Source organism: Streptomyces sp. NPDC126503 (assembly GCF_040302405.1).
GTDB lineage: Bacteria > Actinomycetota > Actinomycetes > Streptomycetales > Streptomycetaceae > Streptomyces > Streptomyces gulbargensis.
On the sequence record NZ_JBEORS010000018.1, the window covers coordinates 1 to 56,604 of the forward strand.

At 72.7% G+C, this 56,604-nt stretch carries 50 protein-coding genes and 1 riboswitch (1 of these 51 only partly in view); of the genes, 21 read left to right on the plus strand and 29 right to left on the minus strand.

Annotated elements, in window-relative coordinates; translation table 11 throughout:
• On the plus strand, positions 1–217 hold a 217-nt coding region (locus ABTY40_RS22220; RefSeq protein ID WP_352061122.1), incomplete at its 5' end, for an integrase core domain-containing protein.
• Between the two features lie 50 nt (positions 218–267).
• Here ABTY40_RS22220 and ABTY40_RS22225 read toward each other — a convergent pair.
• The 5 genes from ABTY40_RS22225 to ABTY40_RS22245 form a co-directional block, all read right to left on the minus strand.
• Positions 268–1,485, minus strand: a complete 1,218-nt coding sequence (locus ABTY40_RS22225) for a hypothetical protein (RefSeq protein WP_352061123.1) — start codon at positions 1,483–1,485, stop codon at positions 268–270.
• Between the two features lie 47 nt (positions 1,486–1,532).
• Complete coding sequence (locus ABTY40_RS22230; RefSeq protein ID WP_352061124.1) at positions 1,533–2,567, minus strand: C40 family peptidase; 1,035 nt, start codon at positions 2,565–2,567, stop codon at positions 1,533–1,535.
• Between the two features lie 193 nt (positions 2,568–2,760).
• Entirely contained in the window at positions 2,761–3,807 is a 1,047-nt protein-coding gene (locus ABTY40_RS22235; protein WP_352061125.1) for a C40 family peptidase, read from the minus strand.
• A 258-nt stretch (positions 3,808–4,065) separates the two neighbouring features.
• Entirely contained in the window at positions 4,066–5,430 is a 1,365-nt protein-coding gene (locus ABTY40_RS22240) for an NYN domain-containing protein (protein ID WP_352061126.1), read from the minus strand.
• A gap of 32 nt (positions 5,431–5,462) precedes the next feature.
• A complete protein-coding gene (locus ABTY40_RS22245) occupies positions 5,463–5,705 on the minus strand; it encodes a hypothetical protein (RefSeq protein WP_309049699.1) in 243 nt (80 codons plus the stop codon).
• 159 nt (positions 5,706–5,864) lie between these two features.
• Between ABTY40_RS22245 and ABTY40_RS22250 the strand changes: the two genes are divergently transcribed.
• Together ABTY40_RS22250 and ABTY40_RS22255 are read left to right on the plus strand one after the other, a co-directional pair.
• Positions 5,865–6,599: a rhomboid family intramembrane serine protease gene (locus ABTY40_RS22250; RefSeq protein WP_352061127.1), complete on the plus strand. Its 735-nt coding sequence runs from the start codon at positions 5,865–5,867 to the stop codon at positions 6,597–6,599.
• Positions 6,596–6,877, plus strand: coding sequence for an Lrp/AsnC family transcriptional regulator (locus ABTY40_RS22255; protein ID WP_345281213.1), 282 nt, complete (start codon positions 6,596–6,598; stop codon positions 6,875–6,877). Before ABTY40_RS22250 ends, ABTY40_RS22255 begins: the two co-directional genes overlap by 4 nt.
• A 103-nt stretch (positions 6,878–6,980) precedes the next feature.
• On the opposite strand, the gene ABTY40_RS22260 is transcribed toward ABTY40_RS22255, so the two are convergent.
• From ABTY40_RS22260 to ctaE, 6 genes are all read right to left on the minus strand, one after another.
• Entirely contained in the window at positions 6,981–8,372 is a 1,392-nt protein-coding gene (locus ABTY40_RS22260; RefSeq protein WP_352061128.1) for an aminotransferase class V-fold PLP-dependent enzyme, read from the minus strand.
• Between the two features lie 234 nt (positions 8,373–8,606).
• Positions 8,607–8,723, minus strand: a riboswitch (SAM riboswitch).
• 95 nt (positions 8,724–8,818) lie between these two features.
• Positions 8,819–9,883 carry an anthranilate phosphoribosyltransferase gene (trpD, locus tag ABTY40_RS22265; protein ID WP_352061129.1) on the minus strand — a complete coding sequence of 355 codons (1,065 nt, stop codon included), beginning with the start codon at positions 9,881–9,883 and terminating at the stop codon, positions 8,819–8,821.
• Between the two features lie 157 nt (positions 9,884–10,040).
• The gene (qcrB, locus tag ABTY40_RS22270) at positions 10,041–11,663 is read right to left on the minus strand and encodes a cytochrome bc1 complex cytochrome b subunit (protein ID WP_345281218.1); all 1,623 of its coding nucleotides are present in this window, start codon (positions 11,661–11,663) and stop codon (positions 10,041–10,043) included.
• On the minus strand, positions 11,660–12,712 hold the full coding sequence (gene qcrA / locus ABTY40_RS22275; protein WP_309049705.1) for a cytochrome bc1 complex Rieske iron-sulfur subunit: 1,053 nt from the start codon (positions 12,710–12,712) through the stop codon (positions 11,660–11,662). The genes qcrB and qcrA overlap by 4 nt, the downstream gene beginning before the upstream one ends.
• Positions 12,709–13,518 carry a cytochrome bc1 complex diheme cytochrome c subunit gene (gene qcrC / locus ABTY40_RS22280; RefSeq protein ID WP_345281221.1) on the minus strand — a complete coding sequence of 270 codons (810 nt, stop codon included), beginning with the start codon at positions 13,516–13,518 and terminating at the stop codon, positions 12,709–12,711. Before qcrC ends, qcrA begins: the two co-directional genes overlap by 4 nt.
• Before the next feature lie 71 nt (positions 13,519–13,589).
• Positions 13,590–14,210 (minus strand): aa3-type cytochrome oxidase subunit III, encoded by a 621-nt coding sequence (ctaE, locus tag ABTY40_RS22285; RefSeq protein ID WP_352061130.1) that lies wholly within the window; start codon positions 14,208–14,210, stop codon positions 13,590–13,592.
• Between the two features lie 202 nt (positions 14,211–14,412).
• Here ctaE and ABTY40_RS22290 point away from each other — a divergent pair, with 202 nt between their 5' ends.
• Entirely contained in the window at positions 14,413–14,814 is a 402-nt protein-coding gene (locus ABTY40_RS22290; RefSeq protein WP_352061131.1) for a response regulator transcription factor, read from the plus strand.
• Between the two features lie 93 nt (positions 14,815–14,907).
• Here ABTY40_RS22290 and ABTY40_RS22295 read toward each other — a convergent pair whose 3' ends face one another.
• The 4 genes from ABTY40_RS22295 to ctaC all read right to left on the minus strand — a co-directional run bounded on the left by ABTY40_RS22295 (position 14,908) and on the right by ctaC (position 19,376).
• Complete coding sequence (locus ABTY40_RS22295; protein WP_352061132.1) at positions 14,908–16,164, minus strand: L,D-transpeptidase; 1,257 nt, start codon at positions 16,162–16,164, stop codon at positions 14,908–14,910.
• A 118-nt stretch (positions 16,165–16,282) separates the two neighbouring features.
• Positions 16,283–16,681 (minus strand): cytochrome c oxidase subunit 4, encoded by a 399-nt coding sequence (locus tag ABTY40_RS22300; protein ID WP_309049710.1) that lies wholly within the window; start codon positions 16,679–16,681, stop codon positions 16,283–16,285.
• Entirely contained in the window at positions 16,678–18,414 is a 1,737-nt protein-coding gene (gene ctaD, locus ABTY40_RS22305) for an aa3-type cytochrome oxidase subunit I (protein ID WP_309049711.1), read from the minus strand. The genes ABTY40_RS22300 and ctaD overlap by 4 nt, the downstream gene beginning before the upstream one ends.
• Positions 18,411–19,376 (minus strand): aa3-type cytochrome oxidase subunit II, encoded by a 966-nt coding sequence (gene ctaC, locus ABTY40_RS22310; protein ID WP_345281228.1) that lies wholly within the window; start codon positions 19,374–19,376, stop codon positions 18,411–18,413. Before ctaC ends, ctaD begins: the two co-directional genes overlap by 4 nt.
• A 312-nt stretch (positions 19,377–19,688) precedes the next feature.
• Between ctaC and ABTY40_RS22315 the strand changes: the two genes are divergently transcribed.
• Entirely contained in the window at positions 19,689–21,074 is a 1,386-nt protein-coding gene (locus ABTY40_RS22315; protein WP_352061133.1) for a cysteine desulfurase/sulfurtransferase TusA family protein, read from the plus strand.
• Between the two features lie 50 nt (positions 21,075–21,124).
• Here the strand turns inward: ABTY40_RS22315 and ABTY40_RS22320 are convergent, their stop codons facing one another.
• Positions 21,125–22,102: a carbohydrate kinase family protein gene (locus ABTY40_RS22320; RefSeq protein WP_352061134.1), complete on the minus strand. Its 978-nt coding sequence runs from the start codon at positions 22,100–22,102 to the stop codon at positions 21,125–21,127.
• 130 nt (positions 22,103–22,232) lie between these two features.
• Here ABTY40_RS22320 and ABTY40_RS22325 point away from each other — a divergent pair, with 130 nt between their 5' ends.
• Entirely contained in the window at positions 22,233–22,439 is a 207-nt protein-coding gene (locus ABTY40_RS22325) for a hypothetical protein (protein ID WP_345281234.1), read from the plus strand.
• A gap of 62 nt (positions 22,440–22,501) precedes the next feature.
• Complete coding sequence (locus ABTY40_RS22330) at positions 22,502–23,923, plus strand: hypothetical protein (protein ID WP_352061135.1); 1,422 nt, start codon at positions 22,502–22,504, stop codon at positions 23,921–23,923.
• 68 nt (positions 23,924–23,991) lie between these two features.
• On the opposite strand, the gene ABTY40_RS22335 is transcribed toward ABTY40_RS22330, so the two are convergent.
• Entirely contained in the window at positions 23,992–24,348 is a 357-nt protein-coding gene (locus ABTY40_RS22335) for an iron-sulfur cluster assembly accessory protein (RefSeq protein WP_019885637.1), read from the minus strand.
• Between the two features lie 228 nt (positions 24,349–24,576).
• On the opposite strand from ABTY40_RS22335, the gene nadA reads away from it, so the two are divergent.
• A complete protein-coding gene (nadA, locus tag ABTY40_RS22340) occupies positions 24,577–25,767 on the plus strand; it encodes a quinolinate synthase NadA (RefSeq protein ID WP_352061136.1) in 1,191 nt (396 codons plus the stop codon).
• Between the two features lie 79 nt (positions 25,768–25,846).
• Here nadA and ABTY40_RS22345 read toward each other — a convergent pair whose 3' ends face one another.
• The 5 genes from ABTY40_RS22345 to ABTY40_RS22365 all read right to left on the minus strand — a co-directional run bounded on the left by ABTY40_RS22345 (position 25,847) and on the right by ABTY40_RS22365 (position 32,851).
• Positions 25,847–29,035, minus strand: coding sequence for an efflux RND transporter permease subunit (locus ABTY40_RS22345; RefSeq protein WP_352061137.1), 3,189 nt, complete (start codon positions 29,033–29,035; stop codon positions 25,847–25,849).
• Between the two features lie 183 nt (positions 29,036–29,218).
• The gene (locus ABTY40_RS22350; RefSeq protein WP_352061138.1) at positions 29,219–29,920 is read right to left on the minus strand and encodes a response regulator; all 702 of its coding nucleotides are present in this window, start codon (positions 29,918–29,920) and stop codon (positions 29,219–29,221) included.
• Positions 29,917–31,116 carry a sensor histidine kinase gene (locus ABTY40_RS22355; protein ID WP_502990641.1) on the minus strand — a complete coding sequence of 400 codons (1,200 nt, stop codon included), beginning with the start codon at positions 31,114–31,116 and terminating at the stop codon, positions 29,917–29,919. Before ABTY40_RS22355 ends, ABTY40_RS22350 begins: the two co-directional genes overlap by 4 nt.
• 586 nt (positions 31,117–31,702) lie before the next feature.
• A complete protein-coding gene (gene pspAA, locus ABTY40_RS22360) occupies positions 31,703–31,981 on the minus strand; it encodes a PspA-associated protein PspAA (protein ID WP_352061140.1) in 279 nt (92 codons plus the stop codon).
• A gap of 72 nt (positions 31,982–32,053) precedes the next feature.
• Complete coding sequence (locus tag ABTY40_RS22365) at positions 32,054–32,851, minus strand: PspA/IM30 family protein (protein WP_352061141.1); 798 nt, start codon at positions 32,849–32,851, stop codon at positions 32,054–32,056.
• A gap of 275 nt (positions 32,852–33,126) precedes the next feature.
• Between ABTY40_RS22365 and ABTY40_RS22370 the strand changes: the two genes are divergently transcribed.
• The 3 genes from ABTY40_RS22370 (at position 33,127) to ABTY40_RS22380 (ending at position 35,757) form a co-directional block, all read left to right on the plus strand.
• Positions 33,127–33,732, plus strand: a complete 606-nt coding sequence (locus ABTY40_RS22370; protein ID WP_345285777.1) for a DUF3043 domain-containing protein — start codon at positions 33,127–33,129, stop codon at positions 33,730–33,732.
• A 65-nt stretch (positions 33,733–33,797) separates the two neighbouring features.
• A complete protein-coding gene (locus ABTY40_RS22375; protein WP_352061142.1) occupies positions 33,798–34,571 on the plus strand; it encodes a methyltransferase domain-containing protein in 774 nt (257 codons plus the stop codon).
• Between the two features lie 121 nt (positions 34,572–34,692).
• Positions 34,693–35,757 (plus strand): S1C family serine protease, encoded by a 1,065-nt coding sequence (locus tag ABTY40_RS22380; protein WP_352061143.1) that lies wholly within the window; start codon positions 34,693–34,695, stop codon positions 35,755–35,757.
• A 70-nt stretch (positions 35,758–35,827) separates the two neighbouring features.
• Here the strand turns inward: ABTY40_RS22380 and ABTY40_RS22385 are convergent, their stop codons facing one another.
• Positions 35,828–36,034, minus strand: coding sequence for a hypothetical protein (locus ABTY40_RS22385; RefSeq protein WP_352061144.1), 207 nt, complete (start codon positions 36,032–36,034; stop codon positions 35,828–35,830).
• A gap of 91 nt (positions 36,035–36,125) precedes the next feature.
• Here ABTY40_RS22385 and ABTY40_RS22390 point away from each other — a divergent pair, with 91 nt between their 5' ends.
• From ABTY40_RS22390 to ABTY40_RS22405, 4 genes are all read left to right on the plus strand, one after another.
• Positions 36,126–37,328 carry a bifunctional adenosylcobinamide kinase/adenosylcobinamide-phosphate guanylyltransferase gene (locus tag ABTY40_RS22390; protein WP_352061145.1) on the plus strand — a complete coding sequence of 401 codons (1,203 nt, stop codon included), beginning with the start codon at positions 36,126–36,128 and terminating at the stop codon, positions 37,326–37,328.
• A gap of 58 nt (positions 37,329–37,386) precedes the next feature.
• Positions 37,387–38,466: a nicotinate-nucleotide--dimethylbenzimidazole phosphoribosyltransferase gene (cobT, locus tag ABTY40_RS22395; protein WP_352061146.1), complete on the plus strand. Its 1,080-nt coding sequence runs from the start codon at positions 37,387–37,389 to the stop codon at positions 38,464–38,466.
• Between the two features lie 144 nt (positions 38,467–38,610).
• Positions 38,611–40,386, plus strand: coding sequence for a phosphatidylglycerol lysyltransferase domain-containing protein (locus tag ABTY40_RS22400; RefSeq protein WP_352061147.1), 1,776 nt, complete (start codon positions 38,611–38,613; stop codon positions 40,384–40,386).
• Positions 40,383–41,102, plus strand: a complete 720-nt coding sequence (locus ABTY40_RS22405) for a hypothetical protein (protein WP_352061148.1) — start codon at positions 40,383–40,385, stop codon at positions 41,100–41,102. Before ABTY40_RS22400 ends, ABTY40_RS22405 begins: the two co-directional genes overlap by 4 nt.
• Here ABTY40_RS22405 and ABTY40_RS22410 read toward each other — a convergent pair.
• On the minus strand, positions 41,045–41,806 hold the full coding sequence (locus ABTY40_RS22410; RefSeq protein WP_352061149.1) for a hypothetical protein: 762 nt from the start codon (positions 41,804–41,806) through the stop codon (positions 41,045–41,047). The genes ABTY40_RS22405 and ABTY40_RS22410 overlap by 58 nt on opposite strands.
• 77 nt (positions 41,807–41,883) lie before the next feature.
• On the opposite strand from ABTY40_RS22410, the gene cobS reads away from it, so the two are divergent.
• On the plus strand, positions 41,884–42,648 hold the full coding sequence (gene cobS, locus ABTY40_RS22415) for an adenosylcobinamide-GDP ribazoletransferase (RefSeq protein ID WP_352061150.1): 765 nt from the start codon (positions 41,884–41,886) through the stop codon (positions 42,646–42,648).
• A 25-nt stretch (positions 42,649–42,673) separates the two neighbouring features.
• Here the strand turns inward: cobS and ABTY40_RS22420 are convergent, their stop codons facing one another.
• Genes ABTY40_RS22420 through ABTY40_RS22440 form a run of 5 tightly spaced genes read right to left on the minus strand, consistent with a single transcriptional unit; the run spans position 42,674 to position 49,223 of the window.
• Positions 42,674–43,480 (minus strand): endo alpha-1,4 polygalactosaminidase, encoded by an 807-nt coding sequence (locus ABTY40_RS22420; protein WP_352061151.1) that lies wholly within the window; start codon positions 43,478–43,480, stop codon positions 42,674–42,676.
• Positions 43,477–44,094 carry a spherulation-specific family 4 protein gene (locus ABTY40_RS22425; protein WP_352061152.1) on the minus strand — a complete coding sequence of 206 codons (618 nt, stop codon included), beginning with the start codon at positions 44,092–44,094 and terminating at the stop codon, positions 43,477–43,479. The genes ABTY40_RS22420 and ABTY40_RS22425 overlap by 4 nt, the downstream gene beginning before the upstream one ends.
• A gap of 30 nt (positions 44,095–44,124) precedes the next feature.
• Positions 44,125–45,549 (minus strand): hypothetical protein, encoded by a 1,425-nt coding sequence (locus tag ABTY40_RS22430; protein WP_352061153.1) that lies wholly within the window; start codon positions 45,547–45,549, stop codon positions 44,125–44,127.
• Entirely contained in the window at positions 45,546–47,099 is a 1,554-nt protein-coding gene (gene pelF, locus ABTY40_RS22435; RefSeq protein WP_352061154.1) for a GT4 family glycosyltransferase PelF, read from the minus strand. The genes ABTY40_RS22430 and pelF overlap by 4 nt, the downstream gene beginning before the upstream one ends.
• A 24-nt stretch (positions 47,100–47,123) precedes the next feature.
• The gene (locus ABTY40_RS22440) at positions 47,124–49,223 is read right to left on the minus strand and encodes a hypothetical protein (protein ID WP_352061155.1); all 2,100 of its coding nucleotides are present in this window, start codon (positions 49,221–49,223) and stop codon (positions 47,124–47,126) included.
• 307 nt (positions 49,224–49,530) lie between these two features.
• Here ABTY40_RS22440 and ABTY40_RS22445 point away from each other — a divergent pair, with 307 nt between their 5' ends.
• The 5 genes from ABTY40_RS22445 to aceE form a co-directional block, all read left to right on the plus strand.
• The gene (locus ABTY40_RS22445; protein WP_352061156.1) at positions 49,531–51,045 is read left to right on the plus strand and encodes a leucyl aminopeptidase; all 1,515 of its coding nucleotides are present in this window, start codon (positions 49,531–49,533) and stop codon (positions 51,043–51,045) included.
• A 301-nt stretch (positions 51,046–51,346) separates the two neighbouring features.
• On the plus strand, positions 51,347–52,735 hold the full coding sequence (gene lpdA, locus ABTY40_RS22450) for a dihydrolipoyl dehydrogenase (RefSeq protein WP_352061157.1): 1,389 nt from the start codon (positions 51,347–51,349) through the stop codon (positions 52,733–52,735).
• A 62-nt stretch (positions 52,736–52,797) separates the two neighbouring features.
• Entirely contained in the window at positions 52,798–54,594 is a 1,797-nt protein-coding gene (sucB, locus tag ABTY40_RS22455) for a 2-oxoglutarate dehydrogenase, E2 component, dihydrolipoamide succinyltransferase (RefSeq protein WP_352061158.1), read from the plus strand.
• A 120-nt stretch (positions 54,595–54,714) separates the two neighbouring features.
• The gene (locus tag ABTY40_RS22460) at positions 54,715–55,338 is read left to right on the plus strand and encodes a GntR family transcriptional regulator (RefSeq protein ID WP_345285809.1); all 624 of its coding nucleotides are present in this window, start codon (positions 54,715–54,717) and stop codon (positions 55,336–55,338) included.
• Between the two features lie 433 nt (positions 55,339–55,771).
• A protein-coding gene (aceE, locus tag ABTY40_RS22465) for a pyruvate dehydrogenase (acetyl-transferring), homodimeric type (protein WP_352061159.1) crosses the window boundary here: on the plus strand, positions 55,772–56,604 show its 5' portion. It continues 1,882 nt past the right edge of the window; only the first 833 of its 2,715 coding nucleotides appear in the window; its start codon is at positions 55,772–55,774; its stop codon lies off the right edge, out of view.

The window sequence follows — 56,604 nt, forward strand, 5'->3', positions numbered from 1 at the left end:
CCGGCCCTACCGGCCGCAGACCAACGGCAAGGTCGAACGCTTCAACCGCACCCTCCTCGACGAGTGGGCCTACCTGCGGCCCTACACCTCGAACACCGAGCGGACCGAAGCCCTGGCAGACTTCCTCCACACCTACAACCACCACCGCTGCCACACCGCACTCAGCGGACACCCGCCCATCACCCGCGTCAACAACGCTGCGGGTCAATACACCTAGGGCCTGTCTTTCGGATCTTGCCGGGCTCGCGTCGGCCCGGCGTGCCCAGCTCAGCCGAGCCGCTCCGCGACGAACGCCCGCCACCGCCGCGTGAACTCCGCCTCCGTGACGCCCAGCACCTCGCCGAGCGCCCTGCCGACCGCGCCCTCGCGCCGCCGCTGGGCGCCCACCGCGCGGTAGAAGGCGGTCAGTTCCCTCTCGCCCCACCGGTCGGCGATCAGCTCGCAGGCCAGCCATCCGCTCCCGTACGCCCGCGCCAGCGCCTCCGGGTCGCCGTCGAAGGCGAAGTCCCCGTCCTCCGGGAGGCGTGCGGGGAGCCGGCCCGCGCGCACCGCGCGGTGCAGTTCGGGGGCGGCCTCGGCGGCGGTGCGGCCGGTGCCGCGGTCGGCCACCCAGTCGGCGAAGCCCTCGGAGAGCCAGACCGGGGTGGCCGGCGAGGTCAGGGTCCGGGTGGCGACGTGGACCGTCTCGTGGGTGAGGACGAACTGCCGGCCGAAGGCGCTCAGGGAGCCGTACGCCTCCGGGTTGACGACGACCCGGTCCGCCGGTGCCGCGGGACCGCCGCCGACCCGGCCGGTGGTGACCGCCGCGATGCCCCGGTAGGTGTCGGCAGGCGCGCCGAGCAGCCCGCCCATCGCGTCGACCGTCGCGGGCACCAGGACGACGATCCGGCCCGCCCAGTCACCGTCCCAGGCGGCCTGGACGGCGGGCACGGCCCGGTCGGCCTCCGCCGCGATCCGCCGCAGCCGCTCCGGGTCCTGGCCCACCCCGAGGACCAGACCGTGCCGCCCGGTAACCGCCCGGACCTCCCCCTGCCACCAGAGCTGCTGGGGGGCGCCGGGGGCGGGCCGGTCGCCGCTCACGTACCAGCGGCCGTCCCGCTCGGTGAGGTCGAGGACCCGGTCGCCGGTCGCGGCCCCGGAGTCGTAGCCCTCGATCCGGTGGGCGAGTTCGGCCCGGACGGTGGCGCGGCCGGTGCCCGCCGGGTCCACGCCGGTGACCCGGTAGCGCAGGGTGCCGAGCGGGACTTCGGCGAGGCGGCGGAAGGCGGCGCGGGTGTCCGGGGAGCCGGCCGGGTCGAGCGTGCGGCGGTAGGCGGGCTCGTCGCGGTCGAGCAGGGCACGCGCGTACCGGTCGAGCAGGCCCTGCGCCTCCGCCCGTGCCGGGGCGCCGGGGGCGGGCTCCCCGCAGCCGGTGAGGACGAGCAGCAGGGCCGCCAGGCAGGCCGCGGCCGTCCGCCGCACCGCACCGCCGTCCTGAACCGCCACGGCCCGATCGTACGGGTGGGGCGGCGGGCCTCCGGGGCGCTGGCCGGTCAGACGCGGGTCACGGTGACGTGCGACATCATGTTCACCGGGTCGTAGCGGACCCGGGCGCCCGGGTAGGGGGCGTGGATGACCTGGCCGTCGCCGGCGTAGATGCCGACGTGGCTGGCGTCGCCCCGGTACGTCACGAGGTCCCCGGGCCGCGCCTGCGAGAGCGGCACCTGACGGCCCGCGTACCGCTGCGCGGCCGAGGTACGGGGCAGGCTGATGCCCGCCTGGCGGTACGACCAGACCATCAGGCCCGAGCAGTCGAAGGCGGAGGGGCCCGTCGCACCCCACACGTACGGCTTGCCGACGGCGCTGCGGGCGGCGAGGACGGCGGCGGCGGCCCGCGAGGAGCCGGGGGCGGCGTCCGCGACGGGCGACGGCTCGGAGGCGGTCGCCGCGGCCGGTCCGTCCGCGCGGCCGCCGGTGCGGGAGGCCCGCTCGAAGTCTGCGCGCTCCTCGGCGGTCAGGGCGGCCAGCACCCGGCGGGCCTGCGCCAGCTTGCCCTCCACGGTCCGCTTGTGGCGGGCGACCTCGGCCCGGCTGCGCTCCAGTTCGGCGAGCGTCTTCCCGGCCTCGGCGCGCACCTGGTGGAGCCGGCGCTGCTCGCGCCGGAGCTCACCGAGGGCGACGCCCTGCCGGGCCGTGACCCGGTCGAGGGCGGAGGCCCGGTCGAGGTAGCTGTCCGGGTCGGCGGAGAGCAGCAGGGCGAGGGCGGGGTCGATGCCGCCGGAGCGGTACTGGGCGCCGGCGACCGAACCGAGCACGCCCCGCATGCGGTTGATCCGCTCCTGGCCGCGGGCGAGGCCGTCCTGTGCGCGGGAGACCGCGGCCCGCAGCGCGTCCGCCTTCTCGTCGGCCCGGTGGTACGCCTCCGTGGCCCGCTCGGCCTCCTCGAAGAGGCGGTCGACGGTGGCGCGGGTCGCCTCCGGGGTGGCCCCCGGGTCGGCGCTCGCGGGGACGGCCCCGAAGGACGCCGCCGCGGTGGCCGCGGCGGCGGTCAGCACGGTGACCCTCGTGGGTCGGCGGTGGGACGCCACGTATCACGCTCCGTTGGATCGACGCAGACAGCGCGGCAGACAGTAGCCGCACATGACGTCGTGTCCAACGAACCCGGAGGGCACGCACAGTGACGCCCCGCCGGAGAACACAGGTCACCGGCGGGGCGTCAGGTCAGCGTGGTGCGGGGTGAACCACCCGATTGGGCGGCAGTCCGAAGCGGTCGGGCGGGTTTCAGCCGCCGATGCGGACGCCGAACTGGAAGGTGCCCATGTAGTCCATCGACTCGTAACGGACGTTGGCGCCCGGCTTGGGAGCGTGCAGGATCGTGTTGTTGCCCGCGTACAGGCCCACGTGCGACAGGCCGTTGAAGAAGACGAGGTCGCCCGGCTTGAGCTGGCTGCGGCCGATCTTCACGCCGTCGTTCTGCTGGGTGTAGGTGGTGCGGGTGAGCCGGGCGCCGGCCTGGCGGTAGGCCCACTGGGTCAGACCGGAGCAGTCGTACGAGTTGGGGCCCTCGGCCCCGGAGACGTACGGCTTGCCGATCTGGGTGGCGGCGGCGGCGAGGGCGGCGCCGCCGAGGCCGGAGGCGGGCACCTCGTTGCCGAGGTCCATGCGCTCGCCGGCGGCGCGGCTGGCGCGCTGCTCCTTGGCGCGCTCCGCCTGCTCCAGGCGCTCGCGCTCCTCCTGGGTGAGGGTGTTGAGCAGCTGGCGCGCCTCGGCGAGCTTGCCGAGGTACTTCTTCTTCTTGGCGCCGAGGGTCTTGCGGACGTCCTCGAGGTCGGCGAGCTTCGCGGTGGCCTCGGCCCGCTGCTGGGCGAGGGAGCGCTGCTTGCCCTGGATGGTGGTGAGGACGTCGGCCTGCTGGGCGCTCAGCTGGTCGATCGCGGACGCCTTGTCGAGGTAGGTGTCCGGGTCGGCGGAGAGGAAGAGCTGGAGGGCCGGGTCGATGCCGCCGGAGCGGTACTGGGCGCTGGCGACCGAACCGATCTGGTCGCGCAGGGTGTTGAGCTCCTGCTGGCCTCGGGCGACCTTGTCCTGGAGGTCGCCGATCTCCTTCTGGAGCTTTCCGCGGCGCTCCTCGGCCAGGTTGTACTGCTCCGTGGCCTCCTCGGCCTCGTGGTGCAGCGCGTCGACCTTGGACTTGACCTCGTCGATCTTGGGCTTGGGAGCCGCCTGGGCGCCGGTCTGTGCGGAGAGCGCGACGGCGGCGGCCGCGGTCGCGGTGAGCACGGTCACGCGGGTACGGCTCGGCTGCTTGGGTCGACGGTGGGACGCCACGAAGGCGAGCTCCTTCTTCCTCGAGCGCCGCCCAACCGGTGAGGGGCAGGCGGTTCCTTCGCTGTCACCCCGGATGGGTGATCAACCGCGCGAAGGTTCGAGGCCTGACCCTAGTGACCAACTTGTGATCAGTTCAAATCCCACTGGCAAAAATCTCGCCCACGCACCACTTTATTTACACACAGTCCACGGGCGGTGATGGCCACTTGACGGTAAGCCATCCATAATTCGGTCATAGCGCCCGTGCGTTGACAGGTGTTACGAGAGCCGCGAAAGGCGCTTCAGCAACAAGGCGGACGCCACGGGCCGGGCGCCGGCCTTCGCCACTCCGTCGGCGACCTCCCGGTCGGTGGAGACCACCACCACCGGCCGCCCCGGCGGCTCCGCCCGCACCAGCTGGCGGATCAGCTCGTCCGCCGTCACGCCCGGCTTGGAGAACAGCACCCGCACCCCGCGCGGCGGCGCGAGGAGCACCGGGGCCGCCAGCTCCGCCCCGTCGAAGACACAGGTGACCTCGGCCCCGGAGCGGGCCGCGAGGGCCGAGAGCCCGCCGAGCAGCCGCAGCCGCTGCTTCTCCAGCGGCATCGTCGGATAGCCGGTCTTGGTGACGTTGTAGCCGTCGACGACCAGATGCGTCTGCGGCAGGGCGAGCAGCTGGTCGAGCAGGGCCGGGTCGGTCTCGGAGAGGGCACGGGCGGCGATGTCCTTGGCGGACATCCGGCCGGGCGCGACCGCGTCCACCGTGTCGGCGGGGTGCACGGAGACCGGGGGCAGGGCGAGTTCGCGCCGCAGGCCCTGCGCCGCGTCGAGGACCGTGTCGAGCAGCAGCCGCAGCCGCATGTCCTCCACCCAGCGCCCTTCCCTGACGGCCCGCCGGCTCGCCTCCAGGGCGGCCTCGACCTCGCCGAGCCGCGCCTTGAGCCGCCGGCTCTCGCTCTCGGCGGCCGAGACCTGCGCGGCCGCCTCCGCCCGTACGGCGTCCATCTCGGCCTGGGCGCGGCGCAGGGCCGCCTCGCCGCGCCTGACGTCGCTCTGGGCGCCGCGCAGCTTGCGGTGGACCGATTCCGCTTCCTTGCGGGCCGCCTCCAGGTCGTGGCGCAGCTGCTCGGTCTCGGCCCTGGCCCGGTCCCGGGCGGCCGCGAGTTCCCCGCGCAGCCGCTCCAGCTCGCGCCGGCCGGCCTCGTCGGCCCGCTCGGCGTCCGCGCGGACGGCCTCCTCGCCGGCGGCGGCGACCAGCTTGACCCAGCCCGGCGGGCGCAGCACGTAGGCGGCTGCGGCCACCTCGACGGGGTCGACGGCGGCGGGCGGGGCGCCCGACTCGACGGTGGCGGCGAGGTCGGGCTGGGCCGTGCGGAACCGCTCGCCGATCCGCTGCCGGAAGAGGGGGTCGGTCTCCAGGGCCGTCGCCATCGCGTTGCCGGCGAACCTGGCCCGGCGGCTCGCGGTGAACCGGGCGTACTGGCGGAGGGGTGCGGGCAGCTCCGCGACGGTCAGCCCGCCGAAGGCGTCGGCGACCAGCGCGACGACCCGCCGCCGTACACCTTCCGGCAGTGGGTGGTCGAGCGTCTCGGCAGCGTCACCTGCCGCGCCGGCCGGCTCACCACCGTGCGCGGGCTGCTCCACGATCCGTCACCCCTATGTCGTCCGCGCCGGCCTCAGGAGGCGGCGCCCGGCCTGTCCACCAGCTCGATCTGGTCCACCGCGTTGCACCAGCGGCAGCGGACCGACTCGATGGTCTCACTGACCACCTGACGCTCCTCGACCGTCGGCTCCCCGGCCAGGTCCAGATGGACGTACTCCACGACCTTGGACGAGCGGGTCACGTCGAAGCGGGTCAGATTGCCGCAGAGCGTGCAGCGCCAGCGGGTCTCGTCGGTCGGCAGGGGAACCGTCGTCATCGTGCCGTCCTTCTTCCTGTTGCGGTGGTACCAGGTGCGGGAGCCGCGGTGCGCCGTCGAACTGCGGTTGTACTGCCCGTAACCCTACGGCCTCCCCGGTACGCGGCGGCACGGCGAGGCACTCTGTCCACTTCGCCCGTCTTGCGTCATCATCTCCGCATGATCGACTGGCGACGAGCGGCCCGGGGAGCGTGGCGCGGCGCCCGGCACGGGCCCGCGGTGACCTACACGCTGATCGCCGCCTGCTGTCTCCTCTTCGCGGTCGGCCCGGTGTCCGGGCTCCATCCGGGGTACGGCACCGGGGACGCGCTGCTCGCCGCGCAGAGCGCGTACTTCCGCGCCTGGGGGGTCGTCCCGGCGGAGCTGATCAGCGGCGAGCCGCGGGCCCTGCTCACCCCGCTGACGGCCCTCTTCGTCCACGGCAGCTGGCTGCACCTGCTGGGGAACATGCTGTTCCTGTACGTCTTCGGGGCGATGACCGAGGAGCGGATGGGCCCGGTCGGCTTCGCCCTCTTCTACGTCGTCACCGGCTACCTGGCGCTGCTCGGCTACGCGGTGGCGCACGCGGACAGCGAGCAGACCCTGGTCGGGGCCTCGGGGGCGATCTCCGCGGTGCTGGGGGCCTTCCTCTTCCTCTTCCCCCGCGCCCGGGTCACCAGCCTCTTCCCCTTCCTCTTCTTCCTGCCGCTGCGCTTCCCCGCCTGGATCGTGCTGATCTTCTGGTTCGTGCTCCAGTGGCTGGCCGCCCGGTCCGCCGGAGCCGGCCCCGGCGTCGCCTATCTGGCCCATGTGGTGGGCTTCTCCGTCGGCTTCCTCTACGCCTGGGGCCGCTACCGCGGTGGGGATAGAGTGAAAGCCCCAGCCGCGGCGACCGAGGGAGAAAGCCAGCCGTGATCACCGCGATCGTGCTCATCAAGACCAGCGTGGACCGCATCCCCGAGATCGCCGAGTCGATCGCCGCCCTGGAGAACGTCAGCGAAGTCTTCTCGGTGACGGGCACCTACGACCTGATCGCCATGGTCCGGGTGCCGCGCCACGACGATCTGGCGGACGTCATTCCGGGCCGGATCAGCAAGATCCCGGGCGTGGAGGCCACCGACACGCACGTCGCGTTCCGGACGTACTCCCAGCACGACCTGGAGGCGGCCTTCGCCATCGGTCTGGAGTCCTGAGCGCCCTCGGACGGCACGGTGAAGGGGGCCTCCCGGCGCGGGAGGCCCCCTTCACCCGTACGAGTGAGTGATCAGCTTCGAGTGGGTGCCCGGCGGGATGCGGTCAGCCGCGGTCCGGGACGCAGCGGCCGTCCTCGGTGCGGTACGACCAGCGGGCGCCGTCCCGCACGAGCTCCTTCACCGCGCCGACGAACCGGTCCACGTGCTCGTCGGGGGTGCCGGCGCCGAAGCTCACCCGGATCGCGTTGAGGGACCGCTCGCCCGGCCGCGCCTCCGGGGCGCCGCAGGCGCCGACGTCCTGCGGGTCGCTGCCGAGCAGGGTGCGGACCAGCGGGTGGGCGCAGAAGAGGCCGTCGCGGACGCCGATGCCGTACTCGGCGGAGAGCGCGGCGGCGAAGTGGGAGCTGTTCCAGCCCTCCACGACGAAGGAGAGGACGCCGACACGGGGCGCGTCGTCGCCGAAGAGGGAGAGCACCTTCACCTGGGGGACGCCGGCGAGACCGGTGCGCACCTTCTCGATGAGGTGCCGCTCGCGGGCGACCAGCCGGTCGAAGCCGGCGTCGGTGAGCGCCTTGCAGGCCGCGGCGATGGCGTAGACCCCGATGACGTTCGGCGAACCGGCCTCGTGCCGGGCCGCGGTGGTGTGCCACTCCACGTCCACCCCGCCGTCCGACCGGCGCGCCACCGTGCGGGAGGCACCGCCGCCCGCGAGGTACGGGTCGGCGTCCTGGAGCCAGTCGGCGCGGCCGGCGAGGACGCCGGAGCCGAACGGCGCGTACAGCTTGTGCCCGGAGAAGGCGACCCAGTCGACGTCGAGTCCGGTGACGGAGACCGGGTGGTGGGGGGCGAGCTGGGCGGCGTCGAGCACGATCCGGGCCCCGTGGGCGTGCGCGGCGGCGGCCAGTTCGCGGACCGGCCACAGCTCGCCGGTGACGTTGGAGGCGCCGGTGACGCAGACCAGGGCCGGGCCGTACGGGTCGCGGTCGGCGAGCGCCCGCTCCAGGGTCTCGACGGCCTGGGCGGGGGTGCGGGGCGCGTCGAGGTAGGTGACGCGGGCGTCCTGCCACGGCAGGAGCGAGGCGTGGTGCTCGGTCTCGAAGACGAAGACCTGGCAGCCGTCCGGGAGCGCCCGCGCGAGGAGGTTGAGGGAGTCGGTGGTGGAGCGGGTGAAGACGACCTGGTCGCCGGGGCGGCAGTCGAGGAACTCGGCGACGGTGGTCCGGCTGTTCTCGAAGAGGTCGGTGGAGAGCTGGGAGAGGTAGCCGGCCCCGCGGTGGACGCTGCCGTAGTACGGGGCGTAGGCGGCGACGTCGTCCCACACGCGCTGGAGGGCGGGGGCGCTGGCGGCGTAGTCGAGCGCGGCGTAGGTCACCTCGCCGCCGGTGACGAGGGGGACGGTGACGTCGCGGCCGAGGACCGGGAGCGGGGCCTCGCAGCAGGGGTCGGCGGACTCGGCGGCGGGGGCGGAAACAGCGGCGTTCGGGCGTGCGGACATGGCGGTATCTCCCGGCGGGGCAGTGCGGAATGGCTTCGGTGGATCCCGTACGCGGCCGGGCACGGCGGGGTACGGGTGCTGCCTCGGAGGCTCGGGGGGACGCGGACGCGCACGGACGCGCGTGCGGGGAAATGACCCCGTGTCCGAGGGTGAAGAAGGGGCGGACTCGCCCTATCGCATTCGCTTGCTCACGGAAAAACGCTCCTCGAGAGACCAGGACCCCTGGTGTCGAGGGGTCCGCGCTTGCCGTAGACCTCGCTGCCTACGGCCTGGTCTTCACCCGGGGCACCCCGCCACGGACGGAGGGTTGCCGGACAGCTAGCCGGGGCTTCACAGCTGTCACTCATGACCTGCCACGCATCCTGCCACATGATCGCCGGAACGCAAGACCCCGGTCCGCATGCTGGACCGGGGTCGTCTCCGCCGGGGCGGTGCGAGCGCGGGGCTCAGGCGTTGCTGGCGGCGATCCAGCGCTCCAGGGCGCGCCGGGCGGCGCCGGAGTCGATGGACTCGGCGGCCTGCTCGATGCCCGCGCGGATCTGCTCGACGAGGGTGCCGCCGCCCGGCCGGAGGGCGGTGAGCGCCGCCGCCGAGTTGAGCAGCACCGCGTCCCGTACCGGGCCGGTCTCCCCCGCGAGCAGCCGGCGGGCCACATCGGCGTTGTACGAGGCGTCGGCGCCGCGCAGGGCGTCCACGGGCACCAGGTCGAGACCCGCGTCCCGGGGGTCGAAGGCCTCCTCCCGTACGGTGCCGTCGCGGACCACCCAGACCCGCGAGGTGGCGGTCGTGGTCAGCTCGTCGAGCCCGTCGTCACCGCGGAAGACCAGGGCGGAGGAGCCGCGTTCGGCCAGGACACCGGCGACGATCGGGGCCATCCGGGGGTCGGCGACACCGGTGGCCTGGGCGCGGACGCGGGCCGGGTTGGTGAGCGGGCCCAGGAAGTTGAAGACGGTGCGGATGCCCAGTTCCTTGCGGGCCATGGCCACGTGACGCAGCGCCGGGTGGAACTTCACGGCGAAGCAGAAGGTGATCCCGGCCTCCTCGGCGACCTCGGCCACCCGGCGCGGGGTCAGCTCCAGGTTGACGCCGAGCTTCTCCAGGACGTCGGAGGCGCCGGAGGCGGAGGACGCGGCGCGGTTGCCGTGCTTGACCACCTTGGCGCCGGTGCCGGCGACGACGATCGCCGACATGGTGGAGATGTTCACCGTCTTGGCGCCGTCGCCGCCGGTGCCGACGATGTCGACGGTCTCGCCGGGCACGTCGATGGTGTTGGCGTGCGCGTACATGGTGCGGACGAGGCCGGTGATCTCCTCGACCGTCTCCCCCTTGGCGCGCAGGGCGACGACGAAACCGGCGATCTGGGCGTCGGTGGCCTCGCCGCGGAGGATCCGGTCCATCGCCCAGGCGGTGTCGTCGGCGCTCTGGTCGCGTCCGGTGAGGAGGCCGTCCAGGACGACGGGCCAGGAGCGGCCCGCCGCGGTCGGTCCTCCAGCGGGGGTCACAGCGCTCATGGCAGCTCCAGGTGGTCGTCGCGTGACGGCGTACAGGGTCACCCTATCGACCGGCGGGAACGGCAAAGAGCCCCGTCCATCGAATGGACGGGGCTCTCGCCGTGGCGACCTTCTGGGGTCCCCCGGGGCGGAGCCTCAGGGGGAGGAGGTCAGGTGATCAGTGGTGGCCGTGGCCGCTCTGGATCTCCTTGTACTCCTCGACGGTGGGCTTGGCGATCTGGTTGTCCTCGCCGTAGTAGCCCTTGTTGAGCTTGACCCGCAGCTTCTCCATGCGCCCGACCTTGCGCTCGACGCCGTTCTCGTCGACGGCCGGCGGCAGCTCGGCGGGCTGGTACTGCTCGTGCGCGGTGAGCTTGTACAGCTCGCCCTGGCTGAGCGGCTCGTGGACCTCGACGAACTCACCGTGCGGGAGGCGCTTGATGATGCCCGACTCGCGGCCGTGCAGCACCTTGTCCTTGTCGCGGCGCTGGAGGCCGAGGCAGATCCGCTTGGTGATGATGAACGCGATGACCGGTCCGGCGAAGAAGAAGATCCGGACGAACCAGGTGATCGAGTTGATCGACAGGTGGAAGTGGGTCGCCCAGAGGTCGTTTCCACCACCCACGAGCATGATCATGTACGCGGTGATCCAGGCGACACCGAAGGCGGTGCGCGTCGGAGCGTTGCGCGGGCGCTGCGCGATGTGGTGCTCGCGCTTGTCGCCGGTGATCCAGGACTCGATGAACGGGTAGACCGCGATCGCGCCGAGCACCAGCGGGAAGATCACCAGCGGGATGAAGACGCCCAGGACCAGGGTGTGGCCCCAGAGGTTGATCTCCCAGCCCGGCATGACACGGATCAGACCCTCGGCGAAGCCCATGTACCAGTCGGGCTGGGCGCCGGTGGACACCTGGTCCGGGCGGTACGGGCCGAGCGCCCAGATCGGGTTGATCGAGGCGATGGCCGCGATGATCGCGATGACACCGAAGACCAGGAAGAAGAAGCCGCCGGCCTTGGCCATGTACACCGGGAGCAGCGGCATGCCGACGACGTTCTTGTTGGTACGGCCGGGGCCCTCGAAGTGCGTGTGCTTGTGGACGAACACCAGGATGAGGTGCGCGACCATCAGGCCCAGCATGATGCCGGGCAGCAGCAGCACGTGCGCCGAGTAGAACCGGGCCACGAAGTCGCCGCCGGGGAACTCCCCGCCGAACAGGAACATCGACAGGTACGTGCCGACGACCGGCACGGACAGGATCGCGCCCTGCATGAAGCGGACACCGGTGCCGGAGAGCAGGTCGTCCGGGAGCGAGTAGCCGGTGAAGCCGGTGAACATGCCCAGGAAGAACAGCAGGAAGCCGAACAGCCAGTTGATCTCACGCGGCTTGCGGAACGCGCCGGTGAAGAAGACGCGCATCATGTGCACGAACATGCCGGCGAGGAAGATCAGCGCCGCCCAGTGGTGGATCTGCCGGATGAGCAGACCACCGCGCACCTCGAACGAGATGTGCATGGTCGAGTTGAACGCCTCGGACATCAGCTGTCCCTGGAGCGGGACGTACGGTCCGGCGTACTCCACCTCGTTCATCGACGGGTGGAAGAACATCGTCAGGTAGACGCCCGTCAGGATGATGATGATGAAGCTGTAGAGGCAGATCTCGCCCAGCATGAAGGACCAGTGGTCCGGGAAGATCTTCCGCATGTTGGCCTTGGCCAGCGTGTAGATCCCCAGGCGACCGTCGGCCCAGTCGGCGACCCGCTCACCGGCGGGTGCCTTCTTCGTATCCGTCACAGTGCTCATCCGCGCTCCCAGAAGGCAGGACCGACGGGCTCGTCGAAGTCGCCGAGCGCCTCGAGGAAGCCCTTGTCGTTCACGCCGATCCGCAGCTGCGGGAGGGCGTGACCGGCCGGGCCGAAGATGACGCGGGCGCCGTCGGAGAGGTCGAAGGTGGACTGGTGGCACGGGCAGAGCACGTGGTGCGTCTGCTGCTCGTACAGAGAGATCGGGCAGCCCACGTGGGTGCAGATCTTCGAGAAGGCGACGATGCCCTCGTGCGACCACTCGAGCTCGCGCTTGTCCTTGATGTCCTCCGGCTGGATCCGGACGATCATCAGGGCGGCCTTGGCGATCTCGGTCTGGAAGTGGTGGTCGTGCTCCGAGAGGCCCTCGGGCATCGCGAAGGTCAGCGAACCGACCGCGACGTCCTCGGGACGCAGCGGCTCGTGCGTGTTCATGTTGATGAGCTGCTTGCCCTTGGCCCACATGGTGGTCCGGAGCTTCTTCTCGGGCAGCGGGCCCATGTCACGCATCAGCACGAGGCCGGAGAGCGGGACGAGCGAGAGCGCGCCGAACATCGTGTTGCGGATCAGCTTGCGGCGGCCGAAGCCGGACTCGGCGGCACCGGCCGCGAAGTCCGCCATGACCTGCGCCTTGACCTCGGGCGACGCGGCGATCGGGTGACGCTCGTCGGCGACCTCGACGTCGGACATCAGGGTGCGGGCCCAGTGGACCGCGCCCGCGCCGATGAAGAAGAGGGCCGCGCCGAGGGTCAGACCCAGGGCGAAGTTGAGCGCCGACACCCGGCCGAACGGCCAGATGTAGACGATCTGGTCGACCGGGAAGATCACGTACGAGGCGATGAAGGCGATGGTGGCCAGCATCGACAGCGTGAACATGAGGGCGACCGCGCGCTCGGACCGCCGGGCGGCCCGCTCGTCGATGTCCTGGATACGCGGCTTGTGGGGCGGAAGGCCCGGGTCGGCGAACGGGTCGTCGGCGACCTTCACCGCGCCGTGCGCGGCGTCCTGCCCAGCCGGCAGGTTCTCTTCTGGAATCTCTTGGGTACTCATGACTTCTTGGCCTTAGCGGTGTGGGCCGCGACCCAGATGGCAACTGCGATCAGCGCACCCAGACCGAAGATCCAGGCGAACAGGCCCTCGCTGACGGGGCCGAGGCCACCGAGCTTGAGACCGCCCGGGTTGTCGGCCTTCTCGCTGTTGACGGCCTGGACGTACGCGATGATGTCCTTCTTCTCCTTCTCCGGCATGGTCGTGTCCGGGAAGGAGGGCATGTTCTGCGGGCCGGTCTGCATGGCCTCGTAGAGGTGCTTCGGGCTCACGCCTTCGAGGCTGGGGGCGTACTTGCCGTGGGTCAGCGCGCCACCTTCACCGGTGAAGTTGTGGCACTGGGCACAGTTGGTGCGGAACAGCTCGCCACCCTTGGCGGCGTCGGCACCGTCAGGGCTGTACTGGCCCTCCGTCGGCGTGATCGGGCCGGCGCCGAGGGAGGCGACGTACGCCGCGAGCTGATCGATCTCAGCCTGCGTGTAGATGACCTTCTTCCTCGGGACTTGGGCGCCCGGCTGCTGGGCCGGCATGCGGCCCGTGCCGACCTGGAAGTCGACGGCGGCCGAACCGACGCCGACCAGGGACGGGCCGTCAGTGGTGCCCTGACCGCCGGTTCCGTGGCAGCTGGCGCAGCCGACGGAGTAGAGCTTCTTGCCCTCCTCGATGGCGAGGGACTGGGCGGTTTCATCGGCCTTCGCCGTGCCCGCGGGCGCGAACGCGGCGTACAGCCCCCCAGTGGCCGCCAGCGCGAGAAGTAGGACGACGACCGCCGCCAGCGGATGGCGTCGTCGTGCGGAGAGCTTTTTCACGGATTACCCCGGTGTCAGGATCTTCTGCGTCGATGCTTGCTGGATGTCTCGGGTCCGCCGAGCGGGCCCGATTACTTGATCATGTAGATCGTGGCGAAGAGGCCGATCCAGACGACATCGACGAAGTGCCAGTAGTAGGACACGACGATGGCGGCGGTTGCCTGCTCGTGAGTGAACCTCTTGGCGGCGTATGTCCGGCCGAGGACCAGCAGGAAGGCGATGAGACCGCCTGTCACGTGCAGTCCGTGGAAGCCGGTGGTCAGGTAGAACACGGAGCCGTACGGGTCCGACGAGAGCGAGAGGCCCTCGTGCTTGACCAGCTCGGTGTACTCCAGGACCTGGCCGCCGATGAAGATCGCACCCATCACGAACGTGATGATGAACCACGTCCGGAGCTTCTTCACGTCGCCCCGCTCGGCGGCGAAGACGCCGAGCTGACAGGTGAGGGAGGAGAGCACCAGGATCGTGGTGTTGGTCGCCGAGAACGGGAAGTTGAGGGCCGAGGCCTTTTCCGCCCAGTAGTCGGCACCCGTCACCGATCGCAGGGTGAAGTACATCGCGAAGAGGGCCGCGAAGAACATCAGCTCGGAACTCAGCCAGATGATGGTTCCGACGCTGGTGAGGTTCGGTCGATTGACCGACGGGTGCGCGTGCCCGGTATCTACTGTCGTTACTGTCGCCACGACCGACATTATGTCGGTCGCTTATCCCGCCCTCACTCCGGGGGGTGCCGTTCGGAGTGTCAGGGGCCCTCGTCCAGCCCGAACGGCCCATCGGAGGGGCCTCGGGGCACCCTTCGAACAGGTGTTGAACGGGTGTTGACGGGCAGTGGAGCGGAGTAGCATCCGGCGCACCGGTCGACGACGACCACCCCGCCTTCCAGACGGAGGAACGATGCAGTCGAGTGCCACGGTCCTGGTCTACAGCGACGACGCGAACACCCGCGCGCAGGTCCGGCTGGCGGCCGGGCGCAGGCCCGCCGCCGACGTTCCCCCGGTGGAGTTCGTGGAGTGCGCCACGCTGCCCGCGGTCCTGAAGGCCCTGGAGGAGGGTGGGATCGACGCCTGTGTGCTGGACGGCGAGGCGGTGCCGGCCGGCGGCATGGGGGTGTGCCGGCAGATCAAGGACGAGGTCTTCCACTGCCCTCCGGTCCTGCTGCTGATCGGGCGCCCGCAGGACGCCTGGCTGGCCACGTGGAGCCGCGCGGACGCGGCCGTCACCCTTCCGGTGGAACCTGTCGAGTTCGCGGCGTCCCTGGCGTCCCTGCTCCGCTCGCGCCTCGCGATCGGCACGTGACGCTCCGCACGGGCGAGCCGACCGGAGCAGCCGAGTGAGCCGAAGGGCGCCGCGGGCAGACGCCGGAGGCACCCGGAGGCGAACCGAGCCCTCCTAGAGACCGGGCCGCAGGCGGGCCTTGGCGTCCTCGGTGGCCGCGGGGTTGCCCTTGTCGGCCACCAGGGCGCTGCCCTGGCGCCATTTCTCCCAGGGCAGGTTCCAGTCGCCGAAGCCGTTGCCGAAGGGGTCCATCGTCTCGCCGTAGCTGTTGACGGTCTTCACGATGTCGCCGGGGCGGACGGTCTCGTAGAACCAGGCCGCGTTGCCGGTGGACATGCCGACGCAGCCGTGGCTGACGTTCGCCACGCCCTGGGAGCCGACGGACCAGGGGGCGGCGTGGACGTATTCGCCGCTCCAGGTCACCCGGGTGGCGTAGTAGACGGGCAGGTCGTACGACTCGGAGCTGCCTGCGGCGATGCCGATGCTGGTGCCGCGCATGCGGACGTAGTACTCCTTGCCGAGTACCACTTTGATCCCGTTCCGGGTGGAGAAGCCCGGTTTCCCGGTGGTCACCGGAATGGTGTTGATCACTTCTCCGTTGCGCTTGACGGTCATGTAGTGACTGCCGGCGTCGGCGATCGCCTCGATCCGGTCGCCGATCTTCAGCCGGAGCGGCTTCGACGTGCCGCCGTACAGCTTGTCGCCGACCTTGAGGCCGTTCAGGTTGCCGGTGACGGAGACGAGGGCGCCGGCGGGCCAGTACTCCTTCGGCCGGAAGTGGAGCTTCTTGTCGTCCACCCAGTACCAGGAGCCCTCCACGGCGGGGGTGGAGCGGACCTTGAGGGCCCGCTCGACGACCGCGCGGGCGGCCCGGTCCTTGACGGGGAGGCTGAGGTCCGCCGTGATGGGCTGCCCGACGCCGTACGTGCCCGCCTCCGGCCCGAAGGTGACGGTGAGGGCCCGTTTGGCCGGGGCCGTCCCGAACGTGAACGTACGGGCCCCTGGGGCGCCGTCCCCGTCCTCCGTGGCCACGCGCACGGTGTAGCGGGCGCCGGCCGCCAGGGCGGCCGTGGAGCGCCAGCGGCGGCCGTCTGCGGAGAGCTCGCCCGCCAGGTGGCGGCCCGCCTCGTCGGTGGCGGTGACATCGGTGATCCGGCCGTCCTCGCCCTTGGCGGTGATCTCCAGGGGCTTGTCGGGGTTCGCCTTGGCGCTGCCGGAGGGCGTGTTGAACACGACCTGCTCCGCCGCGTCGAAGGGCCTCGCCGACAGCGGATGCCGGTCGGGGCCCGCGCAGGACGTGGCGCCGGCGGTGACGGCGAGGACCAGAAGCGTGCAGCTCAGAACAGTCCGGATGCGCGGCGTGTCGTTCATGACCTCACGCTAAGGACAATCTCCCGGCCGGGCGCGCCGAGTACTGCAAACGAGGGGCCCGGACGCTTCGGTGACGAAGCGTCCGGGCCCCTCGGGGTGGTGCGGGGTACCGCCGGTGTTACTGGTTCTGGTTCTCACCGCGGTAGAACTCGAACACCCAGCCGAAGAGACCGACCAGGATCAGCGGCGCCGAGAAGTACAGCAGCCACCAGCCCATCGCGACGGCGAGGAAGGCGAACGAGCCACCGACGGCCAGCGAGAGCGGCTGCCAGCTGTGCGGGGCGAAGAAGCCCAGCTCGCCGGCCTCGTCCGCGACGTCGGCCTCCTTGTCGTCCTGCGCCATGGCGTCGACACGCTTGGCCGTGAAGGCCAGGTAGTAGCCGATCATGATCGCCAGGCCGAAGGCCAGGAACAGCGCCGTCGTACCGACCGGCTCCTTCGACCACACGCCGTAGAGGATCGCCATGGCGAGGATGAAGATGCTCAGCCAGATGAACATCTTGCCCTGGATCTTCACTTGCCGGCCTCCTTGCCGCCGGTGAGGGCCTCAGCCTCGTGAGGCTTGTTCTCGAGCTGGTCGACAGCCGCGATCTCAGGGTGGTGCAGGTCGAACGCCGGGGATTCCGAACGGATCCGCGGCAGCGTGAGGAAGTTGTGCCGCGGCGGCGGGCAGGAGGTCGCCCACTCGAGCGAGCGGCCGTAGCCCCACGGGTCGTCGACCTCGATCTTCTTGCCGTACTTGGCGGTCTTCCAGACGTTGTAGAAGAACGGCAGGATCGACAGACCGAGCAGGAACGAGGAGATCGTCGAGATCGTGTTCAGGGCGGTGAAGCCGTCGGCGTCCAGGTAGTCCGCGTAACGGCGCGGCATGCCCTCGGCACCGAGCCAGTGCTGCACCAGGAAGGTGCCGTGGAAGCCCACGAACAGCGTCCAGAAGGTGATCTTGCCCAGGCGCTCGTCGAGCATCTTGCCGGTGAACTTCGGCCACCAGAAGTGGAAGCCGGAGAACATCGCGAAGACGACGGTGCCGAAGATCACGTAGTGGAAGTGCGCCACGACGAAGTACGAGTCCGAGACGTGGAAGTCCATCGGGGGCGAGGCCAGGATGACGCCGGTCAGACCACCGAAGGTGAAGGTGATCAGGAAGCCGACGGCCCAGAGCATCGGGGTCTCGAAGGACAGCGAGCCCTTCCACATCGTTCCGATCCAGTTGAAGAACTTCACGCCGGTCGGTACGGCGATGAGGAACGTCATGAAGGAGAAGAACGGGAGGAGCACGCCACCGGTGACGTACATGTGGTGCGCCCACACGGTCACGGACAGACCGGCGATCGCGATGGTCGCGGCCACCAGACCGATGTAGCCGAACATCGGCTTGCGGCTGAAGACCGGGATGACCTCGGAGATGATGCCGAAGAACGGCAGCGCGATGATGTACACCTCGGGGTGGCCGAAGAACCAGAAGAGGTGCTGCCAGAGCAGCGCTCCACCGTTGGCCGCGTCGAAGATGTGCGCGCCGAACTTGCGGTCCGCCTCCAGGGCGAACAGCGCGGCCGCCAGGACCGGGAAGGCGAGCAGGACCAGGACACCGGTCAGCAGCACGTTCCAGGTGAAGATCGGCATGCGGAACATCGTCATGCCCGGAGCGCGCATGCAGATGATCGTGGTGATGAAGTTGACCGAGCCGAGGATCGTGCCGAAGCCGGAGAAGGCCAGACCCATGATCCACATGTCGGCGCCGACACCCGGCGAGCGGACGGCGTCCGACAGCGGGGAGTAGGCGAACCAGCCGAAGTCGGCCGCACCCTGCGGGGTGAGGAAGCCGGCCACCGCGATGATCGAGCCGAAGAGGTAGAGCCAGTACGCGAACATGTTCAGCCGCGGGAACGCCACGTCGGGCGCGCCGATCTGCAGCGGCATGATCCAGTTCGCGAATCCGGCGAACAGCGGCGTCGCGAACATCAGCAGCATGATCGTGCCGTGCATCGTGAACGCCTGGTTGAACTGCTCGTTCGACATGATCTGCGTACCCGGACGGGCCAGCTCGGCGCGCATGAAGAGCGCCATGAGACCGCCGATGCAGAAGAAGACGAACGACGTGACCAGGTAGAGCGTGCCGATCGTCTTGTGGTCGGTGGTGGTCAGCCACTTCACCACGACATTGCCGGGCTGCTTGCGCCGTACGGGCAGCTCGTTCTCGTACGAGTCCTCAGCTGCGGCGGCACCCTGGGTTTCGTTGGGGATGCTCACAGTTGGTTCTTCTCCGCATTCCTGGCCGGGTCCGTCTGCTCGATGCCAGACGGGATGTAGCCGGTCTGCCCCTTCTCGGCCAGCTCCTTCAGGTGCTGCTGGTAGCGCTCCGGGGAGACCACCTTGACGTTGAAGAGCATCCGGGAGTGGTCGACACCGCACAGCTCGGCGCACTTGCCGAGGAAGGTGCCCTCCTGGGTCGCGGTCACCTCGAAGGCGTTGGTGTGCCCCGGGATGACGTCCTGCTTCATGAGGAAGGGGACCACCCAGAAGGAGTGGATGACGTCACGGGAGGTCAGGACGAACCGGACCTTCTCGCCCTTGGGCAGCCACAGGGTCGGACCCGGGTTGCCGGTCTGCGGGTTCCGGTCGCCCGGGATGCCCGCGTCGTAGACACCTCCCGCGTTGTCCGGGAAGTCGTTGAGGAACTTGTCCGGGATCGAGGCGAGGTTCTTGTCCTTCTTGGCGTCGCCCTTCACACCGGGCACGTTCTCGATGTAGTTGAAGCCCCAGCTCCACTGGTAGCCGACCACGTTGATGGTGTGGGCGGGCTTGGGGGAGAGCTCGAGGAGCTTCGACTCGTCGCGTGCGGTGAAGTAGAACAGCACCGAGACGATGATGAGCGGAGTGACCGTGTACAGCGCCTCGATGGGCATGTTGTAACGGGTCTGCGGAGGTACCTCGACCTTGGTGCGGCTGCGCCGGTGGAAGATGGTGGCCCAGAGGATCAGGCCCCACACCAGGATTCCGGTGAGCAGCGCGGCCGCCCAGGAGCCCTGCCACAGGGAGAGGATCCGAGGCGCCTCTTCCGTGACGGGGGTGGGCATGCCAAGGCGGGGGAAGTCTTCCCAGTTGTACGAGCAGCCGGTGGCTGTCGCCAGGATCAGGCCCGCAGTCAGCACCTGCGGCAGCTTCCGCCGCATCGGGCGCCGCGACGAGCGGTCGGAGCCGTTGGGACTCACGTAGCGCCTTCCCGAGAGTCTCGGCCCGCGTTGGTCGGCCACGGCCGTCCGTCTCGCTGGTCGGTCGCCGCCCCGTGCCGCGGGCAGGGGTTTGGATGTTTATGCGGACCAAACCCTACTGGACGCTATTTGGGGTCGCGCGGGGAGGGTGCCCAACGCGCCGTCCGACTCCCCGAAGGGGTGGACTCCGGGGTTCCGGGAGGGGGTCCCCCGGCTCGGTCCGGGCCCTGCCGGCGCCGCGCGGGGGCGGTCTGACGCGGACTCACCCGGGTGGGGCGGGGCCGGCCCGCGCGCAGGCTCTACGGTGGGCGGATGCCGTACTTCGACGCCGCTTCGGCCGCCCCGCTGCACCCCGTCGCCCGCCAGGCCCTGCTGGCCTCCCTGGACGAGGGGTGGGCCGATCCGGCCCGGCTGTACCGGGAGGGACGGCGGGCCCGGATGCTGCTCGACGCGGCCCGGGAGGCGGCGGCGGAGGCGGTCGGGTGCCGTGCGGACGAGCTCGTGTTCACTCCTTCGGGTACCCGCGCGGTGCACACGGGCGTGTCGGGGGCGCTGGCCGGGCGCCGGCGGGTCGGGAACCGGCTCGTGGTCTCGGCCGTGGAGCACTCCTCCGTCCTGCACGCGGCCGAGGCGCACGCGGCGGCCGGCGGGTCGGTGACCGAGGTGCCGGTGGACCGGTGGGGCGCGGTGGAGGCGGGCGCGTTCGCGGCGGCGCTGGACGGGAGCACGGCACTGGCCTGTCTGCAGTCGGCCAACCACGAGGTGGGGACCGAGCAGCCGGTGGCCCGGGCCGCGGCGGCCTGCCGGGAGGCGGGGGTGCCGCTGCTCGTGGACGCGGCCCAGTCGCTGGCCTGGGGGCCGGTGGCGGAGGGCTGGTCGCTGCTCGCGGCGAGCGCGCACAAGTGGGGCGGGCCGGCGGGTGTGGGGCTGCTCGCGGTGCGCAAGGGCGTCCGGTTCGCCCCGCAAGGCCCCTCGGACGAGCGCGAGTCGGGCCGGGCGCCGGGCTTCGAGAACCTGCCGGCGATCGTGGCGGCGGCGGCCTCGCTGCGGGCGGTGCGGGCGGAGGCGGAGGCCGAGGGGGCGCGGCTGCGGGCGCTGGTGGACCGGATCCGGGCGCGGGTGCCGGAGCTGGTGCCGGACGTGGAGGTGGTGGGCGACCCGGTGCGCCGGCTCCCCCATCTCGTCACCTTCTCCTGTCTGTACGTGGACGGGGAGACGCTTCTGCACGAGCTGGACCGGGAGGGTTTCTCCGTTTCGTCCGGTTCGTCGTGCACGAGTTCGACGCTGACGCCCAGCCACGTGCTGCGGGCGATGGGGGTGCTGAGCGAGGGCAACGTACGGGTGTCGCTGCCGGCCGGGACGGCGGAGGAGGACGTGGACCGGTTCCTGGCCGTGCTGCCGGGGGTGGTCGCGGGGGTACGGGAGCGGCTGGGCGCCCCGGTCGCCGCCCCGGCCCCGGCGGCCGGGTCCGGCCCTCTGGTCGTGGACTCGCTCGGGAAGCGCTGCCCGATCCCTGTGATCGAGCTGGCCAAGGTGATCGGCGACGTACCGGTGGGCGGCACGGTCACCGTGCTCGCGGACGACGAGGCGGCGCGGCTGGACATCCCGGCGTGGTGCGAGATGCGGGGCCAGGAGTACGTGGGCGAGGAGCCGTCCCCGCGGGGCGGCACGGCCTACGTGGTGCGCCGCCTGGGCTGAGGCCGGCCCCGCGGGTCCGTGGGGGCGCGGGCCCCCACGGACGGGGGTTCTCAGACCGCGAGGTGGGCGCGGACCTCGGTGGCGGCCTCGTCGCCGTACGCCTTGGTGAAGCGCTCCATGAAGTGGGCGCGCTGCAGGGTGTACTCCTGGGTGCCGAGGGTCTCGATCACCAGGGTGGCGAGCATGCAGCCGACCTGCGCGGCGCGCTCCAGGCCGACGCCCCAGGACAGGCCGGTGAGGAAGCCGGCGCGGAAGGCGTCGCCGACACCGGTGGGGTCGACCTTGGCCTTCTCCTCCGGGCAGCCGACCTCGACGGGGGTCTCGCCGACGCGCTCGATGCGGACGCCGCGGGAGCCGAGGGTGGTCACGCGGTGGCCGACGCGGGAGAGGATCTCCTCGTCGGTCCAGCCGGTCTTCGACTCGATGAGGCCCTTCTCGTACTCGTTGGAGAAGAGGTAGGTGGCGCCGTCGAGGAGGGTGCGGATCTCGTCGCCGTTCATCCGCGCGATCTGCTGCGAGAAGTCGGCGGCGAAGGGGATCGCGCGGGCGCGGCACTCCTCGGTGTGGCGGAGCATCGCCTCGGGGTCGTCGGCGCCGATGAGGACCAGGTCGAGGCCGCCGACGCGGTCGGCGACGGCCTTGAGCTCGATGAGGCGGGCCTCGCTCATCGCTCCCGTGTAGAAGGAGCCGATCTGGTTGTGGTCCTTGTCGGTGGTGCAGACGAAGCGGGCGGTGTGCAGGACCTCGGAGATGCGCACCGAGTCGGTGTCGACGCCGTGCCGGTCGAGCCAGGCGCGGTACTCGTCGAAGTCGTAGCCGGCGGCGCCCACGAGGATGGGGCGGCCGCCGAGCTGGCCCATGCCGAAGCAGATGTTCGGTCCGACGCCGCCGCGGCGGACGTCGAGGTTGTCGACGAGGAAGGAGAGCGACACCGTGTGGAGCTGGTCGGCCACGAGCTGGTCGGCGAACCGGCCGGGGAAGGTCATGAGGTGGTCGGTGGCGATGGAGCCGGTGACTGCGATACGCACGGCGGGGTGCTCCTGCGGGAAGGCGGTAATGACAGTTCACGCTACCGGGTGGGAACGGTCCTGCCGAACAGTGGAAACTACCCCAGAGTAGGGCTTTTCTCCGGGCACGGGTGGTGCATACGGTGCGGCCATGACGACGTACCCCGCTTCCCGTGAGCGTCACGAGTCCGAGCTGAGCCTCGCCGAGCTGCGCGGAGCCGGCGCCCGGATGGCCCCGCACTGGGTGACCCCCGCCGACCCCGCGCCGGCGCCGGTCTCCCCCGCCCTCATCCACGGCGTGGACGTTCCGGCGGCCTCGGCGCGGCTGATCGGCGCCACCGCCGAGTACGGCGACTGACGGAACCGCCGGCGCGTCCGCTCCGTCCCACCGGTGTCCGATCGACACGAGGGAGCGTTGCGGTGAGCGATACGGAGAACGGGCGGAGGCGGCGGACGCTGCTCACCGCCTCGGTGGCGGCGGGTGTGCTGCTCGCCGGTGGCGGTGGCGTGTACCTGGCGGGCTCCGCCTCCGGTGAGGACTCCCGTCCCGCCGCGTCCCCGGCGCCGGGGACGGCGGGCGGCGGCACCCCGGGGAGTCCGGACGGCGCGTCCGGGATCGCCCCGGGTGAGCCCGACCCGGGCGGCGGCCCCGCGGGCACCGTCTACACAGCCAAGGGCCCACTCCCCCAGGGGCCCTCCTCGGCCGCGGTCCACCGGCCCGAGGGCCTGGTCACCTCGGCGGAGGTGACCAGGCTGGCCGCGGCACTCGGCGTGCCCGGCACCCCCGTCCTGGAGGGGAAGGTCTGGACGGTCCGGCCGGAGAAGGACGCCACGGGGCCGCGCCTGGACGTGACCCGGGCGGCCCCCGGGAGCTGGACGTACTCCTGGCAGCGCGGCGGCCCGGTGGGCGACGCCTGCCTCAAGGGCCCGGCCTGCCCGCCGCCGGGCGAGGGGCAGTCCCCGATCGGCCGCGGTACGCCGGTGAGCGAGGCGGCGGCGAAGGCCGCGGCGGCCCCGGTCCTGAAGGCGCTCGGGCAGGACGGCGCCAAGGTGCGGGCGACGCAGGTGATGGACGGCTCGGTCCGGGTGGTGAACGCCGATCCGGTCGTGGGCGGGCTGCCGACGTACGGCTGGTCGACGGGGCTGCACATCGGGCCGGACGGACGGCCGGTCGCGGGCAGCGGGATGCTCAAGGAACCGGTGCGGGGCGAGACGCGGCCGGTGGTGCCGGCGGAGAAGGCCCTGGCGCAGCTGAACGAGGCGTCGAAGGGGACCGGTCCGATCGGCATCGGGGGCTGCGCGACCGACCCGCCGGCCGTGGAGGGCGACGGGCGGGCCGAACCGGCCGTACCGTGTCCGCCGTCGGAGCCCGTCGCGCCCCGGGAGGTGCCGGTGACGGGTGCGGTGCTCGGCCTCGCGGCGCAGGACGAGGCGGGCGAGCGGCTGCTGGTGCCGACCTGGCTGTTCACGGCGGACCCGGCGGACGCCGCGCCGTACACGGTGACCCGGTCGGCCGTGGTGCCGGAGGGGGCGGAGCCGCCCGCGACGGGCGCGCCGGAGGAGGGCACGGCGCCGGTGCGGAAGGTGGAGTCGTACCGGACGGACGCCGGCGGCCGGAAGCTGACCGTCTCCTTCTGGGGCGGGGTGTGCAGCACCTACACGGCGGCCGCCGAGGAGACCGGCGGGAAGGTCGCGGTGCGGATCTCCGAGAAGCCGATCGACCCGGACCGGATGTGCGTCATGGTCGCCAAGGAGATCAGCCTGACGGTGACCCTGGACGCGCCGCTGGGCGGCCGGGCCGTGGTGGACGCGGAGAGCGGGCAGGCCGTGCCGCGTCGCTGAGGGCGGCGGAGCATGCGTGAGGGCGGCAGCCCGGGAGGTCCCGGGCCGCCGCCCTCACGTACGCGCGCTTAGCTGAACGAGTCGCCGCAGGCGCAGGAGCCCGTGGCGTTCGGGTTGTCGATCGTGAAGCCCTGCTTCTCGATGGTGTCGACGAAGTCGATCGACGCACCGCCCAGGTACGGGGCGCTCATGCGGTCGGTGACGACCTTGACGCCACCGAAGTCCTTGACGACGTCCCCGTCGAGCGAGCGCTCGTCGAAGAACAGCTGGTAACGCAGGCCGGAGCAGCCGCCGGGCTGAACGGCGACGCGCAGGGCCAGGTCGTCGCGGCCTTCCTGGTCGAGCAGGGCCTTGACCTTTGCCGCGGCGGCGTCGGACAGGAGGATGCCGTCGCTGACAGTGGTCTTCTCGTCCGATACGGACATCTGCTTCTCTCCCGGGTTGTACGGAGACTGCTTGCCGACGGTTGCAACCGGCGGTGTCCCGGATTCATTCCGGGGCGAGCGGGGTCTTTCTCCTTTCATGCTCGCACACCCTGTCCAGAGGAGCGGAAAGGCGAATGCGTCACATCGACACTATGGACATCGTCAATCTGACGTGAACCGGTTATGATAGATAACGTCATTTAGACGAAAAGGTTCCCCCTAGAAAGGGTGCGTGACGTGACCACCGCCCAGACCCCCCTGGACGTCCAGCCGACGCCGCTCGCCCTGCTGCTGCTCGGCCGTGAGGCCGACCCCAAGAGCGAGCGCGGCGTGGAGTGCCCGGGCGACCTGCCGTCGCCCTCCGACCCGGACCTGGTGGAGCGCGCCCGCGCGGCCAAGGAGAAGCTCGGGGACAAGGTCTTCGTGCTCGGCCACCACTACCAGCGCGACGAGGTCATCCAGTTCGCGGACGTCACCGGTGACTCCTTCAAGCTCGCCCGTGACGCCGCCGCGAAGCCGGAGGCCGAGTACATCGTCTTCTGCGGCGTGCACTTCATGGCCGAGTCGGCGGACATCCTGACCGGCGACGACCAGAAGGTCGTCCTGCCGGACCTGGCGGCCGGCTGCTCGATGGCCGACATGGCCACCGCCGAGCAGGTCGCCGAGTGCTGGGACGTGCTGACCGAGGCGGGCATCGCCGAGCAGGTCGTGCCCGTCTCGTACATGAACTCCTCGGCCGACATCAAGGCCTTCACCGGCAAGCACGGGGGCACGATCTGCACCTCGTCCAACGCCGAGCGGGCCCTGAAGTGGGCCTTCGAGCAGGGCGAGAAGGTCCTGTTCCTGCCGGACCAGCACCTGGGCCGCAACACCGCCGTCCGCGACATGGGCACGTCGCTGGACGACTGCGTGGTCTACAACCCGCACAAGCCGAACGGCGGACTGACCGCCGAGGAGCTGCGCGCCGCCAAGATGATCCTGTGGCGCGGGCACTGCTCGGTGCACGGCCGCTTCTCGCTGGACTCGGTCAACGACGTGCGCGAGCGCATCCCGGGCGTCAACGTCCTGGTCCACCCCGAGTGCAAGCACGAGGTCGTCGCCGCCGCGGACTACGTCGGCTCGACGGAGTACATCATCAACACCCTGGAGGCGGCCCCGGCCGGCTCGAAGTGGGCGATCGGCACCGAGCTGAACCTGGTCCGCCGCCTGGCGAACCGTTACGCCGACCAGGGCAAGGAGATCGTCTTCCTCGACAAGACGGTCTGCTTCTGCTCGACCATGAACCGGATCGACCTGCCGCACCTGGTGTGGGCCCTGGAGTCGCTGGCCGAGGGCAAGCTGGTCAACCAGATCCAGGTCGACAAGGAGACCGAGAGCTTCGCCAAGCTCGCCCTGGAGCGGATGCTGGCGCTGCCGTAACGGTTCTCCACCCCGTACGACGCCGAGGGGCGCCCCGCGAGACCGCGGGGCGCCCCTCTTCGCGTACCGGCGCGCGAACTCAGTCCAGGAGGTCCAGCAGGGTCGCGTCCACCGGGGTGACGTCCGGCTGCTCCGGGTCGTCCGTCCGGTCGCCCTCCTTCCGCTTCCCTGCGCCCTTCTTCAGGGTCACCTTCGCCCCCCTCTTCGCCGCCTTCTTCCTGGCGCGGCGCTCCTTGCGGAGCTCCACCATCGCGTAGAGCGTCGGCACGAGCAGCAGGGTCAGCAGCGTCGAGGAGATCAGGCCGCCGATCACCACGACCGCCAGCGGCTTGGCGATGAAACCGCCCTCGCCGGTGATGCCGAGGGCCATCGGCAGCAGGGCGAAGATCGTCGCCAGGGCGGTCATCAGGATCGGCCGCAGCCGGTGCCGGCCGCCCTCGACCACCGCTTCGACGACGCCGAGGCCCTGGGCCCGGTACTGGTTGACCAGGTCGATCAGGACGATCGCGTTCGTCACGACGATGCCGATGAGCATCAGCATGCCGATCATCGCCGGGACGCCCATCGCGGTGCCGGTGAGCACCAGCAGGCCGAGGGCGCCGGTGGCCGCGAACGGGATGGACACCAGCAGGATCAGCGGCTGGATCAGCGACCGGAAGGTCGCGACCAGGAGCATGAAGACCAGCGCGACGGCCGCGAGCATCGCCAGGAACAGGTTGGCGAAGGCGTCCGACTGGTCCTCGGTCACCCCGCCGATGGTGGCGGTGGCGCCCTCGGGCAGGTCCAGTTCCTTCAGCTTCGTCTGCAGCGCGGCGCTGACGGCACCGGTGTTGTCGCCGGTCGGCTTGGCGGTCACGGTCGCCGCGCGGGCGCCGTCGATCCGGGTCATGGAGACCGGGCCGGGGACCAGCTCCACGGTGGCGACGTCACCGAGCCGCACCGGGCCGAGCGGCAGGGCCCGCAGCTCGGCGAGGGTGGTGGCCGGCTGCGCCGCGGTGAGCACGACGTCCCGCTCGGTGTCGCCGAGGACCGCCTTGGCGGCCGGGGTGCCGCGGACGGCCTGGGCCACGGCCATACCGAGGGAGGCGTTGTCGAAGCCGGCGTCGGCCGCCCGCTGGTTCGCCCGTACGGAGATCCGCGGGACGGACTGCGCCAGGTCGCTCTGCACGTCGGTGACGTCCTTCAGACCGGCGACGGCGGCCCGCACCTGCTCGGCGGCCTGCTTCAGGACCTCCGGGTCACCGGCCTTCACCGTGACGCCGATGTCCTGGCTGCCGAAGCCGTCGCCCGCCGAGATGGTGGTGTCACCGATGCCGTCGAGGGCGCCGAGCGCCGTGTCGAGGGCGTCCCGCGTCGCCTCGTACGAGGCGGAGTCCTCCAGGGCGACCCGGTACGAGGCCTGGTTCGCGCCGGTGCCGCCGCCGAAGGCGGCCATCAGGCCCGAGGAGCCGACGGTGACCTGGTAGTCCCTGACCCCCTCGGTGCGGGCGAGGACCTGCTCGACCTTCCGCGCGGCCGCGTCGGCGGAGGCGAGGGAGGTGCCGGGCGGCAGTTCCTGGCGGACGGTGAGGACCTCCTGCTCGCCCGGGTCGAAGAAGTTCGTCTTGAGGAGCGGCGTCATGCCGAAGGTGCCCACCAGGACGACCAGGGCGATGGCCACGCTGGTGAGACGGCGGCGGGTCGCGAACCGCAGCACCCGTACGTACAGGCGCTGGAGCCGCCCCTTCGCCTCCTTCTCCTCGGCCCGCCTGCGGGCTTCCTCCGGGTCCTTCGCGGTGCCCTTGGGGGCCCGCAGGAACCAGTACGAGAGGACCGGGATCACCGTCAGGGAGACCAGCAGCGAGGCGAGCAGGGCGGCGGTGACCGTCAGCGAGAAGGAACCGAACAGCTCACCGACCATGCCGCCGACGAACGCGATCGGCAGGAAGACGGCGACGGTGGTGAGGGTGGAGGAGGTGACCGCGCCCGCCACCTCGCGCACGGCGGTGAGGATCGCGGCCCTGCGCTCCTCGCCGTACCCGAGGTGCCGCTTGATGTTCTCCAGGACCACGATCGAGTCGTCGACGACCCGGCCGATGGCGATGGTGAGCGCGCCGAGGGTCAGCATGTTGAGCGAGAGGTCCCGGCTCCACAGCACCAGCAGCGCGAGCACGACCGAGAGCGGGATGGAGACGGCGGTCACCAGGGTCGAGCGGACCGAGGTGAGGAAGACCAGGATCACCAGGACGGCCATGACGAGGCCGAGCGCGCCCTCGGTGGTCAGGCCGGAGACCGACTTGGCGACGGCCGGGCCCTGGTCGGAGACCACGGTCAGCTCGGCGCCCGGGCCCAGCGCGCGGCGCAGGTCGGGCAGCTGCTCGGCGACGGCCTCGGAGATGGCGACGGCGCTGCCGTCCTTGTCCATGGTGGCCATGACGGCGAGGCTGGGCCTGCCGTTGGTACGGGTCAGGGAGACGCGCCGCGCCTCCTCCTGCGTCACGGTGGCCACGTCACCGAGCCGGACCGCCCGGCCCTTGCCGGGCACGGCCGGCGGGATGCGCAGGTCCTCGATCTGGCGCAGGGAGGTGTAGCCGCCACCGACCTGGACGGTGCGGCTCATGCCGTCCTCGGCGAAGGAGCCGGCCGGGACGGTGCCACCGCCGGCGCGGAGGGCCTCGGCCAGCTTCATGGTGCTGAGGCCGGCCGCGGCGAGCCGGCGCTCGTCCGGGGTGACGGAGACCTGGAGGTCCTGGACGCCGTCGACGGTGACCTGGCCGACGCCCTCGATGTCCTGCAGGGCGGGGACCACGGTCCGCTCGAGCTGGTCGGCCAGCGCCTGCTGGTCCTTGCCGGAGGTCGCGGCGAGGACGACGGTCGGGATGTCGTCGGTGGAGCCGGCCACGACCTGCGGGTCCACGCCGTCGGGCAGCTGGGCCCGGGCGCGGTTGACGGCCTGCTGGACGTCGGCGACGAGCTGCTTCGTGGACTCGTCCCCGTAGTCGAAGGAGGCCATCACGACGGCGCTGCCCTCGGAGGCGGTGGAGGTGACCGACTTCAGGCCGTCGACGGCCTTCAGCCCGTTCTCCAGCGGCTCGACGACCTGCTTCTCCACCACCTCAGGGGAAGCGCCCTGGTAGGGGGCGAGGACCGAGACCACGGGGAGCTCGATCGAGGGCAGGAGCTGCTGTTTCAGCTGCGGTATCGCGATCGCGCCGAACACGATCGCGACGAGGGACATCAGACCGATCAGGGCCCGTTGCGCGAGGCTGAATCTGGACAGCCAGGACATGGGGACTCACTTCCGTGGCGTACTCGTCGGCGGGCGGGCACGACCTCGGTACCCCCCGGCTCCACCTTCGGTGATCCGCGCCGCGAATTCCTCGCCCGCCGGGTCCACTTCGCCGGTCCGCGCATACCGCGCCTGGAGTACGCGGGCCTCCGCCCGAATGACCGCCCGGCCCCGGTGCGACCCTCAGTCCCGGCCCGGCTCGACCCGGGGACGGACCAGACCGGACTCGTAGGCGGTGACCACCAGCTGGGCGCGGTCGCGGGCGCCGATCTTGGCCATGGTCCGGTTCACATGGGTCTTCACGGTGAGCGGGCTGACGTCGAGGCGCTCGGCGATCTCGTCGTTGGACAGTCCGCCCGCGACCAGGACGAGCACCTCGCGTTCGCGGGCGGTGAGGGCGCCGAGCCGCTCGGAGCGGCCCGGGCCGCCGGAGGGGTCGGCGGCCGTGGCCGCGCCCTGTGCGAGGAAGGTGGCGATGAGGCCCTTGGTGGCGGCCGGGGAGAGCAGGGCCTCGCCGGCGTGGGCGACCCGGATGGCACCGAGCAGTTCCTCCGGTTCGGCGCCCTTGCCGAGGAAGCCGGAGGCTCCGGCGCGCAGCGACTCCACCACGTACTCGTCGACCTCGAAGGTGGTCAGCATGACGATCCGCACGTCCGCCAGGCCGGGGTCGGCGGTGATCGCCCGGGTGGCGGCGAGGCCGTCGGTGCCCGGCATCCGGATGTCCATGAGGACGACGTCGGGCCGCTCGGCGCGGGCGAGGGTGAGGGCCTCGGCGCCGTCGGCGGCCTCGCCGACCACCTCCATGTCGGGCTCGGAGTTCACCAGGACCTTGAAGGCGCTGCGCAGCAGGGCCTGGTCGTCGGCGAGGAGTACCCGGATCGTCATGTGTCCTCCCCCGTGCGGGACGTCACCGGCAGTATCGCCTGCACCCGGAAGCCGCCGCCGTAGCGGGGTGCGGCGGTGAGGGTGCCGCCGAGGGCGGTGACCCGCTCGCGCATGCCGAGGAGGCCGTGCCCGCCGCCGCCCCCCGCGGGTCCTCCGGCGGGCGGGGCGCCGTCGTCCAGGACGGTGATCTCGACGGTACGGCCCACCCGGACCACGCTCACCTCCGCGCGGGCGTCGGGCCCCGCGTGCTTGCGCACGTTGGTGAGGGCCTCCTGGACGATCCGGTACGCGGCCAGGTCGACGGTCGCGGGCAGCGGGACCTCGCCGCCCGCGCGGGCCAGGGTGACCGGGAGGCCGGCCTTGCGGAAGCCGTCCAGCAGCCCGTCGAGGTCGGCGAGGCCGGGCGCGGGCTCGGTGGGGGCCGCCGGGTCGCCGGACTGCCGCAGCAGGCCGACGGTGGCGCGCAGCTCGTCCAGGGCGGAGCGGCTGGCCTCCCGGACGTGGGCGAGCGCCTCTTTGGCCTGGTCGGGGCGCCGGTCCATGACGTGGGCGGCGACGCCGGCCTGGACGTTCACCAGGGCGATGTGGTGGGCGACGACGTCGTGGAGGTCGCGGGCGATCCGCAGCCGCTCCTCCGCGACCCGGCGGCGGGCCTCCTCCTCGCGGGTGCGTTCGGCCCGCTCGGCGCGCTCCCGGATGGCGTGCACGAACGCGCGGCGGCTGCGGACGGCGTCCCCCGCCGCGGCGGCCATGCCGGTCCACGCGAACACGCCGAGGTTCTCCTGCGCGTACCAGGGGGTCGGGCCGAAGGCCATGGCGGCGGCGGTGAGCACGGTCATGGTGGCCAGGCCGAAGCGCCAGGTGGTGGGCCGGTCGGTGCGCGAGGCGACGGTGTAGAGCGCCATGACGGCGCTCATGGTGACGGGGGCGGGCCGGGTGTCGGCGGCGAGCTCCACGAGGCTGCTCGCCACGGTGAACGCGAGCACGGCGAAGGGCCTGCGGCGGCGCAGCACCAGCGCGGCGGCGCCGGCCCCCATGACGAGCACGCCCCGGCCGGTGGGGGCGCGCTCGCCGAAGGTGGGGCCGGTGGGACTGCCGTGCGGGTCGGTGAAGGAGGCGGCGACCATGCAGACGAGGACACCGAGCGCGAGGACGGCGTCGAAGGCGAGCGGATGCGCCGCGAACCACGCGCGCAGCCGGGCGGCGGGCGCCTGCGGCGGGCGGGCGGGCCCGCCGGCGGGAGCTTGCGGCGGCACGGCCGGAGGGGACGCCGCCGGGGCCGGGGGGACGGGGGCCGGAGCGGTGGACCTCCCTCCGGCGGAGGGGCGGCCTCGGCGCGCGGGCCCGGTGGGTGCGGGAGCCTGCCGGGGGCGTACGGGAGCGGGCCCGGGCGTGGAGCCGGGAGCCCCCGGCGACGCGGACGGCGGAGGTGCCGCCGGGGTCGGGGCGGCGGAGCCGGCGGCGGTCGCGCCGCCGGACGCCGGACCGTCCCCGGCCGGGCTCGCGGACGTCCGGTCGGCGGCCTGAGGGGCGTCGGGCCCGTCCGCGCGGGACGCGCCCTCCGGCTCCGGGCCGGGGGCGGTCCGGTCGTCGGGGGCCGGGCCGAGTGCGGGATCGGCGAGGGTCACATCGGGAAACGGTACGGGGAACGGCCGGGGGCCCCGCCACCGTGTCGGTGGCGGGGCCCCCGGCCGTACGCGCCCTGTCGCCGGGAAGCGGGCCGTCACCCGACGGCATCCCCGACACCGTCCGGCGCCCGAAGGCATCCCCCGTACCGGTCCGTCAGCCCGGGAAGAAGCCGTCGTCCGTGAGCATCTCGCGGACCTCGTCCAGGCTCGCGCCCGCCGCCGGAAGGATCAGCTCCGACGGCTCCAGGGAGTCGTCGGGCAGCGGCACCCCGACCTTGCGGACCCCGTCGAGCAGGGCGCCCAGGGTGCGGCGGAAGCCGTCCTCGTCCCCCGACTCCATCTCTGCGAGCAGCTCGTCGTCGAGCGCGTTCAGCTCGGCGAAGTTGCTGTCGGCCAGCTTCCACTGGCCCTCCCCCATGATCCGTACGATCATGTCGCGTCCTTCGGGTCGCAAAGCGGCCGGTCGCCGCCGGTGCGGATGCCTGCCCCTCGGCGGGCCTGGGGCCTACTGCTTGTCGAAACGCGGGTGGGACTGGGACTGCGGGACCTGCTGCGTACCGGCCGCGCCGCCCTCGATCGCCTGCTGCTGCGCGGAGGAACCGCCGGCCAGCTCGGCCTTCATGCGCTGGAGCTCCAGCTCGACGTCCGTGCCGCCGGAGAGCCGGTCCAGCTCGGCCTGGATGTCGTCCTTGGCCAGGCCCGACTGGTCGTCGAGCGCGCCCGAGGCGAGGAGCTCGTCGATCGCGCCGGCGCGCGCCTGGAGCTGCGCCGTCTTGTCCTCGGCACGCTGGATCGCGAGGCCGACGTCGCTCATCTCCTCCGAGATGCCGGAGAAGGACTCCGCGATCCGGGTCTGCGCCTGGGCGGCGGTGTAGGTGGCCTTGATGGTCTCCTTCCGGGTGCGGAAGGCGTCGACCTTGGCCTGGAGCCGCTGGGAGGCGAGGGTGAGCTTCTCCTCCTCCCCCTGCAGCGTCTGGTGCTGCACCTGAAGGTCGCTGACCTGCTGCTGGAGCGCGGCCCTGCGGGACAGCGCCTCACGGGCAAGGTCCTCGCGGCCGAGCGCCAGCGCCTTGCGGCCCTGGTCCTCCAGCTTGGCGGACTGGTTCTGCAGCTGGTTCAGCTGGAGTTCGAGCCGCTTGCGGGAGGTCGCGACGTCGGCGACGCCCCGGCGCACCTTCTGCAGCAGCTCCAGCTGCTTCTGGTAGGAGTAGTCGAGCGTCTCGCGCGGGTCCTCGGCCCGGTCAAGGGCCTTGTTCGCCTTCGCGCGGAAGATCATCCCCATACGCTTCATGACACCGCTCATGGGCTTCGCGCGCCCCCTTCTGACGGACTCGGCACCAGCTCTATCGACAGGATCCACAGTACGGGCCCTGTCTCCATTACCGCACTGTTCGGAGCCGGATGCGCTCCTCCCCAAGGACGACTGCGCGGCTCCTCCCCTCCGGCCCAGGGAGTAGACGGATCTCGGGGTGGACCCGCGTCCGTACCCTCCCCCGTGGGAGGGAGGACGCACTCCGTTAGCCGATCGTTCCCGCCCGGGCTGGGGTCCATGCCCGCCACCCCGTACCCTTGGGTTTTGTGTTCCGTAGCCGTTCGAAGGACGAGAAGGCCCCCACCGAGAAGGTGACGGCGGACCTTTCCCCCCAGCAGCCCCGCGACCCCCAGGCCCCCAAGGGCCGCCCGACCCCGAAGCGGAGTGAGGCCCAGTCGCAGCGCCGCCGCGCGCAGTCCACGCCGCTCGACCGCAAGGAGGCCGCCAAGCGTCAGCGCGAGGCGCGCCGGGCCGATCTGGCCCGTCAGCGCGAGGCGCTGGCGAGCGGCGACGAGCGTTACCTGCCGGTCCGTGACAAGGGACCGGTCCGCCGATTCGTGCGCGACTTCGTCGACTCGCGCTTCGCGATCGCCGAGTTCTTCCTGCCGATGGCGGTCGTGATCCTGGTGCTGTCGCTGTTCGGCAACGCCAACCGGTCGCTCCAGAACATCTCGCTGCTGCTCTGGCTCGGTGTGATCATCCTGATCGTCATCGACTCGATCGGCATCTCCATCCGGCTGCGGAAGCAGCTCAACGAGCGCTTCCCGAACGAGCCGAAGCGCGGCGCCGTGGCCTACGGCCTGATGCGTACGCTCCAGATGCGCCGCCTGCGACTTCCGAAGCCGCAGGTCAAGCGCGGAGAGCGGCCCTGAGCGCCGACCGGTCGGCCCCGGAGCACGTCACCCCGGACGGGGGCGCGCCCGAGGGGGGCGGCCCCGTGCTGCCCGCCGGGCACTGGCCGTCCGGCCACGGCGGGCTGCGCGACACTGTCCGGCAGGAGCTGGTCGCCCGCCAGGTCGACGAGCAGATAGCCGCCCGCTACCCGGTGGGGCAGCGGCTGCGGATCCTCGACGCCGGCATGGGCCCGGGGACGCAGGCGCTGCGGCTCGCCCGGGCCGGGCACACGGTGACCGGCCTGGAGGCCGATCCGGATCTGCTGAAGGCGGCGCGTGAGTCGCTGGCGACCGAGCCGGCCGGGATCCGCGAGCGGGTCCGGCTGATCGAGGGGGACGGACGCGAGACCGGCGTCCACTTCATGCCGGGCAGCTTCGACGTGGTCCTGTGCCACGGGGTGCTCATGTACGCCGACGAGCCGGACGCGCTGCTCGCCGGGCTCGCCCGGATGCTGGCGCCCGGGGGCCTGCTCTCCCTGGTCGTGCGGAACGCGGACGCCCTGGCCATGCGGCCGGGGCTGGCCGGGGACTGGCCGGGCGCGCTCGCCGGTTTCGAGTCGGACGTCTACACGAACGACGACGGGGTGAAGGTGCGGGCGGACCGGCTGGAGGCGCTGGCGGCGACGCTCGCCGGGATCGCGGCGCCGCTGCACGCCTGGTACGGGGTGCGGGTCTTCACCGACGGCATCCCGCCCGAGCGGGGCCTTCCGGCGGCGGACGAGCTGGACCGGCTGCTGGCCGCCGAGGACCGGGCCGGAAGATCGGATCCGTACCGGCGGGTCGCCGGACTGCTGCATCTGTGCGGGGTCCGCGGCTGACCACCGCGCCGACGGCGACGGCCGGGCTCCCGGCCCGTACCCGTACCCCCGCCTTCCGCGCCCACACCTGATCGGATGCGTCCACCGGGCCGCCCACGGGGCGGAATCGGATACTCCGGACATGGACGTATCCCGTGCCCGACGCCTTCCGCCCCCGCTCGCCGCCGGGCTGTGCGCCATCGCGCTGCTCGGCGGCTGCTCCCCCGCCGGCGGCGGGACGGCCGCCCCCGAGCGCTCCACGCAGGCGGCGGCGCCGGTCGCCGCCCGTGACCTGGAGGACGACTACCGGCAGGTGATCCGGGACGTGCTGCCGTCGGTCGTCCAGATCGACGCGACGAACGGTCTCGGCTCCGGGGTGGTCTACGACACCAGGGGGCACATCGTCACCAACGCGCACGTGGTGGGCCGGGAGCGGAGCTTCAAGGTGACGGCGGCGACCGGCGGCCAGCCGGTGACGGCACGGCTCGTCTCCTCGTACCCCGAGCAGGATCTCGCGGTCCTCAAGCTGGACAGCGTGCCGAAGGGGCTCAAGGCCGCCCGGTTCGGCGACTCCGCGAAGGTGGACATGGGGCAGATCGTGCTCGCCATGGGGTCGCCGCTCGGCCTGTCGGGCAGTGTCACGCAGGGCATCGTCTCGGCGACCGGCCGGACGGTCAGCGAGGGCCGCACGGGCGGCGGCACGGGCGCGACCATCGGGAACATGGTGCAGACCTCGGCCGCGATCAACCCCGGCAACAGCGGGGGCGCCCTGGTGAACCTGGACAGCGAGGTCATCGGCATCCCGACGCTGGCGGCCACCGCCCCCGAACTGGGCGGGGGTTCGGCGCCCGGCATCGGCTTCGCGATCCCGGCTTCCATGGTGCGGACGATCGCGGACCAGATCATCCGCGACGGCAGGGTGACCGACTCGGGCCGGGCGGCCCTGAACATCACCGGACGGACGGTCCTCAGCGACGACTACGACCCGGCGGGCGTGGCCGTCGTCGAGGCGCCCGCGAACGGCGCGGCGGGCGCGGCGGGTCTGCGCCCCGGCGACGTCATCACCCGGATCGGCGACGACGAGATCACCACCATCACCTCCCTCGCGGAGGCCCTGGCCTCCCGCGAACCGGGCGAGAAGGTGACGGTGACGTACGTGCGGGGGACGGAGACGCGCCGCGCGGAGGTCACGCTCGGCGAGATGTGACCCCGCCGGCGAAGGTGGCGGTGCCGGTACGGGAGCGGGGCCGCCGCCCCCGTACCGGCCACCGGACGGCTCAGCCCTCCGCGTCCAGCGCCATCGGGCCGTAGATCTTCGTGCCGTCCTCGGAGAGCGTCACCTGATCGGCGCCGCCCGCCAGGAGGTCGCGCCAGTGCTCCCCGATCCAGCTCTCGGCGTCGCCCTGGGTGGTGAACTCCTCAGGGGTCACCACCGGCTGGACCTCCGTGCCGTCGGACTTCTCGAACCGCCACGTCCATGCCATGTCCGCCTCCTGGTGCTCGCCGGATGATCGGTTTCCTGCCCGCAGAGTAGCCGGGCGCGCACGCCTCGCGGTGGCGCGGGAGGATCTGAGCGTGGAACTGACTCTGCTCGGCACCGGCGCCCCCCTGGGGCTGCCCCGCCCCGACTGCCCCTGCGCCGTGTGCGCGCTCTCCCGAGGGTCCCGTGCGCGGGCCGCGACCGCGCTGCTCGTCGACGGGGCCCTGCTCCTGGACCTCACCCCCGGCGCCGCCCTCGCGGCGGCCCGGTCGGGGCACTCGCTCGTGGGGGTGCGCCAGGTCCTCCTGTCCCATCCGCACGACGGGCCGGCGGTGGAGGTGCCGGCCGGGCTGCCGGCCGCGGGGCGCGTACCGGACGGCCGGGAGCTGACGCTGATCAGCGGGCACCGGGTGCGGGCGGTGCCGATGGACTCGCCCGGGACGGGGTACGAGGTGACCTCGGCCGACGGGGAGCGGCTGCTCTACCTGCCGCCCGGCGGGGCGCCCGCGGGTCTGGCCGACGACCACCGGGGCCCGTACGACGTGGTGATCGCCGATGTCACCGGGCGGCCGGACGCGCTGGCGCGGCTGCGGGCGGCCGGTGGCGTGGGTCCCGCGACGGTGGTGATCGCGGCGCACCTGGACCACGACGCGCCGACCGGGGCCGAGCTGGACCGGCGGCTGGCGGCGGCGGGCGCGCGCGCGGTGCCGGACGGTACGACGCTGTACGCGGGCGAGTACCACGAGGTGCCCGAGGTGCCGCGGCGGACGCTGGTCACCGGCGGCGCCCGGTCGGGGAAGTCGGTGGAGGCCGAGCGGCGCCTGGAGTCGTTCCCGGAGGTGCTGTACGTGGCGACCGGCGGCACCCGGGAGGGCGATCCGGAGTGGGCGGAGCGCGTGAGCCTGCACCGGGAGCGGCGGCCGGGTTCCTGGCGCACCGCCGAGACCTGCGACCTCGTGCCGCTGCTCGCGGAGGAGGGTCCGGCCCTGCTCGTCGACTGTCTGTCGCTGTGGCTGACGGACGCCATGGACCGGGTGGGCGCGTGGGACGACGAGCGGTGGGCGGACGGCGGGCAGGCGGCGCTGCGGGAGCGAACGGCGGAGCTGGTGGCGGCGGTGCGGGCGACCCGGCGCACGGTGGTGGCCGTGACGAACGAGGTCGGTTCGGGCGTGGTGCCGGGCACGGCGGCGGGGCGCCGGTTCCGGGACGAGCTGGGGCGGCTGAACGCGGCCTTCGCGGACGAGTGCGAGCAGGTGGTGTGGGTGGCCGCGGGGCAGCCGCTGGTGCTGCGCGGGTAGGGTGCGGTCGACCCACACGTACGGACGATGACCCTCGCTGATGTCACAAGGCGGAACCGTGAACCTGGACGACTTCTCCGATCTGATCTCGCGCGCCGACGGCGGGACACGGCGTGACGCCGAGGAGCGCCGTGAGCGGCTGGTCGTGCCGCCGGGTGCCCTCGGGCGCCTGGACGAGCTGGGCGAGTGGCTGTCGGCGGCGCAGGGCACGGTGAAGGTCCGGCCCGTCGAGCACCCGAAGGTGGTGCTGTTCGCGGGCGACCACGGGGTGGCCGCGCTCGGGGTGTCGGGGCGGGCGGCCGGTACGGCGCACGAGCTGGTGCGGGCGGTCCTGGAGGGCGCGAGCCCGGTGGCCGTGCTCGCCCGGTCGATGGACGTGCCGGTACGGGTGGTGGACGCGGGCCTGGACTGCGATCCGGAGCTGCTGCCGGCGGAGGTGACCCGGCACCGGGTCCGGCGCGGCAGCGGCCGGATCGACCTCGAGAACGCGCTGACGGCCGAGAAGGCGGAGGCGGCGGTCCGCCTCGGCATGGCGATCGCGGACGAGGAGGCGGACTCGGGCACCGACCTGGTGGTCCTGGGCGATCTCAGCGTGGGCGGCACCACCCCGGCGTCCACCCTGATCGCCGCCCTGTGCGGCACGGACGCCTCGGTGGTGACCGGGCGCGGCGGGGCCGGGATCGACGACCTGGCGTGGATGCGCAAGTGCGCGGCGGTCCGGGACGCGCTGCGGCGGGCCCGGCCGGTCCTGGGCGACCAGCTGGAGCTGCTCGCGGCGGTCGGCGGCGCGGACCTCGCGGCGACGACCGGCTTCCTGCTCCAGGCGTCGGTACGCCGGCTGCCGGTGATCCTGGACGGTGTGGTGGGCGCGGCCTGCGCGCTGGTGGCGCAGCGGGCGGCGTTCCGGGCGCCGGACTGGTGGCTGGCGGGCCAGGTGAGCGGCGAGCCGGCGCAGGCGAAGGCGCTGGACCGGATGGCGCTCAACCCTCTGCTGGACCACGGCGTCCATGTGGGTGAGGGAACCGGGGCACTGCTCGCGCTTCCCCTCGTCCGGGCCGCGGCGGCGTTCGCCGCGGAGCTGCCCGAGCGTCCGGACCCGACCACCCCGGACGCGGCGGGCGACGGCACCGGCGCCTGACGGGGAAGTCCTGCGGAACGACCGGCTCCGGGGACGGCCCACGTGACGTGGCCGGGCAGGCGTGGACGCGCCGTGCCCGCGACGCGCGCGGGGCCGTTTCCGGAGCCGCTTCATGACCAGCGATGCCCCATATGATCGCTTTTCATGGGAGAGGTCCGTTTGTCCGCCGAAGCCACACCCCGGGGCACCACCACCCGTTCACGGCGCGCCGCCGCGTTCGCCGTCTGGTACCTGCGCGCCGTCACGTTCGTCAACTTCCTGAGCGCCGTGTGGGTCTCGTTCGGACAGGACCTGCGCCGGCACAACGAGGACGACTTCTTCACCCCGTACCTGCTCACCGCCGGCTTCGCCTCGGGGGTGTTCACGCTCTTCCTGGCGGTCACCATGCGCCGCAGGAAGCGTGCCGCGTGGATCCTCAACCTGGTGCTCGGCGGCCTCTTCCTGCTGCTGTTCGCGCTCGTCATGCTCTTCCCCGAGGTCCGGGGGCACGCCCAGAACTGGATCTCGCTGGTCCTCACCGCCGCCTTCGTCCTCGCCCTGCTGCTGGGGCGCCGGGAGTTCTACGCGAAGGGCGACCGCTCCAACCCGGTCCTGGCCGCCTGCGTGGCGGCCGGCGGCCTGCTCGTCACCTCGCTCCTGGCCGCCGGCCTGGTCACCCTCACCAACACCGCCCCCGGCTCCCCGTCCTTCCCGGAACGCTGGCGGTACGGGCTGATGCGGCTGGTCACCCTGGCCGCGGACGACTCCCGCTTCCCGGACATCGCCACACCCGGCTGGGTGGACGTCACCATCAACGTCCTGTCCACGCTGCTGCTCTTCGCCGTCCTCTTCGCCGCCTTCCGCTCGCGGCGGGCCGTGGACCCGCTGACCCCCGGGGACGAGGAGCGGCTGCGGGCCCTCCTGGACCGGCACGGGGACCGCGACTCGCTCGGCTACTTCGCGCTGCGCCGGGAGAAGAGCGTCGTCTGGTCGCCGAGCGGGAAGGCCGCCGTCACCTACCGCGTGCTCGGCGGGGTCTCCCTCGCCTCGGGCGATCCGATCGGCGACCCGGAGGCCTGGCCGGGTGCGATCGAACCGTGGCTGGCCGAGGCGCGCGAGCACGGCTGGATCCCGGCCGTGATGGGCGCGAGCGAGGAGGCCGGGACGGTCTACGCCCGGCACGGCCTGGACGCCCTGGAGCTGGGCGACGAGGCGATCGTCGACACGGACGAGTTCACCCTGGACGGGCGGGCCATGCGCACGGTCCGGCAGGCGTACAACCGGGTGAAGCGGGCCGGGTACGAGGTCCGCATCCGCCGCCACGAGGACATCCCGGCCGGGGAGATGGCGGCGCTGCTGCGCAAGGCCGACGAGTGGCGGGACGGGGCGACGGAGCGCGGCTTCTCCATGGCGCTCGGGCGGCTCGGCGACCCGGGCGACGGCCGCTGCGTGATGCTGGAGTGCACGGACGCGGCCGGTGAACTGCGCGCGCTGCTCTCCTTCGTGCCGTGGGGGCCGAAGGGCCTGTCGCTCGATCTGATGCGCCGCGACCGGGACGCGGAGAACGGCCTCGTGGAGTTCATGGTGATCGAACTCCTGCGGCGCGCCGACGAGATCGGGATCACGCAGGTCTCACTGAACTTCGCCATGTTCCGCTCCGTCTTCGAACGTGGCTCGAAGCTCGGGGCGGGGCCGGTGCTGCGCCTGTGGCGTTCACTGCTCGGCTTCTTCTCCCGCTGGTGGCAGATCGAGTCGCTGTACCGCGCCAACGCCAAGTACCGGCCGATCTGGGAGCCACGGTTCATGCTGTTCGAGAAGAGTGCCGACCTGCCGCGGATCGGCCTGGCCGCCGCCCGCGCCGAGGGTTTCCTCGAAGCCCCCGGCCTGTGGGGCGCCGTGCGCGGGAGGCTGCGCGGCGGTCAGCTGGAGGGCGGGCGTTGAGCCCGGCGGTCCGGGCGTTCGCCCGGCGCGAGTGGGGTTCGCTGTACGGGACGGTACGGGCCGCTCTCGTCGCCCGGGGGTGGCGGGCCGTCCCGCTGACCCTGACGGCGGTCTGCCTGACCTCGTTGTTCCAGGTGGTGCAGAACCAGGACTGGGGCTACCGGCCGGTGCAGGAGATCGGCTCGGTGCGCGCCGAGGACCCCTGGTGGCTCGCGCTGCTGCGGACCCCGCTCTCCCTCTTCGTACCGGCGCTCGACCTGCCCGTATGGGGCGCGCTCGCGCAGATCCTGCTGGTGTTCGGGATCGCGGAGATCTGTCTGGGGCGGCGGCGGACGCTGGGCATCGCGCTGCTCGCGACCCTCGGCGGCACCCTGTACGCGCGCCTGGGCATCGCGCTCGGTCCCGGCACCCCGCTCGGCCTGCCCGCCTCGGACGCGCTGGTCGTCGACACCGGGCCGTCGGCCGCGGTGGTCGGTCTCGCCGTGTACGTCTGCCACCGCCACGGGGCGTTCTGGACCGGGGCGGCCGTGGTGCTCGCGATGGTGATCGAGGCGGTCGTCAAGCCGAACCTGGCCGGCAAGGAGCACCTCGCGGCCATCGCCGCCGTCCTCGTCCTCATGGCCGTCGAGGCGTGGCGCCGGCGGTCAGGGACGGGCGGTCAGGAGGAGGGGCCCCGGCCCGGGACGCGTTCCTGGAAGCCGCCGATCAGGTCCTGAACCCGCCGCCGCACCTTCGTCCAGCGCCGGTCGTGCCGGTAGGTACGGACGCGGGAACGGGCCCGGGCGCGGTGGCGGCGGCGGTAGAAGTGGCGGGACCACCAGGAGCCGGGGCGGGCGAGGCGGACGGCGCCGACGATCGCGACCAGGGGGACCAGGATTCCGAGGACCGCCATCCGGACCTTCCCCTTGACGAGGGTGATCAGGACGAGGAGGAAGTTCAGGACCAGGGTGAGGACGAAGCCCACCCGGTCCTGCCGCTCCTCGGCGGTCATGTCGTCCACGCCCAGCGGGGAGAAGCCGGCGAGGACCAGCAGGGCCAGGGAGGCGGTGAGGACGACCGCCTCGACGCTCTTGCGGCCCGCGTCCGTCCAGTACACGTCGTCCAGGTGGAGGATGAGCGCGAACTCGTCCAGGACGAGCCCCGCCCCGATCCCGAAGACGACGGCGAAGACGGCGGCGCCGGCGCCGTGCCGGCCACTGGCGACCGCGCCGAAGCCGCCGAGGACGGTGAGGACCACGCCGGGCACGACGTGATGGATATGGAGGCCGCCGGAGGAGACGTTCCGGAACGGGCCCCGGCCCGCCCGGATGAGCCGGGTCACCGTCCGCGTGACCAGGAAGGTCAGGACGAACGAGGTCAGCGCGAGGAGCAGGGGAAGCTTCCCGGGCTCCAGGATGTTGCGGGAGAACCAGTGACCCATGCCACCCCGTTCCGATTCGCACCGAATGCACCGTACGGGCAATCTATCCCCCCGGGGGCGGCGATTACCCTGCCCGGATGGACGGCCTGCGCTTCGCCTTCGGCACCCTCACCGTGCTCCCCGCCCGCATCACCCGCTGGGACCGGGACGCGGCGCGGGCCGGCATGCTCTGCGCGCCCCTCGCGGGGCTGGTCGTCGGCCTCGCCTCCGCCGCGCCCGGCGGTCTGCTCCTGCTGCTCGGCGCGGGCTCGCTCCTCGCGGCCGTCGTCACCACCGCCGTCCCCGCCCTGCTGACCCGAGGCCTCCACCTGGACGGCCTCGCGGACACCGCCGACGGCCTCGGCAGCGCCAAGCCCGCCGAGGACGCGCTGCGCATCATGAAGCAGTCCGACATCGGCCCCTTCGGCGTCATCTCCCTGGTGCTCGTGCTGCTGGCCCAGGTCGCCGCCCTGTACGCGCTCTACCAGGAGGGCTGGGCGCACGGCGCGGCCGGCGCGGTCCTCGCCGCGACCGTCGCCCGGCTCGCCCTCACCCACGCCTCCCGCCACGGCGTCCCGGCCGCCCGGCCCGAGGGCCTCGGCGCGATCGTCGCCGCCACGGTCCCGGTCCGCTCCGCGACCGCCGCCACCGCCGCCGTCCTGGTGCTGTGCGCCCTCACCGGCGCGCTGTTCTCCCCGTACGACGCGGTCCGTGACGTCCTCGCGGCCGGCGCCGGCCTCGCCGCGGCGGCCCTGCTGCTGCGCCGCTGCGTCCGGCGCTTCGGCGGGGTCACCGGCGACGTCTTCGGCGCGGTGGAGGAGACGGCCGTGACGGTGACGCTGGTCGCGCTGACGCTGGGCTAGGGTCTTTCGTTCGGATCAGGCCGGATCAGCAGGGTCGGCGCCAGGCGTCCAGCTCGTAGCGCTTGCGCATCGAGCTGAGGCCGAGCTTCCGCGCCTCGGGGCAGAACGCGGTGACGTCCAGCTCGTACTCGACGTGGAAGACCGGCTTGCCCGCCTGCACGAACGGGGTGAGGAGCGCGCACTCCTCGTACTGGGCGCACTGTTCGTTGACCGCGAAGTCGAAGTCGGGGAGCAGCTCCGGGATCTGGTCCAGGTCGTTCTTGAGGCCGACGGCGAGGCCTCGGTCGTGGGCCAGGCGGGCGATCAGGCGGTTGTAGCGCAGCTGGTCGGCGGCGGTGAGGGGGAAGCCGGTGCGGCTCTGGTAGCCGTCCATGTTGTCGGGTTCGACGGCGTCGAAGCCCTTGTCGCGGCACATGTCGAGACGGGCGGCCATGAGGGGTTCGAGGACGTCGGTGCGGCGGATGTCGAGCCAGCGCTCACCCGGCCAGCCGTTGCCCTCGCCGAGGACGGAGCGGGGGAAGCGGCCGGCGTCGGGGCGGAAGTCCTCCCAGGCGCCGGTGGACAGGTAGCAGACGACCTTGCGGCCCCGGCGGTGCAGGTCGGTGACCGTGGCGGCCGGGTGGTCGAAGCCGTCGATGTCGTAGACGGGGACGTCGACGGTGGGGTCGAGCCGGCCGCTGAGCTGCCACTGCCAGGCGAGGCCGGGTTTCGGCCGCCACCGCTCCCCCGGGCGCTTCGGGTCGTCGCCGGGGCCCGCCGTGCACGCGGTGAGGAGGAGCAGCAGGACCACGAGCAGCGGGACCGGGCGTCTCGTCGGGCGGGTTCCGGTCATCGGGCGGGCTCCGGGAGGTGGGGCAGGGTGCCCCACGGGTGGGCGCCGGTGCCGGGGGCGGCGCAGTGGACGGGCGCGGTGGGGCGGATGCCGGGCGGAGCCGCGTACACGAGGTGGCAGTGGCCGTCGGCGGCGGGCGGGTCCAGGGTGCGGTACGTGTCCCAGGGGCCCTCGAACGTGACGAGGAGGTCGGCGAGTTCGGCGTACCCCGGGTCGGGCGGGGTGCCGTGGTTGAACACCAGGGTCGTGGCCCCGGCGGCGCGGGCGGCGACGGCGAGTCTGCGGTGGTGCGGTAGGGCGGCGGGCGCGGTCGCCACCTGGTCGAGGAAGGCGCCGTCGGCGCCGTACCAGTCGCGGTGGCGCAGCAGTTCGGCGACGACCTCGCCGTGCGGGCGGCGGCCGTAGTCGGTGTCGGCGTAGCCGAGGACCCGTACGCCCGCGGCCCGCAGCCGGGCCGCGACCTCGGCGAAGGCGGGGTCGGGGGCCGGGCCGGCGCCGTCGGCCGGGTTGATGACGACGCCGTACAGCGCGGGCGCGGCGGCGAGCAGGGCCGCCCAGGCCTCGGGGCGGTCGGCGGGGTGCTCGTAGAAGGGCACGAGGAGGGAGGGCGTCATGGTCCGTCTGCCTGGGTGCGGGGGCGGGGGTCAGGGGCGGTGCGCGGTGGGCCGTATCAGCAGAGCACAGGTGAGGGCGGCCAGCACGGCGGCCGCTCCCCCGGTGGCGGCCGGGCCGGCCGCGGGCGCGGCGGTGGCCGCCGTGGCGGCGAGCAGGCACACGGCGGCGGCGCCCAGGACCGCGCCGAAGGCCTGGAGGAGCAGGCCGAGCCAGAGCACCGCGCCGATGAGCAGCAGGGTGAGCAGCCGGGGGGCGGTCGGCCAGGGGGCGCCGGGCCAGAGGGCGGTGGCGGCGAGGGTGAGCGCGGGCAGGGCGGTGAGGTAGCCGCCGAGGCAGAGGGCGAGGGCGCCGGTCACGGACCGGCGGAAGGCGCGGGCGGTGGTGAGGGTGTGGAGCCGGTGGAGGCTGCCGCCGCGGAAGCGGTGCAGCAGCCATTCGGCTGGCCCCATGGACAGGGTGAGGGCGAGGACCGCCGCGGCGCCGCCGGCCGGCGGGTCGCCGAGCCCGGCGTGGAGGACGAGGAGACCGCTGCCGAGGCCGAAGAGGCCGTACGGGAGGGAGGCGGTGAGCGGCGGCCCGCCGCGGCCCCGCGCTCCGCGCCGCGTGCCGGGCCGCAGGACGCGCGCGGCGAAGGTGACGGCGGTGGTGAGCGAGGTGATCAGGAGGACGCCCCGCAGGGGGCCGGGCAGGTCCCAGCGGAGGGCGGGGACGGCGCCGGCGAGCGGCAGGAGGGCGCAGAGGAGGGCCCGTTCGCGGCCGAGGACGAGCAGGACGGTGGCGGCGGCGAGGTAGAGGGACTGTCCGGCGGCGAAGACGGCGGCGGGGGTCTCGCCCGGCGCGGCGGCCGCGAGGGCGACGGCCGTTCCGGCGAGGGCGCCGGCGGGGGCGCCGGTGAGCAGGGCGCGGGCGGCGGCGGGCCGGTCGCCGAGGCCGAGCCAGGTGTACGCGCGGTGGGCGAGGGCCTGGTTCCACATCCAGCCGGTGACGGCGCCGGCGAGCAGCGGGACGGTGCCGGCGGGGAGGCCGTACCGGCCGTGCTCCCCGGCGAGCAGGGGCGCGGCGAGGACGTAGGCGAGCCCGGGGAGGGCGAAGACGAGGCCGCGCAGGAGGCAGCCGGCGAGCCCGGTGTGCCAGGGGGGTGCGGGCGGGGCCTGGGGTTCGGGGTGGCGGCGTTCGACACGCGCGTACAGGTCCTCGGCGAGGGCGAAGGAGTCGGCGCGGCCGTAGGTGAGCCGGATGTGGTCGTCGGTCATGCCGTCGGACTCCAGGAGCGCGGCGATCTCGTCCGGGTGCACGGCGACGGCGACGAACCCGCCGAGGCGGTCGGCGAGTTCGTCGAGCGGATCGGGGGCGAGGCAGGTGCCGGCGGCGGGGGCGCGCTCGTGCCGGGGACGGGGGACGGCCGGGAAGGCGTCGGGGCCGGCCGGGGGTGTGGGACGCGGGGAGCCGCTCATGCCGGGGTGCCTCCCGCGAGGAGGGGCGCGGAGGTGCGGCGGGGGGCGGGGATGCTCAGGCGCAGGGGCGTGGGGGCGGGCACGGTGGCGGTGGCGGGAGGTTCGGGGCGGGCGGCGGCGAGTTCGCGGTAGATGCGGCGGAAGCCGTCGACGGAGCGGTGCAGGGTGAAGCGGTCGATGACGCGGCGGCGGGCGCGGCGGCCGAGTTCGGCGCGGCGGGCGCCGTCGCGCAGGAGGGCGGTGACGGCGGCGGCCATGACGGCCGGTTCGCGGGGCGGGACGACGACGCCGGTGTCACCGACGGCCTCGCGGACGCCGCCGACGTCGGTGGAGACGGTGGCCCGGCCGCAGGACATGGCCTCGATGAGGGAGAAGGGGAAGCCCTCGCTGATGGAGGAGAGCATGACGACGCTGCCGGCGGCGTAGGCGGAGGGGACGTCGGAGACCCGGCCCTCGAAGGAGATGCCGTCGGCGACGCCGAGTTCGGCGGCGAGCTTCTCCAGGCGGGTGCGGTACTTCTCGTTTCCGGCGGGGACGGGACCGAACAACCGCAGCCGCAGCGCAGGGAGTTCGGCGCGGCAGATGGCATAGGCCCGGACGAGGGTCTCCAGGTCCTTGATGGGGTCGACGCGGCCGCACCAGCTGAGGGTGGGGGTCTCGGGTTCGGGCCCTGCCTCGGGGAAGAGGGCGGGGTCGACGCCGTTGTGGACGGTGCGGATGCGGTCGGCGGGGGCTCCGCCGCGTTCCTCCCAGCGCCGGTTGTACTCGTTGCAGGGGGTGATGAGGTCGGCCTTGCGGTAGCCGAGGGTGTTGAGCTCGCGGTAGAAGCCGAGCATGAGGGCCTTGACGGGCCACCGCTGCGCCTCGGCTCGGTGACCGAGGTACCGCTCGCGGAGGTAGATGCCGTGTTCGGTGAGCAGGAAGGGCACCCCTTCGTAGTGCTGCGCGGCGAGGGCGGGCAGGGTGGCGAGGCCGCTGGAGACGGCGTGGGCCACGCTGCCGCCGGATATCCGGGCGGCGAGCGGGCGCAGGGCGTGTTCCAGCAGGTCGGTGGCGGTGAGCGCGTCGTGGACGGTGGGCCGGGCCGCGAGGGTGGGCAGGTGGGGCATGGTCCAGATCCACATGAGGGAGCGGAGGGCGGCTTCGGAGCGCAGGGCGGCGGTGAGGCGGCCCTGCCGGGCGAGGGTGGCGAGCTCGTAGAGGCCGGTGCCGAAGTCGTAACCCGCCCCGGGGTCGAGGAGGGCGAGGAGGAAGCGTTCGTACGTGTCGAGGAAGCGGCGGCGTTCGCGGGCCCGCGGGGTCCGGCGCGCGCGGCGGGGCGCGGCCGGTCCCCTCGGGTGGCCCCAGAGGGGGAACGCGGTGTGCCGGGTGACGTTGGGAGGCAGCTCCCAGGTGACGGGTTCGCGGCCGCTGCCGGTGAGGGCGAGGATCTCGAAGGTGACCTCGGGCATGCCGCGGACGAGCTGGTCGCACCAGGTGCTGACGCCGCCGTGGACGTGCGGGTAGGTGCCTTCGGTGAGCATGGTGACGTGACGGCCACTGCTCGGCATGTGGGTCCCCCCAGGTCGTGCGGGTCAGGCGGTCGGGAGCGTGAGCGTGACGGAGGTCCGGAGCAGTTCGGGTGAGGTCCAGGCCGAGCGGCTGCCGGCGTAGGCCTCGCCGAAGGGGGCGGAGCCGAGGACGAGTTGCCTGCGGGTGCCCTCGGGGGCGGTGACGGGGGCGGCGACGCCGGCGGGGGCCTTCACGGTGACGGTGGAGCCCACCCGGTAGGCGGTGACCTGGCCGGCGGCGAGGGCCCGGTCCCAGGCGGCGCGGCGGTTGAGCTCGGCGCCGACGTCCCGCTGACGGGGGTTGACGAGCGGGGTGTTGGCGGCGAAGAGGGCCCGGTGGTCGGCGAGGACCTGGTCGAGGACGGGGTAGAGGAGGCGCTCCTCGGCGAGGTTGGACTGGTGCGCGTAGTGCGGGCGCGGGTCGTTGGCGAGGACGTGGGAGAAGGCGGTGCGGGCTTCGCGGGGGGCGATGTGGGTGGCGTAGCCGGTGGCGGTGTCGAGGGGGGCCGGCAGGCAGGTGGAGGCCGGGTCGGTCTCGCAGACACCGCTGCCGCCGTCGGCCCGGGAGGTGTAGATCCAGTTGTACTCGTCGGTCATCTCGGCGGCGGTGCCGACGTTGTAGTACACGTTCATGGGGTGGCGGGGGACGGTGAGGGCGGCGCCGACGGCCCGCTGGCCCGGCTCACGGGAGTTGTCGCTCGCGATCCAGGTCACGCCGTTGTCGGCGAGGGCACCGGCGAGGTGCGGGTTGTCGGCGGGCTGCTGGGGCAGGGTCCTCAGGCCGGAGTGCTCGCCGGTGACCAGTTCGGAGCGGTCGACGGAGATGCCCTTGCCGGTGGCCCAGGTGAGGTTGTTCCTGATCTCGGCGGAGAGCTGGGAGCGGCCGACCCACAGGGTGTTGCCGGCGGCGTCCTGGGCGCACCGCCAGGGGACGACGCCGGTGTCCTGGACACAGCCGAGGAAGGGGTGGGTGTAGGTGTGGTTGATCCACCGGTACTGGGCGCGGTCGGCGATCAGCCGGGCGGCGAGCGGGTCGGTGCCGCCGTGCGCGCTCTTCCACTGCTCGCCCTGGCCGCCGTTGTAGACCATGTCGAGGGCGAAGCCGGAAGCTTTCTGCCAGGCGGCGGCGTACGTGGCGTCGGCGGCGGTCATGCGGATGGGGTGCGCGGCGGTGCCCTCGCCGCCGGCGCAGTCGAGGTCGCCGGGGGTGCAGTCGCGGACCGGGTCCCAGCGGGCGTCGGGGGCGAGGACGTCGTCGACGTGGACGGAGAAGTAGTGGCGGCTGCGGCCGAGGTGGACGCCCTGGGTGAGCCAGTCGACGATGCCCCGGGCGAGGGCGCGGAACTGCCGCTGGTGCCGGTTGTGGGCGAAGGTGACGACGAGTTCGCGGCGCCCGCCGGCGGCGTACTCGCCGACAAGGCTGGCCCGGCCGCCGCCCTCGACGGGCAGGTCGAGATAGCTGGTGTAGCCGGGGCGGGGGCGGCCGGCGTAGCCGTAACTCTCGGCGACGGACGGGTCGTTGTCCTCGAAGACGAGCGGTCCGGCGAGGTGGCGGAAGGGGCCGGCCCGGCCGGCGTCGGTGACCGTGGTGGTGGCGCCGTCGAGAACGCCGGAGTAGCCGCCCTCGCTGGTGTGGTCGAGGCCGACGCCGGGGTGGGCCCAGGTGTAGGCGTCGACCTGCGGGATGCCGAAGGTCCGCTCGTACTCGTGGAGGGCCCGGTGCTCGGCGGAGTCGGGTCCGAAGGCGCTCTCGTGGGGCAGGACGACGCCCTGGTACCTGGCGCGGGGGCGGCCGGTGGCGCCGTCGGACGGGTCGCTGAGGAAGGCGGCGTCGACGACCGGGCGGTTCGGATCGGCCAGGTCGATCCTGCGGTACGGGACGCCGGAGCCCTTCAGTTCGGCGATGATCGCGTCCACGGCGCTGCCGCCGTCGTCGACGACGAGGACGGTCAGGTCGACGCGGGGGGCGGGGTCCGCGGCGGCCCGGGCGGTCGGTCCCGTGAGCCCGGGGTGGGCGGCCCCGGCCTGCGGCACGGCGGTGGCGAGGAGTGCGACGGCGGCGGCCAGGAGCGCGGCGCGGGGCGCCGTCCTGGGTGCGGAAGTGCGGATGCGGCCGGATTCCACGGCTGGTGTCCCCCTCGTCGGACCCCGCCCCGGGCAGGGGGAGGGCCTGTGGCGATGATGCGGATGGCGCGAGGACGACAGAACGTCGCCCTTGCGTGACGAGGCGAGTGTGGCGGGGCCGCCGGGCCCGGGAAGGTAAACATGAAAGAGACACCACGGATGAGTGAATCGCCGCCGCCGTGAGCGAACCGGACGAGCGAGCGTAGGCTCGTTCCCGGCGCTCTCCGGGCCGAAATACGATGCGGCGGGCACGGTCGGCCCATCCCTCGACCGCCACAGAACTCAATGGAAGCGAGATTTCACCACCGTGACTGCTCTCACTCTCAGCACTGCCGGTGCGGCGACGCTCCGCGCCGACGCCCTCGTCGTCGGCGTCGCGAAGTCCGGTAAGACCCTGGTCGTCGCCCCGGGTGCCGAGGCCGTCGACAAGGCCTTCGACGGCCGGCTCGCCGCCGTCCTGGAGACCCTGGGCGCCACCGGTGCCGAAGGTGAGGCCACCAAGGTGCCCGCCCCCGCCGGTCTGAAGGCCCCGCTCGTCGTGGCCGTCGGCCTGGGCGCCGCTCCCGAGGACGGCGAGGCCTACGACACGGAGGCGCTGCGCCGTGCCGCCGGTACCGCCGCCCGTCTCCTGCACGGCACGAAGAAGGCCGCGTTCGCGCTTCCCGTCGCCGCCCCCGAGGAGGCCGGGGCCGTCGCCGAGGGCGCGCTGCTCGGCGCCTACGCCTTCACCGCGTACCAGGCCGCGCAGGACGCCAAGGACGCGAAGAAGCCCCTGGCGGAGGTCGCCCTCCTCGGCGCCAAGCCGCGCGACAAGGCCTACAAGGCCGCCGCCGAGCGCGCCCAGGCCGTGGCCGAGGAGACCAACCGCGCCCGTGACCTGATCAACATGCCGCCGAACGACCTGACGCCGGCCGCCTTCGCCACCGCCGTGCAGACCGCCGGCAAGGAGCACGGCCTGAAGGTCCAGGTCCTCGACGAGCGGGCCCTGACCAAGGGCGGCTACGGCGGCATCCTGGGCGTCGGCGCCGGTTCGGAGAACCCGCCGCGCCTGGTCCGCGTCGCCTACACGCACGCGAAGGCGGAGAAGACCCTGGCCCTGGTCGGCAAGGGCATCACCTACGACTCGGGCGGCATCTCCCTGAAGCCGGCCGGCCACAACGAGACGATGAAGTGCGACATGAGCGGTGCCGCCGCCGTGTTCGCCACCGTCGTCGCCGCGGCCCGCCTCGGCCTGGAGGTCAACGTCACCGGCTGGCTGGCGCTCGCCGAGAACATGCCGTCCGGCTCGGCCACCCGCCCCGGCGACGTGCTGCGCATGTACAGCGGCAAGACCGTCGAGGTCCTCAACACCGACGCCGAGGGCCGCCTGGTCCTGGCCGACGCGCTGACCAAGGCCTGCGAGGAGCACCCGGACGCGATCGTCGACGTGGCGACGCTGACCGGCGCGATGGTCCTGGCGCTGGGCAACCGCACCTTCGGCATCATGGCCAACGACGACGACTACCGCACGGCGATCCACGAGATCGCCGAGGAGGTCGGCGAGCAGTCCTGGCCGATGCCGCTCCCCGCCGACCTGCGCAAGGGCATGGACTCCCCCACCGCCGACATCGCCAACATGGGTGAGCGAATGGGCGGCGGTCTGGTCGCCGGTCTCTTCCTCCAGGAGTTCGTCGGCGAGGGCATCACCTGGGCGCACCTGGACATCGCGGGCCCGGCCTTCCACGAGGGCGCCCCGTACGGCTACACCCCGAAGGGCGGCACCGGCTCCTCGGTGCGCACGCTGGTCCGGCTCGCCGAGCTGACCGCCGCCGGCGAGGTCTGAGCCTCCCCTTCCACCCGGGGCCCCCGGCCACGCGGCGGGGGCCCCGGGCTGTCCTCCCGGGGCCCCCGCCGTCGTCGGTCCGCGACGAAATCCGTAGGTTCGTACGCCTCCGCGGCCGTCCGTACGGACGATCACCCGGTCTCATCCACCGGCCCCGCGTCCCGCCATCCGTCAACAAGTGCGAAGATGGGTTCTCGGCAGGACAGGGCCCCCACCACAGGGCCGAAAATAAGCGGCCGAACACCAGCCGCCGCCCGGTCCCGGCGACCGGCGACGAGCGCACATGCATGGAGGACGTGACGTGGCGAACGACGCCAGCACCGTTTTCGACCTAGTGATCCTCGGCGGCGGTAGCGGCGGTTACGCCGCGGCGCTGCGCGGAGCGCAGCTGGGCCTGGACGTCGCACTGATCGAGAAGAACAAGCTCGGCGGCACCTGCCTGCACAACGGCTGCATCCCGACGAAGGCCCTGCTCCACGCCGGCGAGGTCGCCGACCAGGCGCGCGAGGCGGAGCAGTTCGGTGTCAAGGCCTCCTTCGAGGGCATCGACATCAAGGCCGTGCACAAGTACAAGGACGACGTGATCTCGGGCCTCTACAAGGGTCTGCAGGGTCTCGTCGCCTCCCGCAAGGTGACCTACATCGAGGGCACCGGGCACCTGTCCTCCCCCACCTCCGTCGACGTGGACGGCCGTCGCGTCGAGGGACGTCACGTCCTCCTCGCCACCGGTTCCGTGCCGAAGTCCCTGCCCGGCCTGGAGATCGACGGCAACCGGATCATCACCTCGGACCACGCGCTGACGCTGGACCGGGTGCCGGAGTCGGCGATCATCCTCGGCGGCGGTGTCATCGGCGTCGAGTTCGCCTCCGCGTGGAAGTCCTTCGGCACCGACGTGACGGTCATCGAGGGCATGAAGCACCTCGTCCCGGTCGAGGACGAGAACAGCTCGAAGCTTCTTGAGCGCGCCTTCCGCAAGCGCGGCATCAAGTTCAACCTCGGCACCTTCTTCCAGAGCGCCGAGTACACCGACAACGGCGTCAAGGTCACCCTCGCCGACGGCAAGACCTTCGAGGCCGAGGTGCTGCTCGTCGCCATCGGCCGCGGCCCGGTCTCGGCCGGTCTCGGTTACGAGGAGCAGGGCGTCGCCATGGACCGCGGCTACGTCCTGGTCGACGAGTACATGCGGACCAACGTGCCGACGATCTCGGCCGTGGGCGACCTCGTCCCGACCCTCCAGCTCGCGCACGTCGGCTTCGCCGAGGGCATCCTCGTCGCGGAGCGGCTCGCGGGCCTCAAGCCCGTTCCGATCGACTACGACGGCGTGCCGCGGGTGACGTACTGCCACCCCGAGGTCGCCTCCGTCGGCATCACCGAGGCCAAGGCCAAGGAGATCTACGGCGCGGACAAGGTCGTCGCCCTCAAGTACAACCTCGCGGGCAACGGCAAGAGCAAGATCCTGAAGACCGCGGGCGAGATCAAGCTCGTCCAGGTCAAGGACGGTGCCGTGGTCGGCGTCCACATGGTCGGTGACCGCATGGGCGAGCAGGTCGGCGAAGCGCAGCTGATCTACAACTGGGAGGCGCTGCCGGCCGAGGTCGCGCAGCTCATCCACGCCCACCCGACGCAGAACGAGGCGCTCGGCGAGGCCCACCTGGCCCTGGCCGGCAAGCCTCTGCACTCCCACGACTGACGCTCACGTCATCCACGGGCGCGACGACCAACTTCCGCAATTCGTTAGGAGCAACTGAAACCATGTCGGTTTCCGTAACCCTGCCGGCGCTCGGCGAGAGCGTCACCGAGGGCACCGTCACCCGCTGGCTCAAGGCCGAGGGTGAGCGTGTCGAGGCCGACGAGCCGCTGCTCGAGGTCTCGACCGACAAGGTCGACACCGAGATCCCCGCCCCCGCGTCGGGCATCCTCGCCTCCATCAAGGTCGCCGAGGACGAGACGGTCGAGGTCGGCGCCGAGCTGGCCATCATCGACGACGGCTCCGGTGCCCCGGCCGCCGCCGAGGCGCCCGCCGCCGAGGCCGCTCCGGCCCCCGCCGCCGAGGCCCCCGCCGTCGAGGCCCCCGCCGCCCCGGCGCCGCAGGCCACCCCGTCCACCGAGGTCCAGGAGCCGGCTCCGGCCCCGACGGCCGAGGCGGCCGCCGGCGGCGGTTCCGCCGAGGGGACCGACGTCGTCCTTCCGGCGCTCGGCGAGTCCGTCACCGAGGGCACCGTCACGCGCTGGCTGAAGTCGGTCGGCGAGACCGTCGAGGCCGACGAGCCGCTGCTCGAGGTCTCCACGGACAAGGTCGACACCGAGATCCCGGCGCCGGCCTCCGGCGTCCTCCTGGAGATCGTCGTCGGCGAGGACGAGACCGCCGAGGTCGGCGCCAAGCTGGCCGTCATCGGTGCCGCGGGTGCCGCCCCGGCCGCTCCGGCCCCGGCCGCCGCCCCGGCCCCGGCCGCCGCCCCGGCTCCGGAGGCCGCTCCGGCTCCGCAGGCTCCGGCCGCTCCGGCTCCCGCCCCGGCCGCCGCCCCCGCCGCTCCGGCTCCCGCCGCGCAGGCCCCGGCCACCCCGGCCCCGGCCCCGCAGGCCCCGGCCGCCCCGGCGGCTCCGGCTCCGGCGGAGGACGGCGCGTACGTCACCCCGCTGGTCCGCAAGCTGGCCAACGAGAACGGCGTCGACCTGGCCCAGGTCAAGGGCTCCGGTGTCGGCGGGCGCATCCGCAAGCAGGACGTCCTCGCGGCCGCCGAGGCCAAGAAGGCCGCTCCGGCTCCGGCCGCCGCTCCGGCCGCCGCGAGCGCCGCGCCGAAGGCTCCCGCGCTGGAGGCCTCCCCGCTGCGCGGCCAGACCGTCAAGATGACCCGCATGCGCAAGGTCATCGGCGACAACATGATGAAGGCGCTGCACGGCCAGGCCCAGCTGACCTCGGTCGTCGAGGTCGACATCACCAAGCTGATGCGGCTGCGCGCCCGCGCCAAGGACGCGTTCGCCGCCCGCGAGGGCGTCAAGCTCTCCCCGATGCCGTTCTTCGTGAAGGCGGCGGCCCAGGCGCTGAAGGCCCACCCGGTCATCAACGCCCGGATCAACGAGGGCGAGGGCACGATCACCTACTTCGACACCGAGAACATCGGTATCGCGGTGGACTCCGAGAAGGGTCTGATGACCCCGGTCATCAAGGGCGCGGGCGACCTCAACATCGCCGGCATCTCCAAGAAGACCGCGGAGCTGGCCGGTGCCGTGCGCGCCGGCAAGATCACGCCGGACGACCTGGCCGGTGCGACCTTCACCATCTCCAACACCGGTTCGCGCGGCGCGCTGTTCGACACGATCATCGTGCCCCCGAACCAGGTCGCCATCCTGGGCATCGGCGCCACCGTGCGCCGTCCGGTCGTCGTGAACCACCCGGACCTGGGTGAGACGATCGCGATCCGCGACATGACGTACGTCGCCCTGTCCTACGACCACCGTCTGGTGGACGGCGCCGACGCCGCCCGCTACCTGACGGCCGTCAAGGCGATCCTGGAGGCCGGCGAGTTCGAGGTCGACCTCGGTCTGTAAGGCACGGAGCCGAAAGGCAACGTAACAAGCCTCACCTGCGGTGTCCCCGTCCGGATGTGTTTCCGGGCGGGGACACCGCCGTATTGTCTAAGGGTCTAGAACTCCCGGAGGAGCCGCTTCATGACCGTCCCCGTCGTCCACTCGCTGCGCGAGCAGATCCGCGAGCACATCGTGGAGGGGATCGTCAGCGGCCGCTGGAAGCCGGGCGAGCGGATCGTGGAGCGCCGGATCGCCACGGAGCTGGAGGTCAGCCAGACGCCGGTACGGGAGGCGCTGCGCGAGCTGGAGTCGCTACGGTTGATCGAATCGGCCCCCAACAAGGGCGTCCGGGTGCGCAACCTGACCGCGGCCGACCTGGAGGAGAGCTACCCGGTGCGGGCGGGTCTGGAGCAGATCGCCGCCGAGCTGGCGGCGCCCCGCCTGTCGGCGGACTGCTCGGCCCTCGAGCCGCACGTGGAGGCCCTGTACCGGGCGGACGCCACCTCGGACGGGACCGCCCAGGTGCGGCACACGGTGGCCTTCCACCGGGAGCTGGTGAAGGCGGCGGGCAACAGCGTGCTGCTGCACACCTGGGAGGGCCTCGGCATCGAGGTCTTCACGGCCCTGTCGATCCGCTGGCTGGGGACGGTGCAGAAGTCGTACGCGGAGGAGCACCAGGAGCTGGTGGAGGCCTTCCGCCGGGGTGACCCGAACATCGGGAACCTGGTGAAGGCCCACGTGCTCGGCTGTGCCCCGCGCGCCTGACGACGCACCTCGCGCCCTGGCCCGTACGGCGGCGGCGCCTCCTCCCCCGTACGACCCGGGAAACCGCCTGACACCCTCGCCGCGAGTGGCCGGAAATCGCCCCTCTCCCGGCCAAGAAGTGCCCGTTTGCGGGACGGACCTCGCTAATACCCCCGGAGCCCCGCCCGCGCGGGGCTCCGCTCATCCGTGCGTCACTGTCCTCATCCGACGCTCTCGGAACCCCTCCCCACCTGCGAAAACAAGGCACCGGGTGCCCCGATACGCGGCACCCTGTGCCGACTTTCCCGTTCGGCAGAACTTTCCTCGCTCCACCCTTTGATCGATCATCGATCGGCGGTTTACAGTCGTCGGCGGGCCGCACCCCGGCCCTTCGCCCTGTCCTGCCAGACAAGGCCCCCCATCTCCACCCCCACCTGTCCGGAAGGCGGCGATCATGACCGATCCCGTAGGCAAGATTCCGAGCGAGCTCGACCAGCTCCCGGACCGTGACACCGAGGAGACCGCCGAGTGGGCGGCCTCCCTGGACGCCGTCACCAAGGCCGCCGGCCCGCACCGGGCCGCCTACCTGATGCGCCGCACGCTCCAGCACGCCGAGGGCGCCGGACTGGCCCTGCCCAAGCTGCTGGAGACGGACTACGTCAACACCATCCCCACCGCGGCCGAGCCTTCCATCAGCGAAGCGGGCGGCGACGAGGAGATGGAGCGGAAGATCACCGCCTGGAACCGCTGGAACGCGGCCGCGATGGTCACCCGCGGTTCCAAGTACGGCGTCGGCGGCCACATCGCCACCTTCGCCTCCGCGGCCTGGCTCTACGAGACCGGCTTCAACCACTTCTTCAAGGGCAAGGAGTCCGGGGACGCCGCCGGCTCCGGCGACCAGCTCTACATCCAGGGCCACGCCTCCCCCGGCATCTACGCCCGCGCCTTCCTCGACGGCCGGCTGAACGAGACCCACCTCGACAACTTCCGGCAGGAGTCCGGCGGCAACGGCCTGCCCTCCTACCCGCACCCGCGCCGCCTCCCCTGGCTGTGGGAGTTCCCGACCGTCTCCATGGGCCTCGGCCCGCTCTCCGCGATCTACCAGGCGCGCTTCAACCGCTACCTGACCAACCGCGGCATCAAGGACGTCTCCTCCTCGCACGTCTGGGCCTTCCTCGGCGACGGCGAGATGGACGAGCCCGAGTCGACGGCGGCCCTCGCGCTCGCCGCCCGCGAGGGTCTGGACAACCTGACCTTCGTCATCAACTGCAACCTGCAGCGCCTCGA

Bases quoted from the DNA above. Each gene is read 5' to 3' on its own strand.
- ABTY40_RS22245 (WP_309049699.1), bottom strand. From the start codon at position 5,705: ATGACGACGGTTCCCCTGCCGACCGACGAGACCCGCTGGCGCTGCACG.
- ABTY40_RS22250 (WP_352061127.1), top strand. From the start codon at position 5,865: ATGATCGACTGGCGACGAGCGGCCCGGGGAGCGTGGCGCGGCGCCCGG.
- ABTY40_RS22260 (WP_352061128.1), bottom strand. From the start codon at position 8,372: ATGTCCGCACGCCCGAACGCCGCTGTTTCCGCCCCCGCCGCCGAGTCC.
- trpD (WP_352061129.1), bottom strand. From the start codon at position 9,883: ATGAGCGCTGTGACCCCCGCTGGAGGACCGACCGCGGCGGGCCGCTCC.
- qcrB (WP_345281218.1), bottom strand. From the start codon at position 11,663: ATGAGCACTGTGACGGATACGAAGAAGGCACCCGCCGGTGAGCGGGTC.
- qcrA (WP_309049705.1), bottom strand. From the start codon at position 12,712: ATGAGTACCCAAGAGATTCCAGAAGAGAACCTGCCGGCTGGGCAGGAC.
- ctaE (WP_352061130.1), bottom strand. From the start codon at position 14,210: ATGTCGGTCGTGGCGACAGTAACGACAGTAGATACCGGGCACGCGCAC.
- ABTY40_RS22290 (WP_352061131.1), top strand. From the start codon at position 14,413: ATGCAGTCGAGTGCCACGGTCCTGGTCTACAGCGACGACGCGAACACC.
- ABTY40_RS22295 (WP_352061132.1), bottom strand. From the start codon at position 16,164: ATGAACGACACGCCGCGCATCCGGACTGTTCTGAGCTGCACGCTTCTG.
- ABTY40_RS22315 (WP_352061133.1), top strand. From the start codon at position 19,689: ATGCCGTACTTCGACGCCGCTTCGGCCGCCCCGCTGCACCCCGTCGCC.
- ABTY40_RS22325 (WP_345281234.1), top strand. From the start codon at position 22,233: ATGACGACGTACCCCGCTTCCCGTGAGCGTCACGAGTCCGAGCTGAGC.
- ABTY40_RS22335 (WP_019885637.1), bottom strand. From the start codon at position 24,348: ATGTCCGTATCGGACGAGAAGACCACTGTCAGCGACGGCATCCTCCTG.
- ABTY40_RS22345 (WP_352061137.1), bottom strand. From the start codon at position 29,035: ATGTCCTGGCTGTCCAGATTCAGCCTCGCGCAACGGGCCCTGATCGGT.
- ABTY40_RS22350 (WP_352061138.1), bottom strand. From the start codon at position 29,920: ATGACGATCCGGGTACTCCTCGCCGACGACCAGGCCCTGCTGCGCAGC.
- pspAA (WP_352061140.1), bottom strand. From the start codon at position 31,981: ATGATCGTACGGATCATGGGGGAGGGCCAGTGGAAGCTGGCCGACAGC.
- ABTY40_RS22365 (WP_352061141.1), bottom strand. From the start codon at position 32,851: ATGAGCGGTGTCATGAAGCGTATGGGGATGATCTTCCGCGCGAAGGCG.
- ABTY40_RS22380 (WP_352061143.1), top strand. From the start codon at position 34,693: ATGGACGTATCCCGTGCCCGACGCCTTCCGCCCCCGCTCGCCGCCGGG.
- ABTY40_RS22385 (WP_352061144.1), bottom strand. From the start codon at position 36,034: ATGGCATGGACGTGGCGGTTCGAGAAGTCCGACGGCACGGAGGTCCAG.
- ABTY40_RS22400 (WP_352061147.1), top strand. From the start codon at position 38,611: ATGGGAGAGGTCCGTTTGTCCGCCGAAGCCACACCCCGGGGCACCACC.
- ABTY40_RS22410 (WP_352061149.1), bottom strand. From the start codon at position 41,806: ATGGGTCACTGGTTCTCCCGCAACATCCTGGAGCCCGGGAAGCTTCCC.
- cobS (WP_352061150.1), top strand. From the start codon at position 41,884: ATGGACGGCCTGCGCTTCGCCTTCGGCACCCTCACCGTGCTCCCCGCC.
- ABTY40_RS22420 (WP_352061151.1), bottom strand. From the start codon at position 43,480: ATGACCGGAACCCGCCCGACGAGACGCCCGGTCCCGCTGCTCGTGGTC.
- ABTY40_RS22425 (WP_352061152.1), bottom strand. From the start codon at position 44,094: ATGACGCCCTCCCTCCTCGTGCCCTTCTACGAGCACCCCGCCGACCGC.
- ABTY40_RS22430 (WP_352061153.1), bottom strand. From the start codon at position 45,549: ATGAGCGGCTCCCCGCGTCCCACACCCCCGGCCGGCCCCGACGCCTTC.
- pelF (WP_352061154.1), bottom strand. From the start codon at position 47,099: ATGCCGAGCAGTGGCCGTCACGTCACCATGCTCACCGAAGGCACCTAC.
- sucB (WP_352061158.1), top strand. From the start codon at position 52,798: ATGTCGGTTTCCGTAACCCTGCCGGCGCTCGGCGAGAGCGTCACCGAG.
- ABTY40_RS22460 (WP_345285809.1), top strand. From the start codon at position 54,715: ATGACCGTCCCCGTCGTCCACTCGCTGCGCGAGCAGATCCGCGAGCAC.